This is a genomic window from Nostoc paludosum FACHB-159 (assembly GCF_014698835.1).
GTDB classification, from domain to species: domain Bacteria; phylum Cyanobacteriota; class Cyanobacteriia; order Cyanobacteriales; family Nostocaceae; genus Nostoc; species Nostoc paludosum.
In genome coordinates this window covers 1-57441 of sequence record NZ_JACJTU010000013.1, presented here as the reverse complement: position 1 = coordinate 57441, position 57441 = coordinate 1, and the positions used below count along the sequence as shown (strand labels likewise).

Below are 57441 nucleotides of genomic sequence, written 5' to 3'. Positions count from 1 at the left end.
ACTCGTCGGCGAATATCAAAGATTGGTCGGCGAATATCAAAGATTCATTCATGAATATCAAAGACTTGTCGGCGAATATCAAAGATTCATTCATGAATATCAAAGATTCATTCACGAATATCAAAGACTTGTCGGCGAATATCAAAGATTCATTCACGAATATCAAAGACTTGTCGGCGAATATCAAAGATTCATTCACGAATATCAAAGACTTGTCGGCGAATATCAAAGATTCATTCACGAATATCAAAGACTTGTCGGCGAATATCAAAGATTCATTCACGAATATCAAAGACTTGTCGGCGAATATCAAAGATTCATTCACGAATATCAAAGACTCATGCCCAATGCCCAATGCCCCATGCCCCATTCCCAATACCCCATGCCCCATGCCCAATGCCCCATGCCCAATAACAAATGACTAAAAACAAAATTTTAATTTGCACATTTTTAGCACTGTCCTCAGGTTTTTTTGGTGCTTATACCAGTGGACAAATTACCACCATGTTGCACAACCAGAAGTGTCAAAACCAATATTGGGGTTTAAAAGTAATATGCAACACTGGGGCGACGCTAGGAGGAATGTGGCAAGGTAGCACAACAGGACTATGGACAGGTACTGTTTTAGGTGCGTTTGTTGGTGGTTTGGTGACGCGGGAAACTCACAATTAAATAACGGATAAATATCTCGTCAGCAGCATTGGTGTCAGCAAGACTGGTAAAATTTACCCGTAGCGAACAAGAGCGAACACCATGACTACTGAAACTAACCCAGGTAATCAAACAACTACAGGTGCCGATGCTGTTGATGAAGCGATCGCACGGGGAATTGATTTTGATGGTTCTCCGATTCCGCCTGCCAAATTAGAACTTTATCGCAAAGTCATGGGGCTAGAGGGCAATAGACAACGCAGTGGCGTATCTAATACCATGCGATCGCGCATTGTCCGCATCGGCGCCAAACACATTCCCCAAGGCGAACTCGACCAGTTACTAGTGGATGCAGATTTCGCACCCTTGAAAGAAAAAGAAATTGCCTTTTATTACGGCGGCAAATAAAGTTAGGAGTTAGGAGTTAGGAGTTGTGAGATAAATTCGCCTTCTAATTGCCTATAGGAAAAGCACTCCAAAGAGCCAAAGCTCAGCTTTGGCTAACCTAATATATTGTGGCTAGGGTTTGAACAGTTGGGTTGTAAGGAATTACGGTTAATTGAGCGCAGATAATATCAATTGTTAATTCCTAACTCCTCACTTCTCACTCATAACTCATAACTCCTAACTTTTTACTCCTCACTTTTCTAAAGTTTTTACACTCAACACGTGCGGTGGTGTCGAATCAGGCGGATAAATCACATCTACGTTTACTATCCGTTTGGTAGAGGGTGGGAGTGTAAGTTGCACTAATGGTTCTAATACCTGCCCAGTTCTATGCCATAAATGCACGTAGCGAATTTTTTGTTGACCTTGGTCATCGAAATAACGTACCCGCACTGTACCACGGAAGAAAGGAAAATCTAGGGATGGTTTGCGGAAACGCAGACCACCTTGGGATAGTTTATCTTCTTTTAAAGGTGTTTCTAAAGTAACAGCGACAGTTTGGTTTTGAGCAGTGTTATTGCTTAACGGTAAAGTAAGCTTGTATTCCACTGCGTAATTACCATGCGCTTCGTATGCTGTATCCGGATAGCGTACCAGCATCTTGGCTGTTTGGATTTGTTCGGTACCCAATCGACCACCCCGCAGTGTAACTATAGGATAAGAAATAGCTTTGCCACGCTGGGGAATAGTCAAATTTGTGGCTTGAGGATTATCCACCAGTTTTGCTTGCCATTGGGAACCTTGGGAAACACCAGCTACACGTCCATAAATTAGTGCGCCACTGGTAGCATTCGGAGGAGTCGGTGTTTTATCTCGCGGCCCAGCAAAGTTACGAGTATCTAGTAAAGTTTGCCATTCTTTGAGAGTGGGTTGACGTTCGCTACCATCAGAATTTTTCTTGGCAAACATAGCTAAACTTGCTGCATAAACTGAATCGCTACTACGCAGCCGCATAAAACTAGAACGACCATTGACTGGTTTTTCTAGATTTCTTACAGGAATGGGATGATTTAGTAACATCCGGCTTTGCCCTGGAGGAATTACCAGTTGGGCAGGAAAATCAGCTTGACGAACGCCCCGGAGTACATCAGCAACAGCGCGGGCACCTGGGCCTGAATAAGCCTTACCATCGTTATTTTCAATGTAAGGAGGTAAGGTGACAAAGGGCGCATCTTGCATTAAATAACTCGCCGCTTGCAATACATCTACTGTTACAGGTTTTTTACCAGGGTTATGCACAATCACACCCAGGTATAGCGTTTGTAAATCCTTGGGAGTGTGGGTGTAGTGGTGGGCGAATAAGTCAAAACGTCCTTTAAAAGGGAAATTGAGGTGGGCTGCTGGAAGTTTTTTCCCGTTTGAAGGAAAGGTAGAAAGTAAAATACCCTCAGTTTTAATCCATTCTGGGCTATTGCTGTTAAAGACGGGTATTGTATCTAATTTTCCTGGTAAAGCCCGAACTTCCCCAGCTTGTACGATTTCTTGGTAAGTTGGCTTTGGTGAACTTTGAGCGATCGCGGAATTATGATTACGATTTGTGCATCCAAAGCTTTGAGTTATAGCTAATCCTAATAGGACTATGAATACAGGTGACGGTAGTTTAACTAGCATAAATTTTATTTGCAAATCAGCCCTGGTATTAAAGATAATCTGTTATTACTACAAGTTCCTTTAAAGAGATTTCCGAAGGGCGATCGCATAAATTATTAAGTCTGTAATTCGGCAATTGCTTAAACAAATTATTAGCCAAAAATGGGAGTATCCTAAATGTTTTAATTTTTCAACGCAAAGGTACACAGAGGTTTACGCAAAGGAACGCAAAGGGTTAATTGAGAGTTACTTCATTTTGTGTTTTGAAAAAATTGGGATTTTCCCCGCAAAAATGTTGTTAATTTTGTATTATTCTATATACCTACTCAAAATTCGTTTATTATTCACTAGGCATAGTTCTGGAATAATATGTTTGTTTTAGCTGAAATAATTGTTGCATTATAGATTTACAAATATTCAAAAAAAACCTCTGGAACTAATCTTAATTCTCCAGATAGAAAGCGAGAAATTTCTATCCATAATGCCCGATGTTTATGTTTACCTGACTCAGAGAAAACTAAACTTTCTAAGCTATAAAACTTAGGATCGGCAAAATCACATTGATAAAGTTGAATAATTTCATGTCCTTGCCTACCGTTAAAGATAAACAAATTTTCTATACAGCCTAGATAGTGAATATTGGTTAACTCTGCTTGAATTTCTTCTTGAAACTCCCGTTGTAGTGCATCACGGCTAGTTTCACCAAAGTCAACCCCACCACCTAAAGCGCGATAAAATGTTTCTTGCTTTGCAGGGTCGTAGCCTTCAGAAACGAAAATCCGTTCGCCATCTCGAATTAGTCCTAAAGCTAATACTCGAATTTGGCCAGCTTTATTCATTGTTGTAATTAATTATCGTAAATAGAATAAGGACGGCTTTCGCTATCTTCAACAGGCCAATCTTCGTTTTCGCCGCCGATGTACAAATCCTCAATAGTGACGTATTCCTCACTTAGTTGTGTGAGGGCGTTGATTAAAATATCAATGGCGATCGCATCACTAGTTCCCAAATCAAACCAACAACGCGCCCACTGTCCTTCATATTCAAATTCGCCCATATTATGCATCAGCGCTAGTAAGCTTTTGTCATACCCTTGGGAATCATAATTCATGTAGCTGATATCGAGTCCAGTTTCCTGCACCTGGAGATTTTCTGCGTTAAATGCACCTAATTTACCAAGATAAAACCAAGAATCAAAAGCTTCTTCTACATACTGTTTTTCACGTTCAGAAGGATTTGTGCTGAATTTTAGCCAAATCCATACATCAAAAGGATTAAATTCGCGAAATTGAATTTGCATTTTAGTTAAATATTCCAATTTTTTTACTGAAGACAAGCATATCAGAGTGGGGAGATGGGGAGATGAGGAAGTGTGGGGAGTGTGGGGAGTGTGGGGGGAAATGAGGAGATATGGGAGTGTGGGGAGTGTGGGGGGAAAGAGAATTAATGCTTCCCCATCCTCCCACACCTCCCACACCTCCCACACTTCTTGGAATGCCCTATGCCCTATACCCAATTACCTTAAATTATTTAGGCTAAGAGTATTTTTACGTTCGCTTTCGATTTGTTTGACTAAACTACTTGGGAGTTGAGATTTTTTAGTCAATGCTTTGTCAAAATTAGCGATCGCTTCTTTAATCACTTGCTGATTCTTTTCCTTTTCCCCCAGTCGTTTGAGAATTTGAGCTTTGAGATAGTAAATTTCTGGATTCTCGCCTCCGCTTGCAATGGCGCGATCGACAGACTCTAGCGCTTGAGGATACCGTTTTAAATCGCGATAGGCAAGAGCAATACCCCGATGCACGAGATACTGAGGAGCAGCATTTTCTTGTAAGCGCCCAATTGCTTGGTCTGGGCTAGCGAAAGGTAAATTAACCGCCAACAACAAATCCATATAACCCTTGATTAAATTTAATTCTGGATCGTTGGGAGAAATCGCTTCAGCTTTGTCCAAATATTGATAAACTTGCCGCAACCGACCAAAAGCTTCTGGTACACCGTTGACTGTACCTTCACGGATGAGAATTACAGAACCCTCTAAAAAATGACCAACAGCAGTGTATAAATTCCCACGCAATGGATCTGTATCAATCAACTTTTGTGCGCTTTCCAAGGTTTTCTGACTGTAGGTGTTGAGTTTAGCCCAATCCTTATTTCCGTATGCCAAAGACGCCTTCATCGCATAAGCTAGAGGTTCATTTGGCTCTTTGGCTAGTGCTTGTTGGAGGTGACGCTCTGCTATTGGATAATTGCCCTGTTGGAAAATTGCTTCAAAAGCTGCTTGAGTTTCGTCACCAATTGGATGAGGTTTCTCAGTCCGAAAGGGATCGCCAGCTAGGGAGGGATTTATTGAAAGATTAAGTGCGATCGCCGCCCCAAAACCCAACTGAGCAAATTTAGTGAGCCTAGCAAACACGACCGATTGAGAACACGAAAACCTTTTAGCCATTTTAACCCTCAGAATAATTGCAGTTGAAATAGTTGTATGTGTTACTTAGAATGCAAAAAATCGTTAATTTGAACTTGTGTCTGCTTGAGGCAAAATTTTCTATCAAGGTTGACTTGGGTAATTTTTCCATGTTCCCAGGCATGTTGTAGCCATTGTTTAAGGTAAGTCTGCCACAATGGAGAAAAGGTGGATAATTCTTGCTGTTAGATTAGGGTGTTAAAGCAAGTAATATTTTATGAATTTTTTTTGCTGAATTTTCCAGATGCTCTTGGTGTAGTTAATCAGTAATTCGCTGACTTTTTGGTAATCTTAACAAATGCTCTATCTCCGAAATCTAATTTATCACCCCACAGCGTGCCCAACAGCGATTCTCAAATCGATCGACTTAGAATTAGCACCCCAGCAGCTAGGTCTGATTATTGGCCCAAGTGGTTCAGGTAAAAGTACCTTACTAGAAATTTTATCTGGACTAGCTGAACCGACCTCTGGCGGACTTTTTTGGCGCGAACAAGAACTAATTCCCGAACAGGTTCAACAATTGGCTGGATTGGTGTTTCAGTTTCCAGAGCGACATTTTTGCGGGAGTACGATTTTAGAAGAATTGCGTTTAGGACATCCCGAATTAGGGTCAGATCGAGTTAGACACGCCCTGAGTGAGGTTGGATTAGAACATTTATCGCTCTCCGCTGCTCCCCATGCTTTGAGTGGTGGTCAGCAGCGGCGTTTAGCTTTGGCAGTGCAATTAATTCGTCAGCCAAATGTACTGTTATTGGATGAACCAACTGCTGGTTTAGATTGGTCAATGCGGCGACAGCTGGTAAATTTATTAGCAAAGCTCAAACAAGATTGGACGCTGTTGGTAGTGACACACGATGCTGGAGATCTATTAGCGATCGCAGATCGTTGCTGGACACTCAACCACGGTGTACTAGAATCAGTTGACCCGAAGACACTAGAAGCCAAGGTTAAAGAACCTCTGCCGACAGTGTGAGTCGCAAAGCAGCGGTGACGGAGCAAAGGAGCAGAGGAGAAATAACCAATGCCCAATGCCCAATGCCCAATGCCCCATGCCCAATGCCCCATGCCCAATAACTAATGACCAACTCATTGCCTGAAATGGCAGAAATTTGGCAGCAAACCCTGAATTGGCAACCAACTGCTCAACAGCAGGAGCAATTCCAAAGACTTTATGAATTAATCCTAGAAGGTAACCGCCAATTAAATTTAACTCGCATCACTGACCCTGAAGAGTTTTGGGAAAAACATCTCTGGGATTCACTGCGGGGAATTGCGCCACAGGGACAATTTATTTCGTCTCTCCAAGAAGGTGCATCTGTAATTGATATTGGTACGGGTGCAGGTTTTCCGGGTATCCCAGTGAAAATTGCTGCACCTAATTGCACAATTACTCTCATGGATTCAACCCGCAAAAAAATTACTTTTATCGAACAAACCTTAACTGAACTTGCCCTTACAAATGCAAAAACTCTTGTTGGCAGGGCTGAAGAAATTGGTCAGCAACCCGAACACCGACAAGCTTATGATATTGCCTTAATTCGTGCTGTCGGCACAGCTTCTGTTTGTGCAGAATATACACTACCATTGCTCAAACAGGGAGGCTTAGCCATAATTTATCGTGGTAATTGGACAGAAGATGAAACAACAGCCTTGCAAAATGCTGTTAAGCAATTAGGCGGCGTTATTGAATTAATCGAAAAATTTACAACACCTTTGAGTGAAAGCATCCGCCATTGTGTGTATTTGCGTAAGGTAGCAACTACACCAGTTCAGTTTCCCCGTGCTACAGGTATACCTACTCAAAAGCCTCTTTGACCTCTTTGAGGCTATGAGGATATGCCCATTTGGCTACAATACATGATTAATTACGTAGTAGCGATCGCTTACAATCAGTTAATACATTATCTTAAACAAGATAATTTTTTAATTAAGAGTACATTACACTGTTAAAAAAGTGAATCTTATGGTTCACTCAACTTCTTGCCAACCTTCAATAATAGCTAATAAAATGTTAATCAGCGGGTTATCAACTGCTTCTTTAAATGCTTCCTTCCCCCCTGATTTAAGTGCATTAATAATTCGTGCTTTTAATTTAGGATTATTTTTTATCTGCTCAGCAGCCTTAACGGCAACTATCATTCTTTCCGTATCATTATTAATTGAATTTGTTTTCTCTAATTGCTTCAGTAGCTGCTGGATTTCTGCTGCGGCTTCAACTAAGTTAGTTCGAGAACCATAGTTGTTATGCTGATTTTCTATCATTTTTCCATAGTTTGTTTCAGCAAAGCCACCTTGAAAATTTGCTCCTCGCATATCATATTTGGAACTTTCTGCCATGAGTATACCCTCTGCTTGTGCTATGGCTTTAACATTTACGATTGGTTTGAATCTATAACTAACTATAAAAGTTATTATTACTCCAAAGAAAGTAAATACTCCTTCAGGGATAGATGATATTTTTAATAAAGGTCTTAGAACGCCATTTAGGTAATTAAAAGGTTCTATAATATAAGCAAATTTTATTCCTTGCTGTAGATTAGAAGCAGTCCATTCAACTTTTTCTTCATCTAGATAATCAGACAATTTAAGATTATTTGGATCTTTTGCTTGGTAAAAAGATCCTTTTGGTATTTTATCTACTATGATATTAGATTCTTTGCTACCTCCTATTTCAATTTTGATAGCTGTTCCATTCTTAAATTTTAAATTTATGTATCCTTCTAAGGATGAATTAAAAGGAAGAACATTTAACTCTTTAACTACAAACCCTTTACTAATACTGTGAATTTCTCTAATTAATTTGAATTTTGTAGCTTCATTATTTGAATAAGATTCATTCAAAGTATTTGGACTTAAATTGGTTTCTGAAACTGGAGGAAATTTTTCTTTGTTTCTGAAATCTTTTTTTACAGAAAGTTGCACATCTTTTTTGGGAAGTAGCAAATCCTCTGTAATTTTAAAAGTTGTTAATTCTTTGTTCAATGGCTCAAAATTTATTTCGTAAGAATCTGCTATTACGGTTGAATGTATTTTTGAATTATAAGTAATAATACTCTTATTTAAAAAGGAGATTATAAATATTGAAGATAATCCCACTATTAATATCTGATATTTTTTTGCTTGTGGCGTAGACTTATATTTTTTTATTATTTGTGGTTTTAAAATTTTGTATTTTTGTTTTAAAAAAGGGAAACAACCTAAAACCATCCCTATAATACTACCTAACAATAAAGCTAAAGCAGCATTGTAGTTTACTAAAGATAAGGATATTAACAAAAAAAGTTCTAATACGAATAATAAAACCATTAACCATTTAGGAATATTATAATTAAAAATCATAAATTTTGTATTTAAAATATGTAAAATTTATACATTATTTTGCAAGTAAATTAGGTAGGTGTTTTAACCCTTTTTTATTACTATGAAGACAGAAAAATACTGCTCTACTTTTGAAAGGTAAAAAAATAATAAATTAAGCGATCGCAGGTCAAATTTGGCATTTAAACCTTGTTGTTGAAAAAATACTTAAAAATTGTAGAGTTTCAGATTATTCTCTGCCGAAAGTAACAAAACAGAGTTAAAATGATAAATTTTCCAGGCTGGGCATCTTGCCAGCCCTTGCTTAGGTCATTTAGATGAAATGTTCTGTATTTCTGAGTAATTACAAAATGAGTATGCAATTTTCTTGTTAAAAAAGCAATACTTCAAGAATTATGGATTCACATCCCTCAACTCGCTTAAAAAGCTACTAGAGAGGATACGTCTTTGTTTGAACTATCAGCGCGTATGTTTTTTATAGTTTTGAGTTGTCAGTCGAGAAGGGGAGAGATAAAGTCATTATTCTTTCTCCCCATCGCTCCTATCTAAGCAAATTTAAATTTTTGAGCGTCTGCAAACCGCTTGTTAATCTCATCCCAGTTAACCACGTTCCACCACGCCTCTAAGTAGTCGGCGCGGCGGTTTTGGTAGTTGAGATAATATGCGTGTTCCCATACATCATTGCCCAAGATGGGATATTTACCTTGGCTGAGGGGACTATCTTGATTAGCTGTAGAGGTTACTTGCAGCTTGCCATCTTTGTTACGCACTAGCCAAACCCAACCACTACCAAAACGACCAGCACCAGCTTCGTTGAACTGTTTTTTGAAAGCTGCAAAACTACCAAAATTTTGATTAATAGCCGAAGCTATATCTCCTGTTGGTTCTCCACCACCTTTGGGCTTCATAATTTGCCAGAACATCGAATGGTTCACATGGCCACCGCCATTATTTTGTACCGTTTTGCGAATATCTTGTGGTACTGTGTTGAGTCTTTGCAAAAGTTGTTCAACACTTTTGCTTTTTAGTTCTGGATGTTTTTCTAATGCCGCATTCAGGTTTTTCACATAAGTTGCGTGGTGTTTATCGTGATGAAACTGCATTGTTTTGGCATCGATGTGTGGTTCCAGGGCCTCGTAGGGGTAGGGTAATGGTGGTAGTTGGATAGCCCCTGTTGTGTTTGGTGTTGTGTTGGGAGTTGGGGTGTTTTCTTGAGGAGAATTTTCTGCCAATGCACAAGCGTCTAACGCCAAAGCACCTGCACCTGCTGTGAGTAAAAACAAGAAATAACGTCGATTAACAGTCATATAAGTTTTTGCAGCGAATCCATGTCAATTACTTGGTCGTTTTTATTTTCTTAGATTCTGGTTGCAAAAAATTTAGGGAATGGGGACTGGGGACTGGGGAGTGTGGGGAGTGTGGGGAGTGTGGGGAGTGTGGGGGGAAAGATTTCTTCCCCATCCTCCCACACCTCCCACACCTCCCACACCTCCCCATGCTCAATGCCCCATGCCCTATTAGCAATTAATCAAAATGCTGAATTATGGCATCGGCAAATTCAGAACATTTTAAGGGTTCAACAGGCGGTTCTAGCAATCGTGCTAAATCATAGGTGACTTGACTGTTAGCGATCGCATCTCCTAAACCTTTCTTAATTAAGTCTGCGGCTTCTTGCCAACCGAGATATTCCAACATCATCACACCAGACAAAATCACTGAACCAGGGTTAATCTTATCTAACCCGGCATGTTTGGGTGCGGTGCCGTGGGTAGCTTCAAAGATGGCACTGTTATCGCCAATGTTTGCCCCTGGGCCCATTCCTAATCCACCGACAATTGCCGCCGCCGCATCAGACAAGTAATCGCCGTTTAAGTTCATTGTCGCCAGAATCGAATACTCATCGGGTCTGGTTTGGATTTGTTGAAAAATACTGTCAGCAATCCGGTCATTCACTAAAATTTTATCTTTCCATTTCCCATCACCGTGGGTAGCCCAAATTGAGTTAAGAACTGTTTCAACTTCCTTGACAATTTGCGCTTTTTTCTCATCAGTAAGGGCATCAAACCCCGGATCGATTTGGCGGGCATTTTCTTCTAGGGAAATATTGGGATTTTTTTCTTTGTTGCTCAAAATCCAAGATTCCCGTTCCGTGACAGTTTCTTGGCGAAACTCGGTGGTTGCTAGTTCATAACCCCAATCACGGAAAGCGCCTTCGGTGTACTTCATGATGTTGCCTTTATGCACCAAAGTCACTTGTTGCTTGTGTTTGGGCAATTGCAAGGCGTGTTTGATGGCACGTCTAACTAGGCGCTGGGAACCAGTTTTACTGATGGGTTTAATACCGATACCAGCATCGAGGGGAATTTGTTTTTTCCCGTGTTCAGGGGTGGCGGGGATGAGTTCCTCATTGAGAATTTTAATTAAGCGATCGCCAATTTCACTGCCTTGTCGCCATTCAATACCTAAATAAATATCTTCCGTATTCTCTCGATAAACAATTACATCCAGTTTTTCTGGATTTTTGTGCGGTGAGGGTGTCCCTGCGTAGTAGCGACAAGGACGCACGCAGGCATATAAGTCAAAAATTTGCCGCAATGCCACATTTAAAGAACGAATTCCACCGCCAACTGGGGTAGTTAAAGGCCCTTTAATGGCTACACCATATTCTTCAATTGCCGTTAGAGTGTCCTGGGGCAAATACTGGTAAGTGCCGTATAAATCGCAAGCTTCATCCCCAGCGTAGACTTTGAACCAACTAATTTGACGCTGACCTTTGTATGCTTTAGCCACCGCAGCATCTAGTACTTTTTGGGTAGCAGGCCAGATATCTATCCCCGTACCGTCGCCCCGAATAAAAGGGATAATTGGATTATCTGGTACGACTGGTTCACCATTTTTGAAGGTGATTTTTGCTCCAGTTGTAGGGGGGGTAATCTTTTCGTACATACTTTAACACTCCTAAAAAATATGCTGTTGGAATTGGGGACTGGGGATTGGGGACTGGGGATTGGGGACTGGGGATTAGGCATTGAGGATTGGGGCAAAGGAGAAAGACTTACTGCAACTTACCCTCATCTACCTCATCTCCCAGTCCCTAGTCCCTAGTCCCCAGTCCCCAGTCTCCTGAAGCGCAGATTTTCCCCCTATTCCCTTGTACATTATTTGCGAATCGAGTGTGGGATTGGGTGAAGCGATCGCAATTTTGTACGATCAAAAATAGTAAACTACTTTTCGCTATCAGTGCTTCACCTAAGAGAATGCTCGATAGGTGACCACTTTTTTACGCTAGAGCTAATACGAGTAATGGCATGACAGACCCAATGATTTTATCAGGCCCTGCTACTGACATCGACTCCCTCCGACAACCATTAATCGCTGGGTCTATTCAAGTCCAACAACAAACGATCTCACAGCTAGCACAGTTGGGCGATGGGGGATTAGATGTGTTAATGGAATTTTTACTCAAACGACGTGACAATCCACCGACTTGGATTGATGGCAAAGCATACCAAGTTCTTTACAAGTCTGATGCACCCCAAGCCAAAGAATTTCTGCTCTCGTGGTTTCCTGAGGGAATTGTACCTCTAAAATCAGAGTGCGGGATTAATTACAATCCTTTGCAACAGCTACTCACACAGCAAGACTTCCAAGCTGCCGATCGCATGACCATCGAAAAAATGTGTGAACTCTCAGGACCAACGGCTGTACAACGCAAATGGTTGTATTTTACTGAGGTAGAAAATTCCCCCGCTGTTGACTTACAAACTATTAACAATCTATGGCTAATTCACTCCGAGGGGAAATTTGGCTTTTCAGTACAGCGAGAAATTTGGTTGAGTTTGGGTAAAAACTGGGAGAATTTCTGGCCGAAAATTGGTTGGAAACAAGGTAATAATTGGACTCGCTATCCCCACGAGTTTACCTGGGATTTGAGCGCCCCTAGAGGCCATTTACCCCTCTCTAATCAACTGCGGGGAGTGCGAGTTTTTGCTTCTTTATTATCTCATCCTGCTTGGACACAGTTATGAGTTAGCAGTTATTAGTTATGAGTTGAAGAGATTTAAAATTTAAAACTCAAAACTCAAAACTTAAAATTCCTAACTCCTAACTCCTAACTATTAACTCTAATCTGATAATGGCAAACGTTCGTTTAGAAGACATTAAGCGTAGATTTAATAATGTCACCGCTATCGAGGACATTACCTTTGAAATTCCCGATGGAGAATTTTGGGTTTTAGTCGGGCCATCTGGTTGTGGTAAGTCTACAATTTTACGAACGATCGCCGGTTTGGAAACCGCGACTTCTGGCAAACTCTTTATTGGCGATCGCTTAGTAAATAATATCCCAGCTAGACAGCGGGATGTGGCGATGGTGTTCCAAAACTACGCTCTTTATCCTCACATGACGGTAGCCCAAAACATTGCTTTTGGGTTGCAAATGCGGAAGGTTGACTCGAAGATTATTCAAGATAGAGTCGTGAATGTGGCGCGATCGCTATCTTTAGAAAATCTCCTAGATCGTAAACCCAAACAACTTTCTGGAGGACAGCAACAACGGGTAGCATTAGGAAGGGCGATCGCCCGCGAACCACAGGTGTTTTTACTTGATGAACCTTTGTCTAATTTAGATGCTCAGTTACGAGATGATACTAGAGCCGAATTAAAACAACTACATCAAGAATTAGGCATCACCACAATTTACGTTACCCACGATCAAGTCGAAGCAATGACTTTGGCTGATAAAATTGTGGTACTAAATCGCGGACGCATTCAACAAATTGGCGCTCCCCAAAGTATTTATGCCCGTCCAGCTAATCAAATGGTGGCAACTTTTTTAGGTAGTCCGCCCATGAATATTTTGCCTGCAAGCTATCAAAATCATAGTTTTGATGTCAGTGGGCAATTATTTCCGATTCCAACAGTTGTGGAGGAAAGATTAAAGTTGCGTCAAGGACAAGGTTTGAATTTGGGGATTAGGCCGGAACACCTAAAAATCAACACTAATTCAGAATTTAACACTGAAAACTCAGCACTCTTACAGGTTGAGGTGAAAGTGGTGGAACCTTTGGGAAGGGAAACTTTGATTCGTGCGGGTTTACCTGGTTCTATGACGGTGTTAAATATTCAGACGAGTGGGGATGTGCGTCCACGTCCGGGCGATCGCCTTTCTCTAGAACTAGATTTAAATGAATTATTTGTATTCGATCCCAAGACAGGAGATAAAATTTTCCCTCATGAATAGGGGAGGACTTGACGCAGCCAGATACTCGTCAGCATGAAAACAATTGTGCATGATATCAAAACCTTGTAGAGACGTTGCATTGCAACGTCTCTACAAATGAATAGCGTATATTATGATATTATTAGCTAATCCGCCTCTATCAAATGGGGTATCTTGCTAGAGATTCCTGTTTTGTCTCGCCTAACTGTAATCTAGACATTAGCAAATATAATACATTTTGTTACAGAGTTAGATTCCTCCTACTAATGGTGATACAGTCTCCTTGCCAAAACTCAAAAGGAGGCTTTATTTTGTGATTTTATTTGGCAACTGATATTTTTACTCGTAAAATCGAAGACAAGGTAAAGGTCAGTAGAAAAGAGTTCCTAAATTAATGAATCCGTCAATAACTCAGGGTGCAAGAGCTATCACTAAACCCCAGATGATAGACCGAATAAACGATATAGCTTGGCAAGCTCACCAAGGTAGCGTTGCAGCGATTATTCAGCTATTGAACGAAAAGCTGGCTAAATCAGGCGTTAGAACCAGAGCCATTTTTTCTGATGGTGTCTTACAACTTTTATGTGAAGCGGCTAACATAGAGCAACTTGAGCAATCTCCCCTAGTAGACCAAATCCAAGAAATTCTAGAGTCCATTGCACCGCGTAATATTCGCCGAGTCAATATCAATAGTAGAATAGTTCGGGAACAGCAATTACTTTGGTTAAAGGAAATATCTAGCGATCGCGAGAATCAATTGCTGTGGTCACACGAAATTACATTAACTCAGCCGAATATTATAAAGCAATTAATTAATGATTTCACACAAGCCCAAGCGGAACTAGGAAAACCAAGTTTTGCTAAAACTCCGGTCTCTCGTTCTTTGGTACTAGTTAACAAAGAAAAACACAAAAATAAAAACAAAACAAAGATATTAGCAGCGGTTAGTCTCTGTTCTTTGTTATTACTTGGTTGGGTTATATATGCCAAGTTAGGTAATAAAATCAAAAACCTGATACAACCAGAGGCTTCCAAATCTTTAACAACACAAAGTACTAAAGAAAATCAAATTCAATTACCACTCATTACTCCTAATAACAGTGTTTCTGAATCACCCGACGATCCATTTGGAACCGCTGTGAGAATTGCTAACCAAGCTTCTGCATCTGGTAAAGTAGCCACAAGTTCAACTCAGTGGTTAGAGATAGCTGCTAAATGGCAGCGGGCTTCAGATTTAATGAGTACGGTACCAAAAAACCACAACCGTTATCAGGAAGCTAAAATTCGGACTCAACTATATAAGAAATATAGTGAAGCAGCACAAAAAGAAGCACATAAGAGTAAATCTTAGTAAAATTTTGTGTGAAATCCTAGCGTTTATCAATCCTCCAGCTAGCAAAGTAAATACAAACTGAAACAAAGTCTTGCCAAATTTAATTAGTTATTTATTTGAAGAACATCTTTAGTAGGGGTACAGCATTCGTGTGCCCCTAACCCGTCGTTTGATGGTCTAAAAATTGCTGCAATAATGAAAATCAAGAAAGTTTTTCTTGATTTGAATAAATATTTTAAACATCCGGTATTCTAAATACTAAGTAGGTGAACATAAATAAATATAATATGCTCTGTCATTGCGAGCGAAGCGAAGCAATCCCAGAGACTTTGCGATTGCTTCGCTTCGCTTGCAATGACATCTTAGATTTAATCATGGCTATCTAATTAATTTCTGAATTTTCGCTCTTACCTAAATACCTCTTTTAAATTAAGAATGGCTAGATGTTATGTAGCATTTTCCGTTCTAGTAAGGTACAAGGTAGAGGCGCAAAGTTTTGCGCCTCTACTACGATCTTTACCTCACCAACTTGCAATCTGGTGTATGTTGCCTAACTTAAAAGTTCTCCAGTTTCTTGGAGTGAGTGCAAGCGGCGATAGATACCCTTGTGACGTAAAAGTTCATCGTGGCTACCGACTTCTACAATCCTTCCTCGATCTAGAACTACAATCTTATCTGCTTCCCGTACTGTACTCAGACGGTGGGCAATGACAATGGTGGTGCAAGTACCCTGAATCGATCGCATTGCTAGCTGAATTGAACGTTCTGACTCATAATCTAAGCTGGAGGTAGCTTCGTCAAAAACTAGCACATCTGGTTTCACTAACAACGCCCTGGCAATTCCCAAACGTTGTCTTTGTCCTCCAGATAAGCGAACGCCTCTTTCCCCGACAACGGTGTAATAACCTTGGGGTAAGTGCTGCACTACTTCATCAACTCTGGCAATTTCACAAGCTTCTTGAACCTCCTCCAAACTGGCATCCGGCCTACCGTAGGTGAGATTTTCCAATACGGTACCGTTAAAAACGTCTACTTCCTGATGAACGATCGCTAATCTTCGTCTATATTTACCTACATCTAAAGTGCGAATATCTTGACCATCAATAAGAATTTGGCCTGATTGAGGTGCAAAATATCGCAATAGCAATTTCACTAAAGTAGACTTTCCAGAACCAGAACGCCCCACTAATGCCACTGTTTGATATGGTTCAATCAACAAGTTAATATCTTCCAAAACTTGACGGTTGGCATCATATCCGAAAGTGAGATGGGAAAACTCAATTTTTCCACTAAATTTATAAGCTGATTCTGCCTGATTACTCTCTTCTAAAAGACCAACAGAATCAGATCCAGTTGGTTCTTGAAGAAATTCGTGAAACCGCAGCATAGAAGAATAACGACGGGCAAAACCTTCTGCCAAAATACTAATTGGTTCTAGTTCAGCATAAGCCATACTAGAAAGAGTTAAGGTCATGATAAAGTGACCGAGGGAAATTCTCCCATCTACTGTTGCTGCTAAAGTTAATCCCAAAATAATAAACACGCAAAACTGAATTACGGTTTTTTGCCAAGTACCCAGTTTCACATAACCTACGTGAATGCGATAATCAAGCACCATTAGTTCCCGGTCTAAACGTTGCTTTTGCCGCTTGAGTTCCCTAGCTTCTGTAGCAAATGCTTTCACCGTTTTAATATTAGTGATCAGTTCGGAAGTCCGGCTTTCGGTGTCTTCCATATATTTATCCAGACGAGTTTCGTACCTAATCAATTGCTGTAAATTCTTCAAGCTTAAGCTGAGAATAATTACAAAGGAAATTAGATATAAAATCGCAATTCGCCACTCAATCACCAAAATAAAAGCAAAAATTCCTAGTACGCGAATCAGTTTAGGAATAAACTGTCCGGCAATTTCGGGATACGCCCAAGTGTGGTTACTAACACCTCTGGCTACTCTTCCGGCAATGCGTCCGGGGTTATTTTCATCATAAAATTCCAGTGGCAAAGTAAGAATTTTGGCGATTGCTGCTTGATTTTGATCTCGCCGTGACCTAAAAGCTATATCCCAGTGAAACCAACCAGTCAACCAAGGCTGTGTTGGCGCTCTCACTACAGTGACAAGGAATACTAAACCTAGTAATAATCCCAAAGAAAAAGATTTATTTACTGGGTAATTGATGATGTTAGAAACAGTTGCGATCGCACTTTCAAGGGGTTTATCCAACGGTTGATTGGACAAAACATTTAAAATCTGCCCAATCGCATAAGGTACAACTAAATCAATAACTTCGTAAATGCTAGATGCTGTAATACTGAAAACACTCAACTTCCATTCAGGACGAAAGTAATTGAGAATATCTCGAAATGTCGCCATGATGCACACCTTCCAAGAGCGCGATCGTTGACTTGGAACTTACAGATTACAAGTATACTACAAAATAGTCAACAGTTAATAATTGAAATCACTCCTTAGAACTAGTAAGCATTTTTTCAGGGAAAAATTCCAGGTGATAGCGATAAAGAGCAACTGGGCGAGAAGCTGCGGCAAAGTAATTTGGATCTTGCGGTGAAAGATAAACAGCAGTCACTTGATCTGCTTCAATTGCTGGATTATTAGCGATAAGTTTGTGGTAAGCTGTGGTAGATTCTACAGAATTTAAATACGGGCGGGAACTGCCTTTAAATAATTGTTGAAACACCTCTGTAGTAATGAACTTTCCATCAGGAGTAGTTTCTGTAGCCCGTGCAGTAACAGTAGAAACTAATTGACGACTGCTACGCAAGAATGTAATTTGACGATTAGGTGAATCTGGATCTACTTTAACTGCTAACACCGCTTCATTTCCTAAAGAAGCCCGTGCCAAATTCAAACTATTAAATGCTCTATCTGCTACTAAAATTGGTGATTTACTATCTATGGGAGGAAATATTTTAAACCCAGTGACATGTGGTTGCTCTTTTATAAATCTTACAAGAAAACTTACAGGTTGATTTAATTGTCGCCGATTACCTTCAAAACCTGGCGTCACAATATCTGGTGCCAAAGGCGCAACCAAATCTACTAATGTACTTGTTACCTTCCAAGTACCAGCCATCCACTCAGGGTAAACTAAATCACCCGATGCTGGTTGCACGGAAGTTAATTTTTCCCATTGAGGAAAATTAGCTAGGCGTTCAGACAATTCCCCTGCAACAGCCTCACCATTCCCCAGTAGGAATAAGAACAGCAAGCAAAAACTCCAAATTATCCTAATTATAAACATGAGTAGTCTTATATTAAACGTTCATTATTTATTGATTAAAAATGAATATATGGGATAATAATGCACTTAGAGATATTGCCTATTCTTAAAATACAGAATATGCCTTAATAACTAACTTTATACTGTTTCCAAAAATCTTTGCAACAAAATGACATTGGCACTAGGTATGATTGAAGTCTACGGCGTTCCCAGAGCAGTTGAAGCGGGAGATGCCATGTGTAAAGCTGCCCGTATTACGCTTGTTGGCTATGAAAATACTGATTTGGGACGAATTACCGTGTTAATTCGTGGGGTTGTGGGCGATGTGAATGTGGCGATAACGGCAGGGCTGAAGGCGGCGCTGCGTGTAAACGGTGGTGAGGTGCTTTCTCATCATATTATTCCCCGCCCCCACGAAAATTTAGAATACGTTTTACCGATTTATCGCAGTGTGAATGTCGAACAATTCAGTGCAGATATTCGATTTCCTCCACCCCTATCTGTGTAGAGACGTAGAGACGTAGCATTGCGTGTAGAGACGTAGCATTGCTACGTCTCTACAAAGGTTTCGGATAAGGCAGAATTAATTTCATCAAATGTTTAATTAAATTTCTGCGGGTAAGGGTTGCCAAATTTCCCCATACTTTTCTTTTAAAGTCTGCCAATTTTCCACTTGACCTGGTTCATATTCTCCTGGTTTACCCCATTGCAAAAATAAGCTTAAAGCTGGCTCTTGTTTATCATCTAAAAACCGAATGGCATAAGTTGTAAAATTACCTCTTTTCGCTTCACCAGTTTCAAATTTCACTTGAATAATTTTGTCCATATTCAAGTGAAATTCAAAACCTTCGGTGTGCATATTCGCGTATTTTCCTTTGGGTAATTCTGCATAAAAGAGTTTTTCTAGCTTACCTCTTGCTTCTAAAACAGCAGCACTACTAGTAACAATTAGACGCAAAGTTCCGAGATTTTCACAAGCTGCTAAAAATTCTTTTAATGTTGTGGTCATTTGTTATTTGTCCTTAGTTATTAGTCGTTGGGCATTGGGCATTGGGCATGGGGCATAGGGCATTGGGCATGGAAAAAAGGTTGGCAGGCAAAGGGAAAAGGCTTACTGCAACTTCTTTTGTGTCCCTCATCTCCCCCATGCCCCATGCCCCATGCCCTATGCTCCACATCTATTTTTCATGTTTTTCATAGGCGGCGACAATGCGCTGAACTAAAGGATTACGAACGACATCTTTTTGGGAAAATTCACAAAAGGCAATGCCTTCAACGTTTTTTAAAATTTGCAACGCTATTTTTAGACCTGATGGTTGGTTGAGTGGCAAGTCAGTCTGTGTAATGTCACCTGTAATCACCATTTTGGAACGAAAGCCCAAACGAGTCAAAACCATTTTCATTTGACCTGGTGTAGTGTTTTGGGCTTCATCCACAATTACAAAGGCGTTATTGAGAGTACGTCCTCGCATATAGGCGAGTGGTGCAACTTCAATCACACCCCGTTCCATTAAATTGGGTACTTTTTCTGGGTCGATGAATTCATAAATAGCATCGTAAAGTGGGCGGAGGTAGGGGTTGACTTTCTGCTGTAAGTCTCCAGGTAAAAAGCCGAGTCGTTCACCTGCTTCCACGGCAGGGCGAGTTAAAATGATTTTTTCAAACTGGTTGGCTAGGAGTGCTTGGACGGCCACAACCACAGCGAGATAAGTCTTACCTGTACCAGCAGGCCCAATACCAAAGGTGAGGTCTCGCTTGCGTATTGCGTCGATGTATTGACGTTGGCGAAAGGTTTTGGCGCGGATTTCTTCGCCGCGACGACTTCTGGCGAGGACATCTCGTTGTAAATCTTGCAGTTCGCCTTGCCGATCGCTATCTATGGCTTGACGAGCTGTTAAAATATCGGCACTGGAAATCGTATTGCCTTTAGTCCAGAGTTCTTCAAGCGATCGCACTAATTTCGTAGCTAGTTCAATTTGGTTATCTGTACCAGAAATCAGTAATTCCTGTCCGCGCAACACCAAATTAGCTCCTGTTTGGTGAGATAGGAATTTGAGATTTTCTTCTCCATCTCCTGCAAGAGCGATGGCACTGGAAATATTCGGTAACTGAATTGTTGAAGCACCTACCATAAGTAATTTTTAAATTTTGCTCGCACCTTTGATGCGGTTTCAGCACAATTTGGATTTTGGAATTGTTTTTTTAGTAGTTTAATTCTCAAAGTTTGCTACATATCCAACCTTGTGGACGCAACAAATCTCAAAGATACTTATACCTCTACAATAGTGAGTAAATTAAGCGTAGCTTGTCGCAGATAATAATCCGGGACAGCTACGCGATCGCAAATCTAAAATCCAAAATTAATTGACATCAGCTTGATTTAGGAACTCTCACAAATAAATTACTATTAATTGTGGGCTAGGTGTGTCGCCTGCCCTATGGACTCGGCAAGATGCCCAACCCACAAAAATTAATTAGATATTTTTTATTTGTCAGTCCCTTATTAACGGCCACCCCTACGTGCGACTTCTGCTTTGCGCTTACGACGCAAACTGGGTTTTTCGTATCTTTCCCGACGTTTGACTTCGGATAAAATTCCAGCTTTTTGAATTTTCTTTTTAAAGCGTCTTAGTGCGGAGTCAATGGACTCATTTTCACCTAAACGAATTTCAGCCACTCCCTGGTTTCACCTCCTTACAGGGAAAATCATAGTTGCACATTACTATCATCTACTTTTAGCAGTATGTAATTGCTCAAGAGGGACAAAAAAGATCAAAAAATCTTTTTGCCAGTTTTTCACCGCCACAAAAATTCTGAGCGGTTGTGGTCATCTCCGCTCAGACTTTTGCTCTAGTTTTAATCTAGCGAGTCCGGGGTTTAACAATGGGTTTAGGCCCATTTGTTCGTGGTTCTCTTGTTTTTGGTGGTGGCGGCGATCGCTCTTCTGAGTCTTCATCAAAAGACATACCCTCCCGACCTGGAGTGGTGCTGCCGTAGATATCCAGGTATACCGATTGCCCAACTGCGGCTGCGGCTGCGGCAATTACTGTACGAATGGCCTGAATATTGCGTCCTCCTCGACCAAACACTTTTCCTTTATCTGTGCTGTCAAAGGCGATGCGAATCCAAACTCGGTTTAGGGTTTGGGAAATTTCACTATCGACGCTTAAAGTCTGTGGAGATTCTAAAAACGGCTGCACCAAAAATTTAACCAGCCCAACGTAGTTTGGACTAGCTTTTGGAGATTTGGTTCCGAAATTATGATGCGGCTGTAGCACTGACCTGTTCAAAAACATTGGCTTTTACTAGGATGCGACGTACCGTGTCAGTAGGTTGAGCGCCTTGTTGTAGTCGCTTGACGATGCCGGGAACATCTAGTCGCACTTCATCGGTTCTGGGGTTATAGAATCCCAACTCTTCTAAGGGACGACCATCGCGGCGAGCGAGGCTGTTAATGGCGACAATGCGGTAACTTGCTTCCCGCTTTTTACCGTATCGCTTCAAGCGCAGTTTGATCATGGTTGAAGAATCATTCTCCTGTTGTTAGGTATGCCGAAATGCTAATTCTAGCACTCGTCTAGTGTTTGATGCTATTGTCTGGGCAATGGGCAATGGGCAATGGGCAATGGTTGTTATTTCTTCCCCTGCCTCAATAGCTCTTCTTCTTCATGCCCCATGCCCCATGCCCCATGCCCAATTCCTAAAGATTACCGAATCCTTTTTTCTTTTTATCTTTCTTTTTCTTTTTCGCGGCTGGGGCGCCAGTATTGTAACCTCGCCATCCGGGGGCTGGGGCACGATTGCCTCCACCTCCAAAGGGGCTGCCCATACCGCCACCGAACATTCCTGGCATTCCAGGTAAGCCGCCACCTTGACCCATTTGTTGCATGAGCGATCGCATTTTTTGAAAGTCAGCTACGAGTTTACTCACGTCGGGTTCTTTGTAGCCTGAACCAGCAGCAATCCGTCGTCGGCGACTCGGAGAACTGGCTAATAAATCGGGGTCTTGGCGTTCTTGGCGGGTCATGGAGTTAATCATCGCTTCACAGCGCTTGAGTTGGGTTTCTCCATGTTTTAGCTGGTCGTCTGAGAGTTTGTTCATCCCTGGAATCAGCTTCATGATTCCTCCCAGCGAACCCATGTTTTTCAATAGGCGCAGTTGTTTGAGAAAGTCGGTAAAGTCGAACTTCGCCGTCAGGATTTTCTCCTGCATTTTCTCGGCATCTGCTAAATCAATTTCTTCCTGGGCTTTTTCTACTAAAGTAAGAACATCACCCATTCCCAGAATCCGGGATGCCATGCGATCGGGATAAAAGGGTTGCAGTGCCTCGACTTTTTCGCCGACACCCACAAACTTAATTGGCGCTCCCGAAATCCGTCGGACTGACAGCGCCGCACCCCCCCGGCTATCACCATCGAGTTTGGTGAGAATCGCCCCAGTAATCCCGATTTGCTCGTGGAAGGTGCGGGTCAAATTGGCTGCTTCTTGACCAGTCATAGCGTCCACCACCAACAGAGTTTCGTCGGGTTGGACTGTTTCTTTGATGCGGGCTAATTCCGCCATCATCTCCTCGTCAATTTGCAGACGCCCAGCAGTATCAATAATTACTGTATTTACACCTTCTGCTTTGCCGCGCTCTACACCTTGCCGTGCTATTTCTACAGGATCTGCATCGCTTCCGAGTTCAAAAACTGGTACGTCAATTTGCTTACCCAGCGTTATCAACTGGTCGATCGCTGCTGGGCGATACACGTCTGTCGCCACCAACAAGCAACTACGATCTAATTTCCTCAGATGTAAAGCCAACTTGGCAGTTGCGGTGGTTTTACCAGTACCTTGCAACCCAGCCATTAGCACGATAGTAGGCTGTTCTTGAGCTTCTACTAAAGGAACATTCTCATCCCCCATCACCTGCACTAGCTCATCGTGAACAATTTTGATGAACTGTTGCTCAGGTCGCACGCCGGAGATTACCTCGGCTCCCTGTGCCTTGGTTTCGACTTCGGTAATAAAATCTTTGACTACCTGGAGATTGACATCTGCTTCCAACAAAGCGCGGCGCACTTCCCGCAAAGCGTCTTGAATGTTGGATTGAGAAATTTTGTCCTGTCCCCGCAGTTTTTTCCAGGCGGCTTCTAAACGGTCAGATAGAGCATCAAACATAATGTAATTACAGGTAGTTCGCCAGTGAGGAATTGTAAACCGCCGATGAATGCGATTTAGATTTTCCGGTAAAGTTTAAACGTGCTATTTACCAGCTTAGTAGTTTTCACCCCGACTGTAGCAACTAGATACCTACGTTTGTTGAACTGACATCCAAAAATCGGCAACTTAGCAAATAAATACTCAAGAGATAGCTATGACTAGCAACACTCTCATTCAACCCACAGAAATCATCCACTTATCAGGTATCAGTTGGCAAACCTATGAAAACTTGCTAGCTGAACTTAGTGTTAACCGCCGCCTTCGCCTTACTTACAATCGAGGTACTCTAGAAATCATGGTTCCTTCACCTGAACATGAACGATACAAAAGAATTGCGTCTCGATTTGTCGAAACTCTCGCAGAAGAACTAGAAATTAGAATTGACTGCCTTGGTTCTACCACTTTTAAACGTCCAGAACTGAGTGGCGCAGAACCAGATGAATGCTTTTACATTGGAAATATTAATGCCATAAAAGGCAAAAAAAGAATAGATTTAGCGGAAGATCCACCACCAGATTTAGTAGTAGAAGTTGATATTACTAGCAGCTCTAAAAATCGCTTTCAAGTTTATGCTGATATGGGTGTGCCTGAAATTTGGCGATATGATGGCAAGACTTTTACTATTAACGTTTTAGAAAATCAAAAATATATATCTGTTCAACAGAGTTTAGCATTTCCCAATTTGCCACTCATAGAGATTTCTCATTTTTTAAAGCAGGTAGGAGAAAAAGATTATTTGGAATTAGTGAAAGAATTTCGCCAATGGGTTAAAAGCCAAATTTAATATCAAAATAGCGAATTAATTTAGATAGCTATAGAAGAATATATGTCGCAGCGAATCAAAGTTTACTCCTATTCAATATACCACTCGGCAAATTCATACATTGGGATCATTCTTGCCCAAAGATCCTTGCAGGGGTTACCTGTTGATATTGAACGACGACCGATTTACATTCCCAAGGAGCGAGGTATTAAGGTTGCCGATCTCCAAGGAGGAAGTGAAAGCGCGGCCGTATCGTTGTATCACAAAGAAGATTGCCTGCGGTGGGCGAAAAAGTACGGCATTGAAATTCGATTCAAGGAGCTTGATGAATTCCGAAGGTGGGTAAAGCGCTGGCAGGAAATGAAATTTAGTCGGGAAGAACTTCCCGCTAGAGCATATTACGCTGCTCGTGGAAGCGGGAAGGAGCATCTTTTGGATGCTGCTTTTTTTCGAGCCAGTTATGTTGACTTGCTTGATGTCAACGATGAGTCTGTGATTAGAAAAATTGCCGATGATGTTGGGTTGGGTGGCGTTCGCATTCTAGAATTAGCCCAAGGCGAAGCAGCTAAACAAGCTGCAATTGAAGCTTTGGCAGAATACGATCGATTTGGCTGTCCTGGTGTACCAACCTGGGTGGTTGAAGGCGAAAAGTTTTGGGGTAAGGATCGTGTCGATTGGCTTACTGAAAAGGTAAAAGAATTATCTCTAAGAACCGCCCTTTGATGGTTGAGTTGCTGCTGGTTTTGAGCGCTGTTGTTGATAAAACCGGACAACTTTTTGCACATAGTCAGCAGTAAAACCTTTGTCACAGCCTGTATAGTTACCAGTCATCCACCAACAAGCAGCGCCACGCACAGATGCAATTTCATTATTCTTGGTAGCGGCGAACTGATTGGTTAACTCGCGGCGGGTGATACAGGATACAACCGAACGGGCAAGCACAGGACTGTTTTCAAATTGCGTCGCTGTTAATTCTCGTTTGAGACAAGTTCTTGACCAGCCTTTGAGGGTTTCTGGTTTGACTTGCCATTCGCTATAAAGTCCATCGTTGGGATTTTTGGTTTGCGGTGCAGCTTGTCGCAGTGCCTCTACCATCGCTGCAACTTGGGCATCAGAAATTGGCTGCTGTGCTTGAGCTAATGATGGTAATAGTCCAAAGCTGACAACAATTCCACTCAGTAGTAATTGTATAGGGTGTTTTCTCATGAATTTAGAATTATTTTAGATATCACGGGGTATCATATTACAGCAGAATTCAGCACTCAGAATTCAGGAGTAAAACAGAGCCGATACTTGGCTTGGGAAATTCTTAACTATGCAAATAGCCAAACGAGGTGATTGGAAAACAGAACCTATGCCTTCTGCGTTTACAATTATAACGGTAGAAAAAGTTTACTCACACGAGCAATTTGACAGAATCACTGCCGGATTAATTCCACACCAAATGGAAGATAGGTGGTTCATTTTTTATGAGGCTCCTTGGTTATACTTGCATCGCAGTTGGACTGGTTTATGCATTTTCAAAGTGTGTTTTGAGATAGTTGAAGAAGGTGTCAAAATTTCTCAAGTACAGGTAAATCGAAATCCAGCAGAATACTCTAACACTTACCGCGAACATGATGTTTCTATGTTAGTACTATTGCTGGATTCGCTAGTTAATAATCGACTCAGATATTAACTAAATTTTCTACATTATCGGCATCATTTGGTAATGCAGCTGTTAAAACTTCGCTGCCTTCTGTGGTCACTAAAACATCGTCTTCAATGCGGATACCGCGGACATCAGTAAATTCTGATAACCGCTGCCAATTGACGACATTTTGATATTTTGAACGCACGTTAGCGTCATTTAAAATTGCTGGGACTTGGTAAAAACCAGGTTCAATTGTAACTAGCATTCCTGGACGTAATGGACGATTTAAACGCAAGTAGCCCAAGCCAAAGCGATCGCTCCTTGTCCTTGCTTCTTCATATCCTGCTAAATCCCCTAAATCCTCCATGTCATGGACATCTAAACCCAATAGATGACCAATACCGTGGGGAAAAAATAGCGCGTGGGCATCCATTTCAACTAAATCGTGGGGATTTCCTTGGAGAATTCCTAAATCCACTAAACCTTCAGCGATGACCGTAGCAGCTAGAAAATGAATATCGCTATATTCTACACCAGGATGTATTTTGGCAATGCAAGCATCATGGGCTGCCAAGACAACATTATAAATATCTCTTTGGGTGGATGAAAATTTTCCAGAAACCGGCCAAGTGCGAGTAACATCCGCAGCCCAACCCGTTTCGGTTTCAGCACCGACATCAGCAAGGAGTAAGTCACCTGGTTGCACATTATGGTGATACTGTTCGTTGTGCAAAACTTCACCGTGAACGGTGACGATGCTGTTGTAAGAGGTGGTCATGTTGTTGGCAATGATTACACCTTCCATCGCGGCGCGAACTTCTGCTTCGAGTTTGGCTTGGGGTGTTGCAGCCATACCAGCTTTGTGTGCCTTCACTGTGACAGCCGCAGCTTTTCGTAACTCGACTAATGCAGCTTCATCGTGGGTGAGACGTAGAAAAACCATCGCCTTAGCTAACTCCAAGTCAATTCCTTGGGGAGGACTTTGAGGTAAAATCCATCTATTCAACAGCTGAGATTGCTGTGTCCAAGTAGCAGCATCTTGTAGAGCGATGGTTGCAGCATTTTCTAACCACGACTCTAATTCTGTTAAAGGTCTAGCCACATCTGCCCCAATCTTCTCGGCGATTTCCTCCCGTGTTGGCATTTCTCCGTGCCAAAGGGCGCTGCTGGGCGAGGGATCTTCCATGAATAATTCTAGTTTGCCCCCTTCTAGGCGAATTACCGCATTTGATAACGGCAGCCCCGCAAAATAAAGGAAATGACTGCTAGCGCGAAAAGGAAAAGAATTTGCGGGAAAGTTGCGCGGACTGTTGCTACCTGACCAGAGAATTGCGGGAAAATCAATCAGGTTGGCTAGTTTTTGCCTTCGCTGGCGTAGAGTTTCCACGAGGGAACTAGAAGTTTGTTGAATAAGCATAAATAAAAACTCAAAAAAAAAGATAAAGGTTATTTAGTCTTTATCATCATTGTTTTTACGATCTTCGTCTCCATCATCGTTGCCATCATCAAGTTTATTGTCGTCAGACTTGTCATTTGAGTTTGGTCTATCGGGTTGCACAACTGGTTTTTGTTGCTCAGTTGGACCCAGAGGCTGTGGTGCTTGAGCAATACAGCTAACTAATCCTCCACAAATTAATACTAAGGTCACGGTAGCAAAAATGCCCCTGAATATTTTTAGCCTGATGTTTCCGTTTGATGCTTTCATAAATACATCCTTTGCAGATAATCCTGCTACTAATTCGGGATGGAGAGGTGAAAGTGTATTATGACGTAAACAATCGCATTTTTTTCCCCGAACAGCTAATCATAAGTAATTCCTAAAGTTAAGGAGAATTTGTGCAACTTTGATGCATCAAAGTTGCACGAGGTTACGTTTAGACAATAGTGAAATTAGCGGCAGTCAAGGTCGTGGTGTTAATTCCAGTCAGGGTTGCCAAAATTTCGTCAGTAGCAGTGACGATAATTTTGTGGCCAGAGAAACTAAGTTGATTGAAGGTCAGGCCACCAGAAAGTGCGATGGAGTCACTGCCTTTGCAGAAATCAGTAATAGTATCAGTACCTTGTGTGGCAGCCAAGACAAATTTATCTTTGCCGTTGCCACCTGTGAGGGTATCGTTACCAAAACCACCGGACAATAGGTCGTTACCGTTGCCACCAAGAAGGGTATCATTACCATTGCCACCATTGAGGGAATCTTTGCCATTGCCGCCCTTGAGATAGTCATTGCCAGGAGTACCCTTGAGGTGGTCGTTGCCGTTGCCACCAAAAAGGCGATCGCCCACTTGCACAGTTACCTTAGCAGTACTGGTAAGTTGACCATCGCTAATAGTGTAGTTGAAGCTAGCCGCACCACTAAACCCGCTAGTTGGGGTAAACAAGATGAAATCATCTGCTGTGTTATTCGGAGTGCCGTTATTTTTCAGCACCGCAGTACCATTAGTCGCACCACTGACACCAGTAATGCTGAGGTTGCTGCTATCAACATCTGTATCGTTAGCCAGCAAAGTATTTGCTTGGATACGCACATTAGTATATTTGGCAGCAGTAACAGTATCATGAACTGCAACTGGCGCATCATTGACTGGCTTGACGTTCAACTTAAAAGTACTAGTAATTGTGCCACCATTGCCATCACTGACAGTGTAGGTAAAGCTATCAGCACCGTTATAGTTGGCATTGGGGGTGTAGATGAAGTAGTCATCGCTGGCGTTGCCAACAGTGCCGTTGTTGTTGAGTGTGAGTGTGCCATTGGCAGGGTTAGTGAAGTCACTAATGCTTAAGATATCACCCTCTACATCTGTGTATCTACTCAAGATGGTGCTGGCAAGGATGTTAAGTGCAGTATCTTCCTGGGTGGTTGCAGTTCCAAAGCCAAAGACCACATAACTCTCGCCAACAAATATTTGACCATTGACAGTGGCATTGCTCGCCCCGATAATCAGGTCAGCAGCGCCGTCGCCGTTGAAGTCTCCAGCACTGCTGACGGAAACGCCTGAGCTGTTATCTGAAGCGATGCCGTTGATTACAAAGCCGTTGCTGCCGTTGAGGGACGAGAGGTTAAAGCTGGCTGTGAAGCCACTGCTCTTGCCAAACAGCACATAGCTCTTGTCAGTTGCACCAATAATCAGGTCGTCGAAGCCGTCGCTATTGATGTCTCCAGCACTGCTGACTGAGTTGCCCGATCTGTCACCTGGATTAATGCCCTCGATCGCAAAGCCGTTACTGCCGTTGAGGGACGATAAATCAAAACTTGCTCCAAAACCACTGGTGCTGCCAAAAATCACATAGGTCTGCCCAGCAGCTGACTTGCCATTGGGGTCGGCCCCACTTGCCCCGATAATCAGGTCGGCGATACCGTCATCGTTGATGTCTCCGGCACTGGTGACGACGCTGCCTGAGTTGTTAATCACAAAACCGTTGTTGCCATCTACGGAGGAGAGGTTGAGGCTAGCTGCAAAACCACTGCTTTTGCCAAATACAATGTAGCTCTTGGTATTGCCATTGTTATCGCCATAGCGTGTGCCGATAATCAGGTCGTCGAAGCCGTCGCCGTTGATGTCTCCTGCACTGCTAACAGATCTGCCCAAGTAAGAACTACGGATCGCAAACCCATTACTCCCGTTCAAGTCAGACAAGTTAAAAACTGCTGGATTAGGTGCCATTATTGTTGATTCCTGTTTTTGTTTTGCAATCAACTAATGAGCTAAGTTGCATAAAAACAAGGCTGGAGCCTATTACTAACAGCAAATTATTTCAGCAAAATAAATGGCTATTAGTTTATACAACCTAGTTTCATGTACAATTTAATACGCTACATTTTATATTTGTCTAAACATAGGTAAATTAATACATTAGTAAAATTCATCTAAAATTTATCTTTTGCTATCTTAGTTATCTGCGATTTTATAAATCAAGTTTTCACATTTAAGAAAGCACAATTCACTAAGTTAAATTCTTTATTAAAAGAATATTATCTGTTTTGGCTTTTGATTTTTAGTTTATTACCTTGGAAGTAATTTTATGGGACAAATCATTACTCAAGTTGATGCTTTCACGAATACACCATTTGGGGGAAACCCTGCTGCTGTCTGTGTTTTGGCTACTCCTAAAGATGATATTTGGCTCCAAAACGTGGCGCAGGAAATGAATTTATCTGAGACGGCTTTTCTTATTAAACAAGATGATGGTTTTAATTTGCGTTGGTTTACGCCAACGGTGGAAGTACCGCTTTGTGGTCACGCAACTTTAGCTAGTGCCCATATACTTTGGTCAGAAGGACATTTACTATCTGATAAAGTTGCACGTTTTTATACCAAAAGTGGAGTACTCCTTGCTAAGTTACAAGGTGAATGGATTGAGTTAGATTTTCCGGTGAATCATTCAAAACCAACCATCGCCCCTCCAGAACTTAGTCAAGCTTTGGGCGTACCATATAAATCTGTATTGCAAAATTCACTAGGTTATTTAGTAGAATTAGAATCTGAAGAATTGGTGCGGCAAATACAACCCAATTTCCAGCTACTAAAAACATTGTCTATTTCTGATGTTATTGTTACCAGTATTGCTGAGCCTGATTCCCAATATGATTTCGTTTCGCGCTTCTTTGCACCAGGATTAGGTATTAATGAAGACCCAGTAACAGGGGCGGCTCATTGTTGCCTTGCTGCATTTTGGCGCGATCGCTTGCACAAAGATCGGTTTTTAGCTTATCAGGCTTCGAGTCGCGGTGGCGTGGTGAAAGTTTATTATGATGGGGGCGATCGCGTTTTGCTTGCGGGACAGGCGGTAACTGTTTTGCGAGGCGAATTAATTACTGCTTAAATTGAGCTAAAAATTAATCGCATTGGGCAAAAACTCGGCATCAAGAATTTGGGCAATAGAATAAGGACATTCCGTTGGAAACGTATCTATTGCTAATTTCGTTTCATTACTAGCAGCTTTTAATCCCCGGTGGTAGCACTGGGCTAAAACTTCTTCTGGATATGACTTGAGACTGGGACTCTCTTGCAGCAAATCTATAATTCGGTTGCGTTGTTCGTCAATCGTATTTTGCCAGGAACCACTTTGCAAATTAGATTGGTATTGCCATTTAAGTAAATGTTGTAATAGTACCTCCAAGCGGCTTTTCAACTCCCGCCGTTCTGAGCGTCCCAAGCTTTCAATCTCCTCAATCACAGCATCCCAGTCTATCTGGTCAAATTGGCGATCGCGAATCAGTTGCACAGTGTGTTTTGTCCAGGCTACAAAATCTGTTTCATACAACTGGGCTGCGGTTTTGGGAATTGGGGTCACGTCGCTTAGCTCCGAATTCAAAATTCAAAATTCAATAATTTTTGATCCCATAAATAAATTTAGGGGCTTGTATCCTTTTCGGTCATGAAGTTCCTTTAATTCGTGGTAGACAAGCTCAATTTAAGATACTTTACCCTATGTTAGCGGTAAGGGAAGAAGCAAACGCTAGACAAGGCGATGCATTAACAATGCGACGGGTTGTCTTAAGATTGCACGCCAATACAAAATATCAAAACTGGCTGTCACAATATGTAAATTAGCCTATGTTTTAATTTTACAAATGTCCGCTAAACAGAAAAATCATCGAAGTCCTTTCACATCTGGTGACTGGCCAATTGAGCAATTGCCTGGACTCACCCAAGAAGAACAATCGCAACTGCGAAATTGTGGAATAAGTACTACACAAGCGCTAATCAAGCAAGGAAAAACTCCACAGGCAAAGCTGGCGTTAGCTAATAAACTTCAAATTCATATTCAGTATGTGAATAAATGGATGGCTTTGGCTGACTTAGCACGCATTCCCAGCGTTGGAACCCAATACTGCGGTTTATTACTCCATGCGGGTATTGGTTCTGTAGCCCAGTTAGCTCAAACTCCTACTCAAAGATTACACAAACAGATTTTGCGCTTGCAAGTGGCAACAATGCAGCGACGAGATTTGTGTCCAGCGATTGAGTTAGTAGAAAGGTGGAGTCAGGAAGCGAGAATGGTGGGGAGCATGGGGGCAGAGGGGCAGGGGAAGAATAACTAATGCCCAATCCCCAGTCCCCAGTCACTAATCCTTTGCCAACACGCCATTGAGGAAGATGTCAGCGAGGCCTTCTGCCATTTGTTGCATTTGTTGGGGGGAGGCGTCTGGTTCCATGAGGGTGTTGTTGGAAAAACCAGCGATCGCAAACATTCCTAAGAAAACTTTGGCGACTAGGTTGGCGTCCATTTGGCGATAGATGCCTTTATCCATTGCTGTTTGAAAGAAGGCTTCGGCAACATCGGTCATTTTAGTAATGACTTCTAATTGAATGCGATCGCGCAAGTCTGGATGAAATTGCACTTCCATGAAACAAACGCGCATCAAATCGGCATTTTTTTGGAAATTCCACATCCGACGGCGCATCACTTGAGCTACTGCTTTATAGCTACCCATTTCACTTAATTCTGTGAGCAGATCCGTGAGAATCTCCACCCATCCACTTGTAGCTACTTCTACCAAAATTGCCTTTTTATTGGCAAAATGGCGAAATAGAGTGCCTTCAGCTACACCTGCTGCCTGTGCTAAATCACGGGTGGTAGTGCCATCAAATCCCTGAGAGGCAAACAAACGTTGTGCTGCCTGTAAAATGCGGGTGCGCGTCTGAGCCTCTGAGGGCGGGGTAGAATTAAAAACTCGCATAATTGTTATGGTGAAATATCCGATGCCGGACTTGTAGCATTATTGTCTAACGTCAAGTACAAAAAGCCGAAAAAGCTTAATACAACATTAACGCTCTATTTGCTAAGTAGCGTATTTCTTCGGTAGTGTAACTTTATCTTAATTTTGGCTTATGAACAAACTCTGTCGGTTGATTTTTGATTTTAGATTTTGGATTTTGGATTGGTTTAACGGGTTGTGGCGAGAAGTTCCTAATCCCCAGTCTCCAGTCACCAATCCCCAATTATCAGTCACATCCTACCGAGTGTTTGCCGCTTTGTTGGCTGCGATCGCGTTTTGGTGGGGATTACACCCAGAAGTTGCTCTGGCTCAAACTCAAACAATATCTCCTCCAGCTAAAACTCAAATTCCAGCTGCAAGTTCGATTCAACCTTATCTCGATCGAGTCATCAAGGAGTTAACAGAGTTTCGCCTGGATAATGGTTTGAAGTTCATTGTTCTGGAACGACATCAAGCACCTGTAGTTTCTTTTCTTACCTATGCTGATGTCGGTGGTGTGGATGAGCCGGATGGTAAAACCGGTGTAGCGCACTTTCTAGAACATTTGGCATTTAAAGGGACGACGCGCATCGGTACAGAAGATTACAAGGCAGAAAAACCATTACTAGAACGCCTAGAACAGTTGGATGCCCAAATTCAAGCAGCCAAAGCTAATGGCAAAAAGGATGAAGTGGTGCGGCTAGAAGCTGAGTTTAAGCAAGTGGAATCCCAAGCCGCGAAGCTAGTCAAGCAAAACGAACTGGGACGAATTGTGGAACAAGCGGGAGGCGTGGGTTTAAATGCCACTACTTCAAGTGAAGCGACGCGTTATTTTTATAGTTTTCCTGCTAATAAATTGGAACTTTGGATGTCGCTGGAGTCGGAGAGATTTCTCGATCCTGTAATTCGTCGTGAGTTTTATAAAGAGAGAGATGTCATTTTAGAAGAACGACGGATGCGGGTGGATAATTCACCCATTGGGGCGATGTTGGAGAAATTTATTGACGCTGCCTACAAAGTTCATCCTTACAGGCGTCCAGTGATTGGTTATGACAAAGATATCCGTAACTTAACACCAGAAGATGTACAAAAGTTTTATGACGCTTATTATGTACCAAATAATTTAGCGATCGCCATTGTCGGTGATGTCAATCCCACCGAAGTCAAAAAACTCGCACAAACTTATTTTGGACGCTATCAAGCTAAAGCTAAAGCTACTCCAAAAATTCCTGTGGAACCGCAACAAAAACAAACACGGGAAGTTACTTTACAGCTACCTGCTCAACCGTTGTATTTGGAAGGTTATCACCGTCCATCAATTACTCATCCAGATAATGTAGTCTACGAAATGATTGGCAGTTTATTAAGTGATGGGCGCACTTCACGGCTGTATAAATCTTTAGTAGAAAAGCAACGGTTGGCGCTCAATGCCCAAGGTTTTAGTGGTTTTCCTGGGGATAAATACGCAAATTTGATGTTGTTTTATGCTGTAACTGCTCCCGGACGTACTGTTGATGAATTGGCGATCGCTTTACGCCAGGAAATTGAGAAATTAAAAACTGAGCCTGTATCTGCGGTTGAGCTAGAGCGAGTAAAAACCCAAGCACGGGGGGATTTATTGCGTAGTTTGACTTCTAATAGCGGAATGGCTCAGCAATTGTTGGAATATGAGGTGAAAACTGGTTCTTGGCGGAATTTGTTTAAGGAGTTAGATGAAATTGCGGCGGTAACTCCTGGCGATATCCAGCGGGTGGCGAAGGCAACGTTTACGCCGGAAAATCGCACAATTGGTAAGCTGTTGTCGAAACAAGGATGAAAAACGAACCGCAAAGGACGCTAAGGGCGCAAAGGAAGAGAGATATGGAAAGGTATAAGGGTAAGGGTAAAAGGAAGATGGGTCTGAAAATCCCTAGTGGGAAGAAGGTTTTTTCTGCGTTGGTTGTGGGTTTGGCCTTTTTACTTTTTACTTTTAATTTTTCTGTTGCGGCGACGGTACAGGCGAAACATTACACTGAGTTGCAACTGCCACCGCTACCTGAGGTTAAGTTACCAAAGTATGAACGGTTTGTGCTGCAAAACGGCTTGGTTGTCTATTTGATGGAGGATCGTGAGTTACCTTTGGTGAAGGGTACAGTGTTGGTAAGGACTGGGAGTCGTTTGGAACCGTTGGAAAAAGTCGGGTTAGCTGGTTTTACAGGCGCGGTAATGCGGACTGGCGGAACTACGAAGCATACGGGTGATGAATTAAATGAGATGTTGGAACAACGGGCAGCATCGGTGGAAACTAGTATTGGTGAAACTGCTGGTAGTGCTAGTTTTGATGCCCTCAGTGAAGATTTAGAAATGGTGTTTGGGTTGTTTGCTGAGGTGTTGCGATCGCCTGTTTTTGCTCAAGAAAAGCTAGATTTGGCGAAAACACAAGCTAGGGGTGCGATTGCGCGGCGCAATGACGATCCCAATGGCATTGCGAATCGAGAATTTCGTAAGTTGCTTTATGGCAAAGATAGCCCTTATGGTCGCACCACAGAGTATGCAACTATAGAGCGAGTTTCCCGTGAGGATTTGCTCAAGTTTTATCAGCAATACTTCCACCCGAATAATATGATTTTGGGGATTGTAGGGGATTTTGACGCGAAAAAAATGCGATCGCTCATACAAGCTAAACTTGGCGACTGGAAAGCCAACCCCAAAATCGCTAAAGTGCAATTACCAGAGGTTTCCCCAGCCAATACCGGCGGAGTGTTTTTTGTAAATCAGCCGCAACTCACACAAAGTAGCGTGTTGATTGGTCATTTAGGCGGACGGTTTGACAGCCCAGATTATCCAGCACTGAATGTGTTGAATGAGGTGTTAAATGGATTTGGCGGACGCTTATTTAATGAACTGCGATCGCGCCAAGGTTTAGCTTATTCTGTATATGGCTTCTGGAGTCCGCGTTACGATTATCCGGGAATGTTCGTTGGTGGCGGACAAACGCGATCGGATGCTACAGTGCAGTTTGTCAAAGCCTTACAAGCTGAAATTAAGCGCATCCAAGCCCAAAAAGTGACAGCAAAGGAACTAGCTTTTGCTAAAGAATCCACACTCAACTCCTTTGTTTTCAACTTTCAAGACCCCGCCCAAACCTTATCACGCCTGATGCAATACGAATATTACGGCTATCCGGCTGATTTTCTGTTCCGCTATCAAAAAGCCGTCGCCGCCACCACAGTTGATGACGTGCAACGCGTAGCACGAGAATATCTCAAGCCAGAAAATATTGTCACTCTAGTGGTGGGGAATCAAACTGCCATTCAACCACCCTTAACACAATTAGCTGCACAGGTAATACCAATAGATGTGACAATTCCCGACTTACAACCACAGGCGAAGAATTAGTTGCATAGATGCGATGATGGTGCGATCGTCACTAATACTTCACTAAGAATAGGGAAAGCTGGAAAGCAAACAACCTTATCCCAAGTCGGTAAGCCGATAACAAGTTTTAGCCAAAGATAATAAGGACACGATTCATCGTGTCCTTATACCGTTTCTCTGTAAAGCTGCGCCAAAATCTGTCAAACTCTTACCTTGGCGCTCTTCTCTTCTCTACGAGACGCTACGTGTTGGCGGAAGCCTCTCGTAGAGAAGGCGGTTCGTTACAGCTATTTTCAGGTAAATAGCTGTAAAAAAATTAAATGCATCTTCATACAGAATTGGTCTTACATAAATTACGCATATAAAAAAGGACAGACAAATCAAACAAATTTAGTTCAATTAGTTAGTTATTAGGACAAAATTCTCTGATTTTTGTCTATAAACTTAGCCTAAAATTATTGACTTTGCCCAATTCGGAAGCAAAATAATATAAGGAATAGTTTTGAAATTAAATATCAAAATTATTCACAATGATGTGATTTAACATTAAGTATTTCTGGAGTTGAGTCAATGGTTAGAATTCAAATTTACGATCTGCACCCTAGTCCAGACAAAGAACTTATCAATGAAGTTAATGCTGGAGAAATGAAGACAGTACAAGGTGGTGTACTATCTAACGCGACGGGCAGGCAGTTCTCCAACTCACTTGACGCAAATAATTCACCTACTACAACTGAGCCTGAGACATCACGGGTAAACTCGCTACAAGAAGTCAATTCGCTTTTGGATAACTTTAGGTTAGAACTAGATAAAATATTTAGGAAGTTGGTATAAGAGCCAATTTACTAATTTATTTATGAGCAGAATTTTGTTGTTTAAGTTTTCTCTTATATTTGTGCGTTCTAATTCTAATATTAGAACGCACTTTTTTATAAAAAATTCATACCCTTTTATTAAAACCTAGATACAGCGTTTTGCAAGTACATAAGGTACACTAAACCTCCCTTGGCAAGGCAAATCCTTGGCGTTCTTCTCTTCTCTACGACACTTACGCTAAGACAGTTCGATAAATTAACCTTATTGGCTATGCGTAATACTAATTCCAGAAAAAAATGAAACAGATCCGTAGGTTGGGTTGAACGAAGTGAAACCCAACACATACAAGACTTTGAGGTGTTGGGTTACCCTTCGGGAAGCCGCCTCCGGCGTCTACGTTCCTCAACCCAACCTACATCTACATCAGATTTTTCGTGAAATGGTATAAGCACTGCTCTTTATACTGCTAGCTAGAAACAAGCTACATTCACCAGTACGGCTCCAATTCAATTAAAGAATTCTAACTTCTGACTTCTAAATTCTATTTTGATAAAGACTCAACTCATTGATATGTGTCTTTCTAAACCCTTTCATAAGCTTGACTTTGCTAATTTCATCAATAAAAATTGCAGTAACAGGTAAGGAAAGCAGAGCTTAATTACCTGCCCAATTAATCTCATCTAAAGCAAGTTTTCTAAGAGGAAAAAATGGCAAATATCACTCTTTCTGAACTCTACGTTTCTGGCTCTGAATTGTTCGAGGGAACCGAAAGCTTTCTCGATGATTTAAATGATGCTGATTCCATCTCTGGTGGTAACTATTATAATTTCAGCGACATTTCAAGCTTAACAAAACTAGCTGAAGCATATGTTGATACCTATGCTATCGGCCATGTCACCTTTGTAGCTAAATCCTACAGCAGCGGCGGATATTACTAATCGTTGAGTAGTAGTTACTAAGCTCAATGGTTCTGTGGGGATAAAAAATAGAAAGTTATCTCTATTGAATGTATGGGATTTCTTGATTACCAATAATCCCCAAGAACCATCCAGATAAATTCAATTGCAACAAGGATTTGAGGAATAAGTCATGGCAAATATCACTCTTTCTGAACTCTACATTTCTGGCTCTGAATTGTTTGAAGGAACCGAAAGCTTTCTCAATGATTTAAGTGATGCTGATTCCATCTCTGGTGGTAACTATGATAATTTCAGCGACATTTCAACCTTGACAAAATTAGCTGAAGCATATGTTGATACCTATGCTATCGGTCATATCACCTTTGTAGCTAAGTCCTACAGCCACGGTACTTACTACTAATCATTGAGTAGTAGTTACTAAACTCAATGGCTCTTTGGGGATAAAAAATAGAAAGTCATCTCTATTGATTATCGATGCCCAAAAGCCAACCACATGAATTGAACAAAAACATAATCTCAACAAGTATTTGAGGAATAAGTCATGGCAAATATCACTCTTGCTGAACTCTACGTTTCTGGCTCTGAATTATTTGAAGGAACCGAAAGCTTTCTCAATGATTTAAGTGATGCTGATTCCATCTCTGGTGGTAACTATGCTAATTTCAGCGATATTTCAACCTTGACAAAACTAGCTGAAGCATATGTTGATACCTATGCTATCGGTCATGTCGCCTTTGTAGCTAAGTCCTACAGCAGCAGCGGATATTAATAGCTGAGTAGTTAATTACAAAGCTCAATGGCTCTTTAGGGATGAAAAGTAAAAAGCCATTTCTCTTGAATATATCAATGAGATTTATTGATTACGTATAATCCTCAAGAGCCATGTGAACAAATTCAAATACAGCTTAATTACAACAAAGATTTGAGGAATAAGTCATGGCGAATATCACTCTTTCTGAACTCTACGTTTCTGGTTCTGAATTGTTTGAAGGAACCGAAAGCTTTCTCAACGATTTAAGTGATGCTGATTCCATCTCTGGTGGTAACTATGCTAATTTCAGCGACATTTCAGGCTTAACAAAACTAGCTGAAGCATATGTTGATACCTATGCTATCGGCCATGTCACCTTTGTAGCTAAGTCCTACAGCCACGGTACTTACTACTAATCGTTGAGTAGTAGTTACTAAGCTCAATGGCTCTTGGGGGATAAAAAATAGAAAGTTGTCTCTATTGAATGTCTGAGATCGCTTGATTATCTAATAATCCCTAAGAGCCATGCAGATAAATTCAACAATAAAATTACAACAAGAATTTGAGGAATAAGTCATGGCAAATATTACTCTTTCTGAACTCTATATTTCTGGCTCTGAATTATTTGAAGGAACCGAAAGCTTTCTCAATGATTTAAGCGATGTTGATTCTATCTCTGGTGGTAGCGAATGGAGTGGATTTAGCGACATTTCAACTTTGACAAAATTAGCTGAAGCATATGTTGATACTTATGCTATAGGTCATATTGCTTTTATAGCCAAGTCCTACAGCAGTAGCAGTGCTGCCTGATAATCAAGTTGTAGGTTAGTTCCTAAGCTATAGCAATCCTATTTGAGTTCTGAAATTAGTAGTGGAAACTGCTAATAGGCAATAGATTTTTTCACGAATGATTTAGGATTGCTATATAATAATCTGCTTTGGGTTTTGAACTTATTTATATGGATAGGGAATGCAGAGAAGATTAGATTAATAGTACTACAGGATTTTGGAATTAGCGTGTTCAAATTGACGATGAGTTTTTTAACGGAATCAAATGGGAGTTCTATAGTTTTTATTGAGTACAGAGTTCAGCTTAATTAAAGTGCGATCGCCAATTGAGCAAATGCTCGATTCACAGCGAAACATCCAGCAGAATACTGTTTTACCAGTTTCTTGATTGGGTAATAGCAACTTTCAATTTTCCAAGGAAATATCTGACAATATGCCATTTTTATTAAGTTCTCAAAATGTTTTTGATTACCTAATTCCTCTAGGATTATGTACTCAAGCACAACAAGCATTGAGCAAAATTGAGCTAAAGCCTGCCAAAAATTTTAATTTATTAATCACCTTACCAGAAGGTCAGCAACTTTTAGTTAAACAAGAACGCTACAATCGAGAAGGAAAAGCTATTGGCGAGTTTTCTGACGAATGGAGAATTCATAATTTTTTTCGCAGTTTCCCAGAAATTAGCCACATTCGCTCGTATTGTTCGGAAGCACTGCATTTTGATGCAGAAAATTCCATTATTGTTTTTAAGTATCTGGGTAACTATCGCGATTTGGCAGATTTCTATATTAAGGAGAATCTTTTCTCCACTGAGATTGCAAAGGTAGTTGGTAGTATTTTGGCATCGATTCATCGTGTAAGTCTTAGCCGTCCAGAATATCGAGAATTTTTCCAAAATCACAAGAATGTATCTAGCCAAGAACCTCCAAATCTACATCAAGGACTGGATAGAATTACACCAGAAATTTTTGGTAGAGTTCCTAGCGATGGATTGAAATTTTTCACCCTTTATCAACGTTACGATAGCTTAGGACAAGCGATCGCAGATTTGGGTAACGCTTTTAGTGCTTACTGTCTGACTCATAACGATCTCAAGCTGAATAATATTCTGATTTCTCTCAATTGGGAACAAGCAACTTTTCAGGAATCACTTTCAGGTGAAAGCGTGATTCGGCTGATTGACTGGGAACGTTGTGATTGGGGAGATCCAGCAAATGATTTGGGAAATTTGTTAGCCAGCTATCTGCAAATCTGGCTGTATAGTATTGTCATTGGTAAAGATATAGCGATCGAACAGTCATTACGTCTAGCTACGACTCCTCTGCAACTTCTCCAGCCATCAATGGCGGCGTTAGTGGCTAGCTATTTAGCTGAATTTCCTCAAGTACTAGAACATCGTCCTGATTTCTTGCAACGAGTTATCCAATTTTCTGGTTTAGCCTTGATTCGATCTATTCAGGCGATACTCCAGTATGAAAAGAGATTTGGTAATTCAGGTATCTGTATGCTCCAGGTTGCCAAGAATTTATTGTGCCGTCCAGAAGCATCTATACCAACAATTTTTGGCGTGCAAGCATCAGATCTCTATCCAACAAACTTATCTCCTGTATACAAGCAAGTCAATCAATTTTAGATTTGAGATTGCCGATAGTCCAGCATTAGCAAGCAATCGAGGTCTTTTGGATTGAAAGAGACTACTTCTACTCCTTTGGGCGTTGCTGAATATAGGGATGAAATTGTACGTATTGAAATTTAAAACTCCTTATCCTCTCTGCGTCTGGAGCGCCTCTGCGTGACAAGAATCATCCCGGATTTATGCAAGCCCCTCCTCTGTTATTTACACAGCAGCCATTATGCAACTATTAGATTCGCTACAAACTCAACTATCAGAAGTTCCAGAGCCATTGCAGACATCATTACAAGACATCATTCATAAAGTTCAAATCCAATCCCATTATTGCATTCAGCATCCAGACTACAAACCAATGGAATTACCAGAGTCAGCAATTGCAGGCTTTCAGCAATTACCTTTGGAGCTCCAAAACAAGTTTTTAAGTCTGCAATTGCGTAGTTTTCTCTACGGTATCTATTACAATGGTTCTTTGAAATCTGCTCTTGCTCCTGATGCAGATACAACAAATTTAGCTCTCAACCAAAATTTAGAAAATAATACTCTTTTAGGTGTAGATGTAGCTTTTTATGAACGCTTGCATGAAAGCAACAGAGGTGAAGGCTACTTCAGCAACGATTGGCTTGTAATTCAAGAAGAAGATGACATTTTGATTGTATATAAAAATGGTTTGAAACTTCATATACAGCGCCATCTTCATTTGCAACCAGCGCAGCGAAATACCACTGTTAATAACTTAGTTGCAATTAGAATGCCCAAGAATGTAGTACAAAACGGATTCTATATGGCAATTGGTAATGCAGCTTCTCATGGCAATCAAAATATTGTGCGGGTTTATTTCAATTTAACCCCAGAAGGGGCAGTTGCAGTTATGGATAGTTTAACTACCCAACTCAATTCTAGAGATATTCCTTTTTCATTTAAAGCTCTCTACAATCCTTCAGATTATGAACGTTGTGATTCAGCAGTACTTTATTTTGACAAAAACAAATATGAGGTTGTTCAGCCAGTATTAGAAAGAGTGTATTTAGAAAATCAATCTTATTTTGAAGAACAAGTGCCTTTGTTCACCAAATTAATTGCGCCAGGATTAGCGATCGCTGAAGAACCAGACCAAAAGTTTAGCACTCATGAAAGCTTTGGTACAAACCGCTGCCAAATTATTGCTAATGGGTTGCTTGATAGTTGGTTTGGAGGAAATGATACACCAGCAGAGCGGATGACAGCAGTTTTAAAACATTTTTCTTTATATAAAATTGAATTACAGCGTCCTTATCTCAATGCAAATTCTGAGGATATATACACTTGTTTGAATCTCTAGAAATCTCTTTGATTTCTCAAAAGTCTTTGGATTTTAGATTTGAATCGGAAATTTAAAATCTAAAATCCAACTTTTTTAAAGCTTAGCTTGTTCAAGTAATTCAATTTTTCTCAATTGATGAGGAAAAATAATTTTTAATCATGAGGTAATTAGATGAATGAAGATTTTTCTGATTTTAATGAAGGGTTCAATAAAAAATTTAACTTTAATGCTCAAGAATTAGAAGAAATAATCACAGCTGTGAGAGACGGTAAATATTCTTGGGCTTGCCTTTTAATGCTACGTTTTAGTGGCTATAATCCTCTTGAATATATACCCTCCCGCACCTACATTCGATTAATGAAAAACAATTCATTATTTGGTAAAAGAAACGACGCTCGAAGTGATAACCAAAATATCGATTTTTTTCAACTAGAATCAACCTGGTTTCAACAGAATAACGATAAATATGGATCTAATTAAAGGTAAAAAAAGAATTCAGCAATTACAGTCAATCTTAGGAGATTTAGACATACCATTTTATGACGACCAAATTTCAATTTAATTGAGTTGTTGAGTAGTTTTTTGTCCGTCGCTGTCAATATGATAAGTACGCCGGTAAAAAGAAAAATAATTAAATATCTCTAGTAAATAGCTCTAACCCTAATTTTATTGAGGGCTGGAGCTATTTAAGTAGACAATCTCAATTTCAAAGTCAAGCACAAAGAGTATTTTAATTCTGAGTTATTACTTCTGAATTATGACTTCTAAATTCTGACTGCTCGATTACTAAATCTCTAGGTATTTCAGGATTAACAACTTTCGTGAGGTTTGTCGATATTTCCATAGTGGCGATTTGTGTTTTTAGCCAATTAGTAAATAACTCTCCTATGATTTGTAGCCGTCGCTGTTCATCCAATTGAGGTTTAATAATTTCCTCAACTGCAATTATATGTACTCCTTTGGGAGTGGTGATTGGTTTGAGAATTTGTGGAGGATTAGCAGCAAAGACCGCTGCTGCTATTTCTGGTCTAAAATCCTTGCGGAGACGTATTCCTTGATAGCCTCCAGCACGTCGTATTTCAATATTATCGATGTATTGGCGGGCGATTTCTTGGAAACTAATTTCGCCTTCTTGCAGAGCATAAAACAATTCTAGTGCTAAATCTTCGTCATCTAGGACGACTTCATAAGTTACTGCTCCGACGTAATCAATTTGGTGGGCGTAAAAAAATGCTTCGACTTTGTTTGCAAATAAATGATTTGCCAATTTGGTAGTTAATAACGTAGTTTCGACTATTTTTTCAAAGTCATCCACAGAAATATAATGTTTTTCAAACCACGCCCAGGTATCTTCTGCTTTTAAAAGTTGGTTGGCTAAACGGAGTTGATCTGCTGACTTTTGTAGTTCTTCTAAACCAACTTCGATACCTGCCTGTTTAGCTTCATCTTCAACAATTTTTCGACTGGCGATCGCCTCCAATATACTAGGTATTTGAAAAGACAGTTTAACATGGTCAAGAATATCCTCAGGAGAAACAGTCAATACCTTTGACATAATCTAATTCCTCCAAATATTAACCTAATTTAATAGGTAGATGGGATTGTAATTGCAACTCTATTAATTATAGCTTTACTATCTTTTTTAGATATATTTTTAGAGACTTTATTCTAAATAAAATCTCTAATTAATTTACTTGAAATATCAAATTTTCTTGATAATTTTAAGACTTTTTAGTTTGAACTAAGTAATTGAAAGTAATGCTTTAAGCTATATTAACAAACGTCAAACTAGAGTGTTTTATACCTGAGATTTTAATAGCAATACAGCCTTAAAATAATGTATTATTAAACCACAGAGGCACAGAGAACACAGAGATAAACGAAAATTACTGCTATTTTTTATGCACTATTTTAGTAGAAATATAAAAATGTAGGGTGCGTTACGCCGTAGGCTAACGCACCTTCAACAATTGAAGGTGCGGCGCTTGGTGGCAACACGCCCTACATTTGCATATTGATTAATTCCTAAAGCTCCAAACCGCCTTGTTGCAACTTTTTAAATGGATCTAAGATAAAGTCTATTATCCGACGTTGGCGAATAACTACCTCTGCGGTTGCTGTTTGGCCTGGTGTTATAGGAATACGTCTGTTGGCGGTTTGAATATAAGGCTGAGCTAGGGAGATTTCTAACTCATAGGTTTCCGTGTTACCTTGCTCGCTCCTCTGAACTTTTGAATCAGGTGAAATCCAATTGACGTGCCCTTGCACTACTCCATAGTCTTGGAAAGGATAGGCGTCAAATTTGACTTTAACTGGCATTCCTACCTTCAAAAAACCACTATCTTGGTTAGGTATCTGTGCTTTGAGAATTAAGGGAGTACCCTTGGGTGCAATTTGGGCAATTAATTGTCCCGGTTCTACTACTGAGCCTGGTTTTTGGATAGGCAATTCAAAAATTACACCATCAACAGGCGATCGCACTATTCGTTGTTGTAATTGTAGTTTTAAGGATGTAATCTGGCTACCAGTTTGAGCAATTTCTGATTGCACGTTAGTAATTTGGGTTTGTAAGTCTTTTAACTGTTCCTGATTTTTCAGTACCGCCAGTTTACCTGCTTGCACTAAACCGCGATAGCTACTTTGCTGTTCTTGCAGGCGAAGTTTGAAAAGTTGAATATCTGAATAAGCTTGACTCATTAGCGAGTGATAACGGTTGAGTTCTTCTTTTAACCGCAACTGGGCTTGGGTAATATCAGATTTTGCTTGTTCTTGCAGGCGTTGGCTTTCTTCTGCTATTTTTTCAAGTTCCACAAGTTTAGTTTGGGGAATTGCCCCCTCTTGCAAAAGCTGGCGATAACGTTCAACTTCTGTGGAATCTCGGCTTAAACGACTCTGAGCTAATTTCTGAGCAATTTGGGTAGAACTGATATTTTGACTAGCCTGTTCTACTAGAGCCAGTTTTTCCACTCGTTGTAAGTTATAAGTACTTTGTTTAGCATCAAGGTTTTGCTGTGCTTGGCTAATTTGGGCGATTTTTTCCAATTCTTGGGACTTATTTTGCTGTTCTTGGATATTTATCGTCAGTAAAATTTGATTTTTGAGAAGATCGAGTTGCGATCGCCGGTTTAACAAACCCTCTAGTTTTGTCTGCACCTGTTGTAGTTCCGCTCGCATCACATCAGACTCCAGCTGAACTAAAACCTGTCCTGCTTTTACCGTTGCGCCTTCCTTGACATTCACAGCCGTCACACTACCACTAACAGGACTATCCAATTGTTGCGTTGCTCCTTCAGGTTCCATCCGTCCTCTAGCACTTCCTGTCTCATCAACCTTAGAAAGCATCGCCCAAGGTATAACAATTGCAGCAAAGCCAACCAATAAATACAACAAGGAACGCGTCCAAACTCTTGGTAAAGCATCTAACAGTTCCTCAGTACCGTAAAACCAATCATTTATCTGAGATGTTTCCTGTGCTTGAGGATTGACACCAGCACTTTTATCCTCAGTTAGGTAAAATTTAGCGTCCTTTTCTATGGCGAACGCAGATGATGAATTATTAGATGAGTTTGGCATAGAAATTGGAAAGGGGGAATTAGGAGTTAGGAGTTAGGAGTTAGGAGTTAGGAGTTAAAAGTTGGGAGTTGAGAGTAAGGAGTTAAAAGTTGGGAGTTGAGAGTTAGGAGTTGGGAGTTGGGAGTTGAGAGTTAGGAGTTAAAAGTTGGGAGTTGGGAGTTGGGAGTTGGGAGTTTCAGCTGATTGTTCATGCAAAATTATGGCTTGCTGATTAACAAGATAAAATACTTTCATCCACATAAAAAGAGCATATTTAGCCTCTTTTTAAAAGCTTGTGGCGATGATTCATATTCCAATTCAGCAAAGGCAAAACCAAGACTTAAAATTCCTAACTCCTAACTCCTAACTCTTAATTCCTAACTCCTAACTTCTACCCCCCCCCTAACTCCTAACTCAAAAAAATCTTCAAGCTCTTTGCGACAACTGTTGCTGATTAAGATAGAAATAATGACCTTTTTTGGCGATTAATTGCTCGTGATTACCGCTTTCGACTAGAATTCCCCTGTCTAAAACTAAAATCTGGTCAGCATGACGCACGGTAGAAAGTCGATGAGCAATAATTAAACTTGTGCGTCCTTTAAGAATTTTTTTGAGGTTGTTCTGAATAATCCGTTCAGATTCAGCATCTAAGTGACTGGTTGCTTCATCTAATACTAAGAAAGAAGGATTTCCTAGCAAAGCACGAGCGATCGCTAGGCGTTGGCGTTGTCCACCAGATAACATACCACCACTTTCGCCAATTTGAGTTTCGTAACCCATTGGCATTTGCTGAATAAATTCATCTGCTCCTGCTAAAGTTGCTGCTTCAACTATTTCTTCTTGTGAGGCTTCTGGATGAGCAATGCTGATATTTTCACGAATTGTACCGCCAAATAAAAATGTATCTTGGTCAACAACACCAATTTGAGAACGCAGCGATCGCAAGGAAATATTAGTTACATCTTGAGCGTCAATCAGCACTTTACCATCTGTCGGCGGATATAGTCCCAAAATCAATTTTGAAAGTGTTGTTTTGCCAGAACCGCTACGCCCTACAACTGCAATAGTTTGTTCGGGTTTGATTTCAAAACTGAGATTTTCTAATACGTTAATATCGCTTTCTGGATGATACCGAAAAGTCACATTGTCAAAGATTACATGACCGCGTAAATTACTTAATGTCTGCCGATTTTGATATTGTAAATCTTCCTCTGGTTCTGCTTCTAAAACATCATTAATTCGTTCTGTGGAAATAATTACTTCTTGTAATTGGTTCCATAGTACAACAAGCCTTTGAAAAGGTCTAATAATGTTGCCTAGCAACATATTAAAAGCCACTAGTTGGCCTATGGTCAGTTGGTTTTGAATTACTTGCCACGCACCAAACCAAAGTAATCCTGTGGTTACTAGGGATTCGATCGCGGAACTGAAAATTTGTAGTTTATTACTAATTATCTGTCCGCTAAAAGTCTTTTTAATGACATTGTTTAGTAGTTCTTCCCAATGCCAGCGTACTGTTTGCTCAATTGCCATCGAACGAATTGACCGAATACCGCTAAGGGATTGAATTAAATAACTATTTTCGTTGGCTGAGGCATTAAAAACTTCGCGGCTGATGCGGCGCAAGAACGGTGTAGCTATGAGCGCCAATAATACAAACGGTGGTACAATTGCTAAGCATAATAATGCCATTTGCCAACTGTACCAAAACATCAATCCTACATAGATAAATACTGTTAATAAATCCAAGCCAATAGAAAGTGCTTCTCCAGTCAAAAATCGCTGAATTTTTTGATTTTCTTGAACGCGAGAAACAATATCACCTACATAACGAGACTCAAAAAAAGCTAAGGGCAAGCGAAAAGTGTGTTTAATAAAGCCTACTAATAGTGCTAGTCCCAAACGATTTGCTGTGTGATCTAATAGATATTGCCGCAGTCCAGTTATGGCAACGCGAAAAAAACTAAAAATTAGTAATCCTAAACCAACAGCGTTTAAAGTTAAGGTGCTACCTTGGACAATAACTCGGTCTAAAAGTAATTGAGTAAATAAGGGTGTCACAAGTCCCAATAATTGAATTAATACCGAAGCAATAAACACCTCTATCAAGACTTGGGAGTGGGGTTTTACTAAATCAAAAAACTGCCAAAATGGTGTAACTGCTTCGTCAGTTTCTCTAAGTAAAGCCGTGGGTTGTAATAACAAGGCATAACCAGTCCAACCCGTTTTAAATTCGCTATGAGTCAGGTTACGTTGACCAATGGCGGGGTCGCCAATAATCACATGCTTTTTATTAATTTCATAGACAACAACATAGTGCCTACCTTCCCAGTGAGCGATCGCTGGTAGGGGTTGTTGTGCTAATTTATCGAAGCTAGCTTTTACCGGACGGCTAGCAAAGCCGATACTTTCTGCGGCGGCTGTCAAACCTCGCATTGATGCGCCACTGCGGCTAATGTTAGTTAAATCTCGTATGCGGTTGACATTAAAACGCTTACCCCAATAGCGACTAATCATTACCAAGCAAGATGCACCACAGTCTGAAGCGCTTTGTTGTTCAAAGAACGGATATCGTTTAGTCAAACGTCCCAAAAAATGCCCAGCCCTCACCGTTGGACTAGGAAAGTACGCTCGTTGTCTATTTTGCTTTTGTTTCGGCTCAACTTTGGGGATTGGGTATTGGGGACTAGGCATTGGGGATTGGGAAGAATCTTCCCCAGTCCCTAGTCCCCGATCCCCAGTCGCCACTTCAACTTGACGTTCTTGAAAAGCTATTAATTCTGCTAATTGTGGCCAATGTTGTAGTGCTGTTTGCCAATCAGCATTGCTCAAACTATAAGCGATGGTTGGTTGAGTTATCTGCCAACTTAGATGTTTTGGATTTAGGTAGATGCTTCCAGGTGTTAATGTCCGCCCGCTAGAGTCTTGTATTTCTCCCCGATGGAGTAACCACAGGTGTTTATCTTTCATGAGGTTAGTCATCAGAGAACCACTTTCTAAAGTGTGACGATGAAATAGAGATAATGCTTTAAATATCTCCTCCACAGTTCCATTGAGATTAACTAAGGAATTACGGCAACATAAAAGAAGTAAATCCCAAGTTTCTGCACGTTTTAAAAGGCGATCGCCGATGCTAGCCGATGTCAAAATTACTTCTTCTAAAATCTCTCGTTTGATATAACAAAGCTTTAAATTAACTGAAGCTCTAGCAACATAAGGGCTGAATTTATGTTCTGAAAATAAAGTCAACTCGCCAAATGATGCTCCAGAAAAAAGGGTAGTAATTAAGTTATTAGAACTATCCAACAGCCTAACTTTACCACTCAAAACGATATAAATTCCTGCCGCGGCTGTATTTGCTTCCCAAAACTGTTTCGCCACCGGCGGTTCTATTATTTCCAATACTCTGATACATTTCTGAAGTTGTTCATCTGACAGCGGCTCACCTAAAGTTCGAGTCAGTTGTTCCGCTAAATATTGCTGAGAAAACGCTGATGACATTTTCTAACCTCCGAAACTGTATTTGGTCAATTTAATTCGTAATTCGTAATTCGTAATTCGTAATACTCGCAAAGCGGGTATTACGAATTATTAATTATTTAGAGAAATGACTAATGACAGTTTAGTTATTTGATTGAATTAGATTAAAAGACCAATGCCCACTAGCTTCAGGGTTAGATTGTAAATCAGAAATTGTAATGCCAGGATCTTTATTTTGATCGGTTTCTTGTGGCTGATTGTTTTTACGTTTAGTGGAAAGTCCCATTTGTTTTAGTAAACGGTTGATATGGCGATCGGTAATTTGAATACCAAATTCATTTGCTAAATGTTTGCTCAACCATTGCGCTGTCCAATAACTAAATGCATAGCCATATTCACGCGGACTATTACTGACTAATTCTTTCAAACGTTCCATGTAGCGATCGTTAACTGTTTTGGGCCTACCAATAGGACGCTCATTCCATTTGTGCGCCATACCCGCCTCTGCAATCCCAATCCAGTAACGCGCCATTTCCTGCGAACAGCCTAAAGTTTCACAAATTTGACTTTGAGATTTACCCATATCCGCCAGCAACATAATTTCAATTCGCCGACGATATTCTGCTTGTAAATTATTTTGCAAATTTTTCAGTAGTGCTTTCCGCTGAAAAGGCGTTAAAAACTTGCTTTCGTGCATATCATAGCTTTCAAAAGCATTGTCTTGGCCGGAATATTCTGACATAGTTTCTACCAATTGCCGTCAACTATCAAATGTGGGCAAATTTATCTTTTGCACCTGTTCTTAAACTCTGAAAAAAGAATAAAAGCTGCAAAAGTTCTTAGTCCTAAAAGGTTGATTAAATATTTTGCTGGTGTGCAATTAACGCTATCTATTACTCTCTATATGGTAAAATTAGAGAGATTTCTGCTTTTTTCTCAGATTTTAATACTTACAAATTGACGTTAATGGCCTTCACTTGGAAAAAATAAGTCCAAAACCTGAGACATATTACCTGAGTTTTTATTATGTCTATTCAGCCAAATTTTGCTTAGAGGCTGCACTCTTAAGCTGCGAAAGCAAGATAGCTTACAAATAGTAAACAGCCTTCACAAAATATGCTCTTAGACATAACTTTTACGTGCCTTGATAAAAAGCAGCCAACCAATTTTGGATTTTGAATTTTAGATTTGTCAGGCTCACAAAAGGCACAATTTACATCAAAAATCTAAAATTTCCACAATTAATGGTAAAACACTTAGAACCAGTAAACTCTTCACTGGTTAACGCCTAAAATTTGACAGACTTTCCTAAAGCCCAGTGCAATAATGGTGCTGGTTAAAACCATTCGCCCCTGGTTGATGGTAATAGGCAAACACTTTCGAGCCTTCGGGTAGCCCTTATTTTGATAATTTTACTAAGTTCTGCAATACAGTTGTGGAGGTTAACCTCTTAATAGTTTTGATTACCTACAAGATTTGGGATCTAGTTTGGTAAATTGAAACTTAAAAACATTCAAGGTCAGGTATGAGTACAAATCTATTTCTTACAGTAGCCTACAACGAGCTAATTTCTCATCAGCAGATAGTGATAGATTTGAACCTCTCTAAAATAAAAGCTTAATAAAAAAGTGACAGTTATTCAAGCTTTATTTTTATCCACTGCTATTTATTTAAAAATAATCCTACATTTAGTCAAGAGTTTTTACAAAAAATATGATATTTTTGTAAAAACTTGACAATAAATTTATATAAATTTCACAATTAATATGTCTCAAAAATAAATGGGCTTTCCTTAAATTTTTGTTCAAAAATAAGCTAAAATTTAATTTTTTTATCAATAAATCCTAAAAGTTATTTAACTTATTTTTTGCTAACAACTGGCTGCTAAAACTGCAATAGTTTCATAATTTTATAGCGAGTATACATCTGTCCATAGTAAGAAAACTATGTAAATTACTATCTACCATATTTGGTATTTCTGTATCTACCTTGAGAATGAAAATAATTTAGGGGTGCAAAACATTACAGAGAACTAATTCACCATTAATACAGTAATTACATACGCTTGGTTACGTGTTGAGACTAGGTGTAAAAGAAGAACAGTTAGTGGATAGTGATAGTGACTCCTTTCCCAATACTTGTCGGGTTTTGGGGTAAAGGGGAAAGAAAAAACCTTTACCCTTTACCCTTTTCCCTTTTCCCCAAACCAAATTCCGAGTTCAAAATGCAAAACCCCAGCAGTATTACCCCGATACCCTAGTAAAACCCACACTAACCAGTACTCAGGCTGTAAACAAAATTATCTTCTTCATTATCAGGAAATCACTCAGGACAATTTGTAGTAACAACTAGAAACTAAATCAGGAACCGAAACCTCTGGAATCTCCAGGGGTTTTTTCTTTAATAAATGCTTATATGTGTATGAGCAAAGTCATCCATATATTTTGAAGATTTGTTAAGCAGGCGAACGCCAACAACAAGCCGTAGCGTATTTAAGCGATAAAGCAGCAAAAATAGTCACAACCCCCTAGTCAACTGGAGTAAGCTAAATTTAGGTTTGAGCTACTGGGAGTGGAGATGATGTTGTTGGAACTAAAGCGCATCCATGTTCCACCGGGACAAAGAGTGCTACTGCAAGATGTAACCTGGCAGGAATTGGAAACAATTCTAGAGGAATTAGGCGAACACCGTGCAGCCCGAATTGCTTATGACAAGGGAATATTGGAGATTATGGCACCGCTGCCAGAACATCAATATGACAAAGAAATTATTAGCGATTTAGTCAAAGCACTGTTGGAAGAACTAAATACTGAGTTCATCACTCTTGGTTCTACAACTTTCAAAAACCAGGCAATGGCTCAAGGTATAGAACCCGATCAGTGTTTCTATATAAAAAATGAATTAAAGGTTCGCGGCAAGAAGCGGCTAGATTTAACAGTAGACCCGCCTCCAGATTTAGCTTTAGAAATTGACATTACTTCTCGGACTCATCCCAATATTTATCAAGCACTAAAAGTGCCCGAACTTTGGCGTTTTGAACAAGGAAAGCTCAAAATTAATATTTTGCAACATGGCCATTATGTAGAGTCTGTGCAAAGCTTAAACTTTCCTTCATTCCCACTAACCGAGGCAATTCCCCAATATCTTGAGCAAAGCTTAACAGCAGGCAGAAATGCAACACTTAAAGCTTTTCGTGCTTGGGTAAAAAGGCAGATATAGTAGGGAGCAGGCAACTTGTACTGAGCGACTTGTACTGAGCGTAGTCGAAGTAAGTCGAAGTATAGGCAATAGGTATTCAAAATATAAAAAATAGGGCAGCAACTGATGTGCTACCCCATAAATCACCTGTATTCTCTTCTACAAAAGTTTCAGGTTATAAACCCACGTTAATTAGTAATGATTCAAGTTAATACCAGCTTCTTTTGCCATTGCTTCTATCCCTTTGGTTTCTAGGGATTTGATTGCTTTAGTAGAAAGCTTTAATTTCACCCAGCGATTTCCGCTTGGCCACCAAACACGCTTTACTTGTAGATTAGCGTACTGAAGGCGTTTATTACGGCGGTGGGAGTGGGAAACAGAATAAGCGTTATTTGCCTTCTTACCAGTTAATTCACAGCGACGAGACATAGCAACTATCTCCAGATTGTTATTTTAATACAGCCTTTCCATTTTAGGACTTAGACAACAGAAGTGGAGAAGGGAATGGGGAGATGGGGGACCTGGATTTCTCACAAGTGAGAAATCCAGGGGTGTGGGGGGTGTGGGAGGTGTGGGAGGATGGGGAAGAAATCTTTCCTCCCACACTCCCCTCTCTCCCCACACTCCCCACACCTTCCACCTATGCGTGAGAAATTCGGGGGGACGCGGGGACGCGGAGAATAACCAATGCCCAATGCCCCATGCCCCATGCCCAACTACTTACTAGCTTGTTCTGTCAGCTTAGTAAGTACTTCATTCGATCGCTCAACAAAAGATTTCATTCCGTCAGCGTCGAAGCCTTTTTGCGACATCAGCGCTAAATCGTAGACGTGTTGGCAAATCATTTTGACTAACTGGTCTGTAGGCGATTGACCATCACCTTGAATGATATTACCTTGGCTCAGATGCGCCAGATTTTGAATCAGTGGATGAGCTGTATTCACCAGTAAAATGTGGTCTTCAGGAAAATCTACTGTCTGCTGTGCCATCATGGCGTTCATTTCCCGCAAGCGGCGGAGAATTTCTGGTAAAAGCACCATCGCCGGTGGTGTTCCTTGGGGATCGTCTGATTTTAAGGCTTCGGTGCGGATGTTGACTTTAGGTTTATTGAGGGATTTCTCGAATAACTCTTTGATGGTCTCGCTGCGGGTTTTATTAGTTTTGGGATCGACAATTTCCTGAGCTTTGTCTTGTTCCAGCAGAGTATTGTCTAAGTCGGAGTCTACCCGCGTAAACTTCACATCATTGTATTCCCGCTCTAGGAAATTAATGAAGTGGGTATCGATGAAGGAGTCCATAAACAGGACTTCCAAGCCTTGATTTTTGTGTAATTCTATGTACGTAGCTTGGCTTGCTTCATCGGTGCTGTAGAAAACCCGATTTTCGTGGCGTTCTTTGTTGCGTTCTAAGTATTCTTTCAGCGTGGTGTAAGGACTGGTGGATGCTGAGTTTTCTGAAGCAGGAGTGACATCTTGCCAAGCATCGCCTTCGGCAGATTGGACTTCAACTGCTGGAGTTTCGGCAGCAGGTTTTTCTGCTAGCTTGGCTGTGGTGCGAAAGATGATGATGTCTTCGATTTGTTTTTTGAATTTTTCGTCGTTGAGGGCGCCGAATTTCACAAACGTGCCGAGGTCTTTCCAGACACTAGCGTATTGTTCGCGGTTGTCGCGGAAAAGTTCTTTGAGGCGATCGCCAACTTTTTTAGCAATGTAATCGCCAATTCGCTTGACAGTGCGATCGCCTTGCAATGCACTCCGGGATACGTTCAACGGAATATCGGTGCTATCAATCACACCCCGCATCGGCATCAAAAATTGCGGGATAATTTCTTCGCAGTTGTCGCTAACAAAAACTTGGTTGCAAAATAGCTTGATCTGTCCTTTAGTAACATCTACATCCGGTCTCATTTTAGGAAAATATAAAATCCCGTTGATGATAAACGGATAGTCAGTATTGAGATGTACCCACAAGAGTGGTTCTTCTTGGAAAGGATACAGATAGCGGTAAAACTCTAAATAATCTTCCTTAGTCAGGTTACTTGGAGACTCTCGCCAAGGTGCTTTTTGCCTATTTAATACTTCTCCGTCCAGCTTAATTGGTACTGGCATGAAGTCGCAGTAGGTCTTGACAAGATTTTGAATCCGTGCTGATTCGAGAAATTCTTCCTCTTCTCCTTGCAAACTCAGAGTAATAGTGGTGCCGCGAGTTGTCCGGGATGAATCTTCTAGAGTGAATGCTGGAGAACCATCACAACTCCAGTGAACCGCCTGCGCTCCTTCTTGGTAAGAAAGGGTATCAATTTCTACCTTTTGCGCCACCATGAACGACGAGTAAAAGCCAAGACCGAAATGACCGATGATTGGTTGATCGGATTTGCCTTGATACTTATGAATAAATTCTTCAGCGCTAGAAAAGGCGACTTGATTGATATATTTCTTAACTTCATCGGCGGTCATGCCGATACCGTTATCGGAGATAGAGAGGGTCTTGTTATTTTTGTCAATGGCAATTACGATTTCTGGTTCGCCTATGTCTCCGGTGTAATCTCCGGCGCGGGATACCATTTTCAGCTTTTGGATGGCGTCTACAGCGTTAGATACCAGTTCCCGCAAGAAGATTTGGTGATCTGAGTAGAGGGACTTCTTAATGATCGGGAAAATATTCTCAGTATGAATACTGATAGTGCCTTGTTCTAACATGATTAGTAAACTTTGATGTTAGTATTCTGAAATGATGATATCGCCCTCTGCTTTCAGGGATAAACCCGGAGAATACATGAGAGCATGATACCAATTAGGATTTTAAAAGCATAACTTAAGCGATCGCTGCCTTGCTTGAGCGTTGTTTGCCCCCATCTGATGATTCGGATTTCCCTACCCCCGACTTCTAATTTCCCAAGGCATCAAGAGTGCTGAGTTAGGAGGCAAGAAGCAGGAGGCAGGAGGCAGAAGTTCTTTAATGCAAGAATTTTGAATTGATTTGTCTTTCTCATCTCCCCATCTTCTCACTCTCTAAATACTGTGAGAATTTTTTTCTAATACCAAAAAATAATGGTATGGATAGGTGGGATCGATATATTCTTGTTTGACAGTTAACCCAGCTTTCGCAACAGAATCTAAAATCCGCTTCTTGGGATATCCTTTAAGACCCATTTCCCAGAAATGCTCGTCACAAACTGGCGTTGTACTCCAGAATTTTGGCACATTCAGTAATAAATGCCTTGGTCTACCTGAAAACGAAGTTTTGATTTGCAATGATAAATATTGAGTGCAATAAGGAATTGAAATCACCAAAAATTTCTTTGTTGCAATGGCAAGTTTTTTTAGGGCTTGTTCTGACTGTTCATAGGGGAAGTGTTCCAGCACTTGAAACAAAACGATCGCATCAAATTTATCTTTTGGCAAAGAAAAATCTGTGGTCAGATCCAAAATCATGTCTGGCTTAAGATTGGGGTCAACATCAGCAGTACTAACGTTGTATCCATTGTTTTTTAAGAGGTCTGTTAATAGCGAGTTAAAAATTCCAATTTCCAAAACATTTTTTACCTGATTACCCAGCGAAAAAATTAGACGCAACTGGTGGTGGTAACTAATCAGCCGATTTTTTGATAAATATTCGGAATTTCTAATATCTAAGGAGGTGATGAGTTGCATAGATAATGCTTACCTAAACTGATGGAGTGAAAAATGCAGTGAGCATACAACTACAGGATTCCCAGAAAAATAGCGAAAATAACAGCACTATGATTTTGAGCGAAATAGTTCTATAGCCATAAAAGCTTGTACAACAATTACTTAGGATTGCAACATATACTAGTAACGTATTTTTCACTAAAATCAAGGTACATAACGATTCTTCTTTGGATACCATAGATGGTGTGGTAGTACGGCTGGCTATACTAGCTTACAAAAGCAAACTAATTTGCCTGTCTAAGTTTCACCCACCTCATAGGAATTTCCAGATTGTTCGCAAAGAAACTACTGGATAGCTTTTGTTTTGGAAAGGTTTCCAGAGAAGTGTTTCAAATTTCGTGAAAAATTCAGTTTAGCTATCAGTAATATCTATCGTTGTACGAGTATAAGAAAAATGAGGTTTACAGACTGGGCGACTAGAGTAATGTTCATCTCGCTGATGTTCGCCGCTCTAATTATAGTGCTGCTGATTGGACGAGGGGTGCAAGTAGAAAATAATACAATTACATCTAATACATCAAAACCAGAGGTTACAGCCTGGAGTCAATATCCGCAGGCGCAATTGCAATCAGCCAAAGAACCAAAACAGAAATCTCAGCGTATTCTCAAATCCCCAGTCAAGATAAATCAGCCTGTAGCTAGGTACGTAACCACTCAAGCTTTTGCACAGTACAGACCTAATTATCAAATTGTCTCAGTTGACCCAAGTAACTACGGTGAACGTTACACCACAGACGTTCATGGAAAACCTCTCAACAACCAACCAATTATCGTCATCCATGAAACTGGTTATTCTGCTTCCAGCGCGATTAATTTTTTTCAAGTCCCTCATACTGATGAAAATGTACAAGCAAGTTACCACGCTTTAATTAAGTTAGATGGGACAGTGGTTTATTTAGTACCGCCAGACAAACGAGCTTTTGGTGCCGGTAACTCAGTATTTGAGGGTTCAGAGGGTTTGGAAACTGTGCAGACTAATCCAAATTTGCCTCCGTCTGTGAATAATTTTGCTTATCACGTTTCTTTAGAAACACCACCAGATAGTTATGACAGTGGTAGCGCACAAACCCATAGTGGCTATACCGAAGCTCAATATCATTCTCTTGCTTGGTTAATTGCTCAAAGTCAAGTTCCAGAAGATCGCATCACTACTCACAAACTAGTAGACCGTTCGAGTAAAAAAGTTGACCCCATTAATTTTGATGGGAACAAGTTTTTAAAGTTACTGAGTCTTTACCGTCAGGTCAGACCTATTTATAGATAAATTAAGCTCATCTCATACCAATTTAATATGAAGCTGCATAGAATAGAGCTTCCAGGATAAAGTTGTAAGAAGAGACTGAAATTACCTGCTCAAATGAAAGTTGGTCGAATATTTCTTGGAT

At 40.7% G+C, this 57441-nt stretch carries 57 protein-coding genes; 28 read left to right on the top strand and 29 right to left on the bottom strand.

Annotated elements, in window-relative coordinates; all coding sequences use genetic code 11:
• Positions 1–22 precede the first annotated feature (22 nt).
• The 3 genes from H6H03_RS15245 (at position 23) to H6H03_RS15235 (ending at position 1059) form a co-directional block, all read left to right on the top strand.
• Positions 23–421 carry a hypothetical protein gene (locus H6H03_RS15245; protein ID WP_190955938.1) on the top strand — a complete coding sequence of 133 codons (399 nt, stop codon included), beginning with the start codon at positions 23–25 and terminating at the stop codon, positions 419–421.
• Positions 418–672, top strand: a complete 255-nt coding sequence (locus tag H6H03_RS15240) for a hypothetical protein (RefSeq protein ID WP_190955937.1) — start codon at positions 418–420, stop codon at positions 670–672. Before H6H03_RS15245 ends, H6H03_RS15240 begins: the two co-directional genes overlap by 4 nt.
• An 81-nt stretch (positions 673–753) precedes the next feature.
• Positions 754–1059, top strand: a complete 306-nt coding sequence (locus H6H03_RS15235) for a small RNA NsiR4-regulated ssr1528 family protein (protein WP_190955936.1) — start codon at positions 754–756, stop codon at positions 1057–1059.
• A gap of 231 nt (positions 1060–1290) precedes the next feature.
• On the opposite strand, the gene H6H03_RS15230 is transcribed toward H6H03_RS15235, so the two are convergent.
• The 4 genes from H6H03_RS15230 to H6H03_RS15215 all read right to left on the bottom strand — a co-directional run bounded on the left by H6H03_RS15230 (position 1291) and on the right by H6H03_RS15215 (position 5137).
• Positions 1291–2709 (bottom strand): DUF3370 domain-containing protein, encoded by a 1419-nt coding sequence (locus H6H03_RS15230; RefSeq protein ID WP_190955935.1) that lies wholly within the window; start codon positions 2707–2709, stop codon positions 1291–1293.
• Between the two features lie 386 nt (positions 2710–3095).
• A complete protein-coding gene (locus H6H03_RS15225; RefSeq protein WP_190955934.1) occupies positions 3096–3527 on the bottom strand; it encodes an NUDIX hydrolase in 432 nt (143 codons plus the stop codon).
• An 8-nt stretch (positions 3528–3535) separates the two neighbouring features.
• Positions 3536–3988, bottom strand: coding sequence for a DUF3531 family protein (locus H6H03_RS15220; RefSeq protein WP_190956054.1), 453 nt, complete (start codon positions 3986–3988; stop codon positions 3536–3538).
• Between the two features lie 216 nt (positions 3989–4204).
• Positions 4205–5137, bottom strand: a complete 933-nt coding sequence (locus H6H03_RS15215) for a Sll0314/Alr1548 family TPR repeat-containing protein (RefSeq protein WP_190955933.1) — start codon at positions 5135–5137, stop codon at positions 4205–4207.
• Positions 5138–5453: 316 nt separating this feature from the next.
• Between H6H03_RS15215 and H6H03_RS15210 the strand changes: the two genes are divergently transcribed.
• Positions 5454–6128: an ABC transporter ATP-binding protein gene (locus tag H6H03_RS15210; protein WP_190955932.1), complete on the top strand. Its 675-nt coding sequence runs from the start codon at positions 5454–5456 to the stop codon at positions 6126–6128.
• Positions 6129–6232: 104 nt separating this feature from the next.
• A complete protein-coding gene (rsmG, locus tag H6H03_RS15205) occupies positions 6233–6970 on the top strand; it encodes a 16S rRNA (guanine(527)-N(7))-methyltransferase RsmG (protein ID WP_190955931.1) in 738 nt (245 codons plus the stop codon).
• A 153-nt stretch (positions 6971–7123) separates the two neighbouring features.
• Here the strand turns inward: rsmG and H6H03_RS15200 are convergent, their stop codons facing one another.
• The 3 genes from H6H03_RS15200 to H6H03_RS15190 form a co-directional block, all read right to left on the bottom strand.
• Positions 7124–8494, bottom strand: coding sequence for a hypothetical protein (locus tag H6H03_RS15200; protein WP_190955930.1), 1371 nt, complete (start codon positions 8492–8494; stop codon positions 7124–7126).
• A 524-nt stretch (positions 8495–9018) separates the two neighbouring features.
• Positions 9019–9780 carry a superoxide dismutase gene (locus H6H03_RS15195; RefSeq protein ID WP_190955929.1) on the bottom strand — a complete coding sequence of 254 codons (762 nt, stop codon included), beginning with the start codon at positions 9778–9780 and terminating at the stop codon, positions 9019–9021.
• Between the two features lie 217 nt (positions 9781–9997).
• Positions 9998–11419 carry an NADP-dependent isocitrate dehydrogenase gene (locus H6H03_RS15190; RefSeq protein WP_190955928.1) on the bottom strand — a complete coding sequence of 474 codons (1422 nt, stop codon included), beginning with the start codon at positions 11417–11419 and terminating at the stop codon, positions 9998–10000.
• Between the two features lie 362 nt (positions 11420–11781).
• On the opposite strand from H6H03_RS15190, the gene H6H03_RS15185 reads away from it, so the two are divergent.
• The 3 genes from H6H03_RS15185 to H6H03_RS15175 all read left to right on the top strand — a co-directional run bounded on the left by H6H03_RS15185 (position 11782) and on the right by H6H03_RS15175 (position 15045).
• Positions 11782–12501 (top strand): GUN4 domain-containing protein, encoded by a 720-nt coding sequence (locus H6H03_RS15185; protein WP_190955927.1) that lies wholly within the window; start codon positions 11782–11784, stop codon positions 12499–12501.
• A 107-nt stretch (positions 12502–12608) separates the two neighbouring features.
• A complete protein-coding gene (locus H6H03_RS15180) occupies positions 12609–13715 on the top strand; it encodes an ABC transporter ATP-binding protein (protein ID WP_190955926.1) in 1107 nt (368 codons plus the stop codon).
• A 373-nt stretch (positions 13716–14088) separates the two neighbouring features.
• Positions 14089–15045: a hypothetical protein gene (locus H6H03_RS15175; protein WP_242057849.1), complete on the top strand. Its 957-nt coding sequence runs from the start codon at positions 14089–14091 to the stop codon at positions 15043–15045.
• Between the two features lie 532 nt (positions 15046–15577).
• On the opposite strand, the gene H6H03_RS15170 is transcribed toward H6H03_RS15175, so the two are convergent.
• Positions 15578–17398, bottom strand: coding sequence for an ABC transporter ATP-binding protein (locus tag H6H03_RS15170; protein WP_190955925.1), 1821 nt, complete (start codon positions 17396–17398; stop codon positions 15578–15580).
• A gap of 88 nt (positions 17399–17486) precedes the next feature.
• Complete coding sequence (locus tag H6H03_RS15165; RefSeq protein ID WP_190955924.1) at positions 17487–18287, bottom strand: DUF6816 family protein; 801 nt, start codon at positions 18285–18287, stop codon at positions 17487–17489.
• Between the two features lie 148 nt (positions 18288–18435).
• On the opposite strand from H6H03_RS15165, the gene H6H03_RS15160 reads away from it, so the two are divergent.
• The gene (locus tag H6H03_RS15160) at positions 18436–18774 is read left to right on the top strand and encodes a carbon dioxide-concentrating mechanism protein CcmK (RefSeq protein ID WP_190955923.1); all 339 of its coding nucleotides are present in this window, start codon (positions 18436–18438) and stop codon (positions 18772–18774) included.
• 96 nt (positions 18775–18870) lie between these two features.
• On the opposite strand, the gene H6H03_RS15155 is transcribed toward H6H03_RS15160, so the two are convergent.
• The 7 genes from H6H03_RS15155 to ffh all read right to left on the bottom strand — a co-directional run bounded on the left by H6H03_RS15155 (position 18871) and on the right by ffh (position 23430).
• Complete coding sequence (locus H6H03_RS15155) at positions 18871–19275, bottom strand: ChuX/HutX family heme-like substrate-binding protein (protein WP_190955922.1); 405 nt, start codon at positions 19273–19275, stop codon at positions 18871–18873.
• Between the two features lie 20 nt (positions 19276–19295).
• The gene (locus H6H03_RS15150; protein ID WP_190955921.1) at positions 19296–19421 is read right to left on the bottom strand and encodes a histidine kinase; all 126 of its coding nucleotides are present in this window, start codon (positions 19419–19421) and stop codon (positions 19296–19298) included.
• Positions 19422–19444: 23 nt separating this feature from the next.
• Positions 19445–20398, bottom strand: coding sequence for a PhoH family protein (locus tag H6H03_RS15145; RefSeq protein WP_190955920.1), 954 nt, complete (start codon positions 20396–20398; stop codon positions 19445–19447).
• Between the two features lie 371 nt (positions 20399–20769).
• Positions 20770–20943 carry a 30S ribosomal protein S21 gene (gene rpsU / locus H6H03_RS15140; RefSeq protein WP_190881436.1) on the bottom strand — a complete coding sequence of 58 codons (174 nt, stop codon included), beginning with the start codon at positions 20941–20943 and terminating at the stop codon, positions 20770–20772.
• Positions 20944–21127: 184 nt separating this feature from the next.
• Positions 21128–21562, bottom strand: coding sequence for a KH domain-containing protein (locus H6H03_RS15135; RefSeq protein WP_190955919.1), 435 nt, complete (start codon positions 21560–21562; stop codon positions 21128–21130).
• Entirely contained in the window at positions 21525–21785 is a 261-nt protein-coding gene (rpsP, locus tag H6H03_RS15130; protein ID WP_073644048.1) for a 30S ribosomal protein S16, read from the bottom strand. Before rpsP ends, H6H03_RS15135 begins: the two co-directional genes overlap by 38 nt.
• Before the next feature lie 181 nt (positions 21786–21966).
• Positions 21967–23430, bottom strand: coding sequence for a signal recognition particle protein (gene ffh, locus H6H03_RS15125; protein WP_190955918.1), 1464 nt, complete (start codon positions 23428–23430; stop codon positions 21967–21969).
• Between the two features lie 196 nt (positions 23431–23626).
• Here ffh and H6H03_RS15120 point away from each other — a divergent pair, with 196 nt between their 5' ends.
• Together H6H03_RS15120 and H6H03_RS15115 are read left to right on the top strand one after the other, a co-directional pair.
• Positions 23627–24256: a Uma2 family endonuclease gene (locus tag H6H03_RS15120; protein WP_190955917.1), complete on the top strand. Its 630-nt coding sequence runs from the start codon at positions 23627–23629 to the stop codon at positions 24254–24256.
• A 42-nt stretch (positions 24257–24298) separates the two neighbouring features.
• On the top strand, positions 24299–24958 hold the full coding sequence (locus H6H03_RS15115; RefSeq protein ID WP_190955916.1) for a DsbA family protein: 660 nt from the start codon (positions 24299–24301) through the stop codon (positions 24956–24958).
• Here the strand turns inward: H6H03_RS15115 and H6H03_RS15110 are convergent.
• Positions 24941–25441 carry a hypothetical protein gene (locus H6H03_RS15110; protein WP_190955915.1) on the bottom strand — a complete coding sequence of 167 codons (501 nt, stop codon included), beginning with the start codon at positions 25439–25441 and terminating at the stop codon, positions 24941–24943. The two genes, H6H03_RS15115 and H6H03_RS15110, sit on opposite strands and share 18 nt — an antisense overlap.
• Before the next feature lie 109 nt (positions 25442–25550).
• On the opposite strand from H6H03_RS15110, the gene H6H03_RS15105 reads away from it, so the two are divergent.
• Positions 25551–25913: a hypothetical protein gene (locus H6H03_RS15105; protein ID WP_190955914.1), complete on the top strand. Its 363-nt coding sequence runs from the start codon at positions 25551–25553 to the stop codon at positions 25911–25913.
• Here the strand turns inward: H6H03_RS15105 and H6H03_RS15100 are convergent.
• The 3 genes from H6H03_RS15100 to H6H03_RS15090 form a co-directional block, all read right to left on the bottom strand.
• Positions 25903–27285 (bottom strand): aminopeptidase P family protein, encoded by a 1383-nt coding sequence (locus H6H03_RS15100; RefSeq protein WP_190955913.1) that lies wholly within the window; start codon positions 27283–27285, stop codon positions 25903–25905. The two genes, H6H03_RS15105 and H6H03_RS15100, sit on opposite strands and share 11 nt — an antisense overlap.
• A gap of 33 nt (positions 27286–27318) precedes the next feature.
• On the bottom strand, positions 27319–27573 hold the full coding sequence (locus tag H6H03_RS15095) for a hypothetical protein (RefSeq protein ID WP_190955912.1): 255 nt from the start codon (positions 27571–27573) through the stop codon (positions 27319–27321).
• Between the two features lie 169 nt (positions 27574–27742).
• The gene (locus H6H03_RS15090) at positions 27743–29530 is read right to left on the bottom strand and encodes a cadherin-like domain-containing protein (protein WP_190955911.1); all 1788 of its coding nucleotides are present in this window, start codon (positions 29528–29530) and stop codon (positions 27743–27745) included.
• 358 nt (positions 29531–29888) lie between these two features.
• On the opposite strand from H6H03_RS15090, the gene H6H03_RS15085 reads away from it, so the two are divergent.
• Positions 29889–30689, top strand: coding sequence for a PhzF family phenazine biosynthesis protein (locus tag H6H03_RS15085; RefSeq protein WP_190955910.1), 801 nt, complete (start codon positions 29889–29891; stop codon positions 30687–30689).
• A 6-nt stretch (positions 30690–30695) separates the two neighbouring features.
• On the opposite strand, the gene H6H03_RS15080 is transcribed toward H6H03_RS15085, so the two are convergent.
• Positions 30696–31160, bottom strand: a complete 465-nt coding sequence (locus H6H03_RS15080) for a DUF29 domain-containing protein (RefSeq protein ID WP_313931849.1) — start codon at positions 31158–31160, stop codon at positions 30696–30698.
• 280 nt (positions 31161–31440) lie between these two features.
• Here H6H03_RS15080 and H6H03_RS15075 point away from each other — a divergent pair, with 280 nt between their 5' ends.
• The gene (locus tag H6H03_RS15075; protein WP_190955909.1) at positions 31441–31911 is read left to right on the top strand and encodes a DUF4332 domain-containing protein; all 471 of its coding nucleotides are present in this window, start codon (positions 31441–31443) and stop codon (positions 31909–31911) included.
• Positions 31912–31935: 24 nt separating this feature from the next.
• Here the strand turns inward: H6H03_RS15075 and H6H03_RS15070 are convergent, their stop codons facing one another.
• The gene (locus H6H03_RS15070; RefSeq protein ID WP_190955908.1) at positions 31936–32550 is read right to left on the bottom strand and encodes a TetR/AcrR family transcriptional regulator; all 615 of its coding nucleotides are present in this window, start codon (positions 32548–32550) and stop codon (positions 31936–31938) included.
• Between the two features lie 151 nt (positions 32551–32701).
• On the opposite strand from H6H03_RS15070, the gene H6H03_RS15065 reads away from it, so the two are divergent.
• The 11 genes from H6H03_RS15065 to H6H03_RS15015 all read left to right on the top strand — a co-directional run bounded on the left by H6H03_RS15065 (position 32702) and on the right by H6H03_RS15015 (position 42614).
• Positions 32702–34384: a M16 family metallopeptidase gene (locus tag H6H03_RS15065; RefSeq protein ID WP_190955907.1), complete on the top strand. Its 1683-nt coding sequence runs from the start codon at positions 32702–32704 to the stop codon at positions 34382–34384.
• A 77-nt stretch (positions 34385–34461) separates the two neighbouring features.
• Positions 34462–35946: a M16 family metallopeptidase gene (locus H6H03_RS15060; RefSeq protein ID WP_242057848.1), complete on the top strand. Its 1485-nt coding sequence runs from the start codon at positions 34462–34464 to the stop codon at positions 35944–35946.
• Between the two features lie 549 nt (positions 35947–36495).
• Entirely contained in the window at positions 36496–36759 is a 264-nt protein-coding gene (locus tag H6H03_RS15055; RefSeq protein ID WP_190955905.1) for a hypothetical protein, read from the top strand.
• Between the two features lie 689 nt (positions 36760–37448).
• Positions 37449–37679, top strand: a complete 231-nt coding sequence (locus H6H03_RS15050; protein ID WP_190955904.1) for a hypothetical protein — start codon at positions 37449–37451, stop codon at positions 37677–37679.
• Positions 37680–37830: 151 nt separating this feature from the next.
• On the top strand, positions 37831–38061 hold the full coding sequence (locus tag H6H03_RS15045) for a hypothetical protein (protein WP_190955903.1): 231 nt from the start codon (positions 37831–37833) through the stop codon (positions 38059–38061).
• Positions 38062–38202: 141 nt separating this feature from the next.
• Positions 38203–38430: a hypothetical protein gene (locus tag H6H03_RS15040; protein ID WP_190955902.1), complete on the top strand. Its 228-nt coding sequence runs from the start codon at positions 38203–38205 to the stop codon at positions 38428–38430.
• A 167-nt stretch (positions 38431–38597) separates the two neighbouring features.
• Complete coding sequence (locus tag H6H03_RS15035; RefSeq protein WP_190955901.1) at positions 38598–38828, top strand: hypothetical protein; 231 nt, start codon at positions 38598–38600, stop codon at positions 38826–38828.
• 160 nt (positions 38829–38988) lie between these two features.
• A complete protein-coding gene (locus H6H03_RS15030; RefSeq protein WP_190955900.1) occupies positions 38989–39222 on the top strand; it encodes a hypothetical protein in 234 nt (77 codons plus the stop codon).
• A gap of 412 nt (positions 39223–39634) precedes the next feature.
• Positions 39635–40834 (top strand): phosphotransferase, encoded by a 1200-nt coding sequence (locus H6H03_RS15025; protein ID WP_190955899.1) that lies wholly within the window; start codon positions 39635–39637, stop codon positions 40832–40834.
• Positions 40835–41054: 220 nt separating this feature from the next.
• Entirely contained in the window at positions 41055–42152 is a 1098-nt protein-coding gene (locus H6H03_RS15020) for a T3SS effector HopA1 family protein (RefSeq protein ID WP_190955898.1), read from the top strand.
• Positions 42153–42305: 153 nt separating this feature from the next.
• On the top strand, positions 42306–42614 hold the full coding sequence (locus tag H6H03_RS15015; RefSeq protein WP_190955897.1) for a HetP family heterocyst commitment protein: 309 nt from the start codon (positions 42306–42308) through the stop codon (positions 42612–42614).
• Between the two features lie 250 nt (positions 42615–42864).
• On the opposite strand, the gene H6H03_RS15010 is transcribed toward H6H03_RS15015, so the two are convergent.
• The 4 genes from H6H03_RS15010 to H6H03_RS14995 form a co-directional block, all read right to left on the bottom strand.
• A complete protein-coding gene (locus H6H03_RS15010) occupies positions 42865–43689 on the bottom strand; it encodes a peptidylprolyl isomerase (protein WP_190955896.1) in 825 nt (274 codons plus the stop codon).
• Between the two features lie 470 nt (positions 43690–44159).
• Entirely contained in the window at positions 44160–45707 is a 1548-nt protein-coding gene (locus tag H6H03_RS15005) for an HlyD family efflux transporter periplasmic adaptor subunit (RefSeq protein ID WP_190955895.1), read from the bottom strand.
• 405 nt (positions 45708–46112) lie between these two features.
• Positions 46113–49187, bottom strand: a complete 3075-nt coding sequence (locus H6H03_RS15000) for a peptidase domain-containing ABC transporter (protein WP_190955894.1) — start codon at positions 49185–49187, stop codon at positions 46113–46115.
• A gap of 121 nt (positions 49188–49308) precedes the next feature.
• Positions 49309–49908 (bottom strand): helix-turn-helix domain-containing protein, encoded by a 600-nt coding sequence (locus tag H6H03_RS14995; protein WP_190955893.1) that lies wholly within the window; start codon positions 49906–49908, stop codon positions 49309–49311.
• Between the two features lie 1838 nt (positions 49909–51746).
• Between H6H03_RS14995 and H6H03_RS14990 the strand changes: the two genes are divergently transcribed.
• Entirely contained in the window at positions 51747–52385 is a 639-nt protein-coding gene (locus H6H03_RS14990) for a Uma2 family endonuclease (protein ID WP_190956051.1), read from the top strand.
• A gap of 171 nt (positions 52386–52556) precedes the next feature.
• Here H6H03_RS14990 and rpmB read toward each other — a convergent pair whose 3' ends face one another.
• Positions 52557–52793, bottom strand: coding sequence for a 50S ribosomal protein L28 (rpmB, locus tag H6H03_RS14985; protein ID WP_190955892.1), 237 nt, complete (start codon positions 52791–52793; stop codon positions 52557–52559).
• A 124-nt stretch (positions 52794–52917) separates the two neighbouring features.
• On the opposite strand from rpmB, the gene H6H03_RS14980 reads away from it, so the two are divergent.
• Positions 52918–53091: a hypothetical protein gene (locus H6H03_RS14980; protein WP_190955891.1), complete on the top strand. Its 174-nt coding sequence runs from the start codon at positions 52918–52920 to the stop codon at positions 53089–53091.
• On the opposite strand, the gene htpG is transcribed toward H6H03_RS14980, so the two are convergent.
• Positions 53081–55063 (bottom strand): molecular chaperone HtpG, encoded by a 1983-nt coding sequence (gene htpG, locus H6H03_RS14975; RefSeq protein WP_190955890.1) that lies wholly within the window; start codon positions 55061–55063, stop codon positions 53081–53083. The two genes, H6H03_RS14980 and htpG, sit on opposite strands and share 11 nt — an antisense overlap.
• 312 nt (positions 55064–55375) lie before the next feature.
• Positions 55376–56017, bottom strand: a complete 642-nt coding sequence (locus tag H6H03_RS14970; protein ID WP_190955889.1) for a class I SAM-dependent methyltransferase — start codon at positions 56015–56017, stop codon at positions 55376–55378.
• Positions 56018–56450: 433 nt separating this feature from the next.
• On the opposite strand from H6H03_RS14970, the gene H6H03_RS14965 reads away from it, so the two are divergent.
• Positions 56451–57320: an N-acetylmuramoyl-L-alanine amidase gene (locus H6H03_RS14965; protein WP_190955888.1), complete on the top strand. Its 870-nt coding sequence runs from the start codon at positions 56451–56453 to the stop codon at positions 57318–57320.
• Positions 57321–57441 lie beyond the last annotated feature (121 nt).

Coding starts and splice junctions, on each gene's coding strand:
- H6H03_RS15240 (WP_190955937.1), top strand. CDS start 418: ATGACTAAAAACAAAATTTTAATTTGCACATTTTTAGCACTGTCCTCA.
- H6H03_RS15235 (WP_190955936.1), top strand. CDS start 754: ATGACTACTGAAACTAACCCAGGTAATCAAACAACTACAGGTGCCGAT.
- H6H03_RS15230 (WP_190955935.1), bottom strand. CDS start 2,709: ATGCTAGTTAAACTACCGTCACCTGTATTCATAGTCCTATTAGGATTA.
- H6H03_RS15225 (WP_190955934.1), bottom strand. CDS start 3,527: ATGAATAAAGCTGGCCAAATTCGAGTATTAGCTTTAGGACTAATTCGA.
- H6H03_RS15220 (WP_190956054.1), bottom strand. CDS start 3,988: ATGCAAATTCAATTTCGCGAATTTAATCCTTTTGATGTATGGATTTGG.
- H6H03_RS15215 (WP_190955933.1), bottom strand. CDS start 5,137: ATGGCTAAAAGGTTTTCGTGTTCTCAATCGGTCGTGTTTGCTAGGCTC.
- H6H03_RS15210 (WP_190955932.1), top strand. CDS start 5,454: ATGCTCTATCTCCGAAATCTAATTTATCACCCCACAGCGTGCCCAACA.
- rsmG (WP_190955931.1), top strand. CDS start 6,233: ATGACCAACTCATTGCCTGAAATGGCAGAAATTTGGCAGCAAACCCTG.
- H6H03_RS15200 (WP_190955930.1), bottom strand. CDS start 8,494: ATGATTTTTAATTATAATATTCCTAAATGGTTAATGGTTTTATTATTC.
- H6H03_RS15195 (WP_190955929.1), bottom strand. CDS start 9,780: ATGACTGTTAATCGACGTTATTTCTTGTTTTTACTCACAGCAGGTGCA.
- H6H03_RS15190 (WP_190955928.1), bottom strand. CDS start 11,419: ATGTACGAAAAGATTACCCCCCCTACAACTGGAGCAAAAATCACCTTC.
- H6H03_RS15185 (WP_190955927.1), top strand. CDS start 11,782: ATGACAGACCCAATGATTTTATCAGGCCCTGCTACTGACATCGACTCC.
- H6H03_RS15180 (WP_190955926.1), top strand. CDS start 12,609: ATGGCAAACGTTCGTTTAGAAGACATTAAGCGTAGATTTAATAATGTC.
- H6H03_RS15175 (WP_242057849.1), top strand. CDS start 14,089: ATGAATCCGTCAATAACTCAGGGTGCAAGAGCTATCACTAAACCCCAG.
- H6H03_RS15170 (WP_190955925.1), bottom strand. CDS start 17,398: ATGGCGACATTTCGAGATATTCTCAATTACTTTCGTCCTGAATGGAAG.
- H6H03_RS15165 (WP_190955924.1), bottom strand. CDS start 18,287: ATGTTTATAATTAGGATAATTTGGAGTTTTTGCTTGCTGTTCTTATTC.
- H6H03_RS15160 (WP_190955923.1), top strand. CDS start 18,436: ATGACATTGGCACTAGGTATGATTGAAGTCTACGGCGTTCCCAGAGCA.
- H6H03_RS15155 (WP_190955922.1), bottom strand. CDS start 19,275: ATGACCACAACATTAAAAGAATTTTTAGCAGCTTGTGAAAATCTCGGA.
- H6H03_RS15150 (WP_190955921.1), bottom strand. CDS start 19,421: ATGGGGCATGGGGGAGATGAGGGACACAAAAGAAGTTGCAGTAAGCCT.
- H6H03_RS15145 (WP_190955920.1), bottom strand. CDS start 20,398: ATGGTAGGTGCTTCAACAATTCAGTTACCGAATATTTCCAGTGCCATC.
- H6H03_RS15135 (WP_190955919.1), bottom strand. CDS start 21,562: ATGTTTTTGAACAGGTCAGTGCTACAGCCGCATCATAATTTCGGAACC.
- rpsP (WP_073644048.1), bottom strand. CDS start 21,785: ATGATCAAACTGCGCTTGAAGCGATACGGTAAAAAGCGGGAAGCAAGT.
- ffh (WP_190955918.1), bottom strand. CDS start 23,430: ATGTTTGATGCTCTATCTGACCGTTTAGAAGCCGCCTGGAAAAAACTG.
- H6H03_RS15120 (WP_190955917.1), top strand. CDS start 23,627: ATGACTAGCAACACTCTCATTCAACCCACAGAAATCATCCACTTATCA.
- H6H03_RS15115 (WP_190955916.1), top strand. CDS start 24,299: ATGTCGCAGCGAATCAAAGTTTACTCCTATTCAATATACCACTCGGCA.
- H6H03_RS15110 (WP_190955915.1), bottom strand. CDS start 25,441: ATGAGAAAACACCCTATACAATTACTACTGAGTGGAATTGTTGTCAGC.
- H6H03_RS15105 (WP_190955914.1), top strand. CDS start 25,551: ATGCAAATAGCCAAACGAGGTGATTGGAAAACAGAACCTATGCCTTCT.
- H6H03_RS15100 (WP_190955913.1), bottom strand. CDS start 27,285: ATGCTTATTCAACAAACTTCTAGTTCCCTCGTGGAAACTCTACGCCAG.
- H6H03_RS15095 (WP_190955912.1), bottom strand. CDS start 27,573: ATGAAAGCATCAAACGGAAACATCAGGCTAAAAATATTCAGGGGCATT.
- H6H03_RS15090 (WP_190955911.1), bottom strand. CDS start 29,530: ATGGCACCTAATCCAGCAGTTTTTAACTTGTCTGACTTGAACGGGAGT.
- H6H03_RS15085 (WP_190955910.1), top strand. CDS start 29,889: ATGGGACAAATCATTACTCAAGTTGATGCTTTCACGAATACACCATTT.
- H6H03_RS15075 (WP_190955909.1), top strand. CDS start 31,441: ATGTCCGCTAAACAGAAAAATCATCGAAGTCCTTTCACATCTGGTGAC.
- H6H03_RS15070 (WP_190955908.1), bottom strand. CDS start 32,550: ATGCGAGTTTTTAATTCTACCCCGCCCTCAGAGGCTCAGACGCGCACC.
- H6H03_RS15065 (WP_190955907.1), top strand. CDS start 32,702: ATGAACAAACTCTGTCGGTTGATTTTTGATTTTAGATTTTGGATTTTG.
- H6H03_RS15060 (WP_242057848.1), top strand. CDS start 34,462: ATGGGTCTGAAAATCCCTAGTGGGAAGAAGGTTTTTTCTGCGTTGGTT.
- H6H03_RS15055 (WP_190955905.1), top strand. CDS start 36,496: ATGGTTAGAATTCAAATTTACGATCTGCACCCTAGTCCAGACAAAGAA.
- H6H03_RS15050 (WP_190955904.1), top strand. CDS start 37,449: ATGGCAAATATCACTCTTTCTGAACTCTACGTTTCTGGCTCTGAATTG.
- H6H03_RS15045 (WP_190955903.1), top strand. CDS start 37,831: ATGGCAAATATCACTCTTTCTGAACTCTACATTTCTGGCTCTGAATTG.
- H6H03_RS15040 (WP_190955902.1), top strand. CDS start 38,203: ATGGCAAATATCACTCTTGCTGAACTCTACGTTTCTGGCTCTGAATTA.
- H6H03_RS15035 (WP_190955901.1), top strand. CDS start 38,598: ATGGCGAATATCACTCTTTCTGAACTCTACGTTTCTGGTTCTGAATTG.
- H6H03_RS15030 (WP_190955900.1), top strand. CDS start 38,989: ATGGCAAATATTACTCTTTCTGAACTCTATATTTCTGGCTCTGAATTA.
- H6H03_RS15025 (WP_190955899.1), top strand. CDS start 39,635: ATGCCATTTTTATTAAGTTCTCAAAATGTTTTTGATTACCTAATTCCT.
- H6H03_RS15020 (WP_190955898.1), top strand. CDS start 41,055: ATGCAACTATTAGATTCGCTACAAACTCAACTATCAGAAGTTCCAGAG.
- H6H03_RS15015 (WP_190955897.1), top strand. CDS start 42,306: ATGAATGAAGATTTTTCTGATTTTAATGAAGGGTTCAATAAAAAATTT.
- H6H03_RS15010 (WP_190955896.1), bottom strand. CDS start 43,689: ATGTCAAAGGTATTGACTGTTTCTCCTGAGGATATTCTTGACCATGTT.
- H6H03_RS15005 (WP_190955895.1), bottom strand. CDS start 45,707: ATGCCAAACTCATCTAATAATTCATCATCTGCGTTCGCCATAGAAAAG.
- H6H03_RS15000 (WP_190955894.1), bottom strand. CDS start 49,187: ATGTCATCAGCGTTTTCTCAGCAATATTTAGCGGAACAACTGACTCGA.
- H6H03_RS14995 (WP_190955893.1), bottom strand. CDS start 49,908: ATGTCAGAATATTCCGGCCAAGACAATGCTTTTGAAAGCTATGATATG.
- H6H03_RS14990 (WP_190956051.1), top strand. CDS start 51,747: ATGTTGTTGGAACTAAAGCGCATCCATGTTCCACCGGGACAAAGAGTG.
- rpmB (WP_190955892.1), bottom strand. CDS start 52,793: ATGTCTCGTCGCTGTGAATTAACTGGTAAGAAGGCAAATAACGCTTAT.
- htpG (WP_190955890.1), bottom strand. CDS start 55,063: ATGTTAGAACAAGGCACTATCAGTATTCATACTGAGAATATTTTCCCG.
- H6H03_RS14970 (WP_190955889.1), bottom strand. CDS start 56,017: ATGCAACTCATCACCTCCTTAGATATTAGAAATTCCGAATATTTATCA.
- H6H03_RS14965 (WP_190955888.1), top strand. CDS start 56,451: ATGAGGTTTACAGACTGGGCGACTAGAGTAATGTTCATCTCGCTGATG.